Source organism: Pseudoalteromonas luteoviolacea H33-S, assembly GCF_001625695.1.
Classification (GTDB): domain Bacteria; phylum Pseudomonadota; class Gammaproteobacteria; order Enterobacterales; family Alteromonadaceae; genus Pseudoalteromonas; species Pseudoalteromonas luteoviolacea_B.
This window is the reverse complement of record NZ_AUXY01000102.1, coordinates 1-54329: the sequence shown is the minus strand read 5'-3', so window position 1 is coordinate 54329 and position 54329 is coordinate 1. Positions and strand designations below refer to the sequence as shown.

General features: G+C 42.4%; 48 protein-coding genes, 1 other RNA gene and 1 pseudogene. 38 read left to right on the top strand and 12 right to left on the bottom strand.

Going from position 1 to position 54329, the window contains the following annotated elements:
• The first annotated feature begins 175 nt into the window (after positions 1–175).
• The gene (locus N477_RS20735) at positions 176–1285 is read left to right on the top strand and encodes a serine hydrolase domain-containing protein (protein WP_063362903.1); all 1110 of its coding nucleotides are present in this window, start codon (positions 176–178) and stop codon (positions 1283–1285) included.
• A gap of 224 nt (positions 1286–1509) precedes the next feature.
• On the opposite strand, the gene N477_RS20730 is transcribed toward N477_RS20735, so the two are convergent.
• A complete protein-coding gene (locus tag N477_RS20730) occupies positions 1510–1806 on the bottom strand; it encodes an EscU/YscU/HrcU family type III secretion system export apparatus switch protein (RefSeq protein WP_063362904.1) in 297 nt (98 codons plus the stop codon).
• Positions 1807–1808: 2 nt separating this feature from the next.
• Positions 1809–4361, bottom strand: coding sequence for a flagellar hook-length control protein FliK (locus tag N477_RS20725; protein ID WP_063362905.1), 2553 nt, complete (start codon positions 4359–4361; stop codon positions 1809–1811).
• A gap of 105 nt (positions 4362–4466) precedes the next feature.
• On the opposite strand from N477_RS20725, the gene ccmA reads away from it, so the two are divergent.
• Genes ccmA through N477_RS20675 form a run of 10 tightly spaced genes read left to right on the top strand, consistent with a single transcriptional unit; the run spans position 4467 to position 12205 of the window.
• Entirely contained in the window at positions 4467–5090 is a 624-nt protein-coding gene (gene ccmA, locus N477_RS20720) for a cytochrome c biogenesis heme-transporting ATPase CcmA (protein WP_081216527.1), read from the top strand.
• The gene (ccmB, locus tag N477_RS20715; RefSeq protein WP_063362906.1) at positions 5090–5776 is read left to right on the top strand and encodes a heme exporter protein CcmB; all 687 of its coding nucleotides are present in this window, start codon (positions 5090–5092) and stop codon (positions 5774–5776) included. The genes ccmA and ccmB overlap by 1 nt, the downstream gene beginning before the upstream one ends.
• A 1-nt stretch (position 5777) precedes the next feature.
• A complete protein-coding gene (locus N477_RS20710) occupies positions 5778–6515 on the top strand; it encodes a heme ABC transporter permease (protein WP_063362907.1) in 738 nt (245 codons plus the stop codon).
• Positions 6516–6517: 2 nt separating this feature from the next.
• Positions 6518–6724: a heme exporter protein CcmD gene (ccmD, locus tag N477_RS20705; protein WP_063362908.1), complete on the top strand. Its 207-nt coding sequence runs from the start codon at positions 6518–6520 to the stop codon at positions 6722–6724.
• Positions 6721–7200 (top strand): cytochrome c maturation protein CcmE, encoded by a 480-nt coding sequence (gene ccmE, locus N477_RS20700; protein WP_063362909.1) that lies wholly within the window; start codon positions 6721–6723, stop codon positions 7198–7200. The genes ccmD and ccmE overlap by 4 nt, the downstream gene beginning before the upstream one ends.
• A 1-nt stretch (position 7201) precedes the next feature.
• Positions 7202–9154: a heme lyase CcmF/NrfE family subunit gene (locus N477_RS20695; RefSeq protein WP_063362910.1), complete on the top strand. Its 1953-nt coding sequence runs from the start codon at positions 7202–7204 to the stop codon at positions 9152–9154.
• A 2-nt stretch (positions 9155–9156) separates the two neighbouring features.
• A complete protein-coding gene (locus tag N477_RS20690) occupies positions 9157–9729 on the top strand; it encodes a DsbE family thiol:disulfide interchange protein (protein WP_063362911.1) in 573 nt (190 codons plus the stop codon).
• The gene (locus tag N477_RS20685; protein WP_196760670.1) at positions 9726–10202 is read left to right on the top strand and encodes a cytochrome c-type biogenesis protein; all 477 of its coding nucleotides are present in this window, start codon (positions 9726–9728) and stop codon (positions 10200–10202) included. The genes N477_RS20690 and N477_RS20685 overlap by 4 nt, the downstream gene beginning before the upstream one ends.
• On the top strand, positions 10199–11473 hold the full coding sequence (gene ccmI, locus N477_RS20680; RefSeq protein ID WP_063362912.1) for a c-type cytochrome biogenesis protein CcmI: 1275 nt from the start codon (positions 10199–10201) through the stop codon (positions 11471–11473). The genes N477_RS20685 and ccmI overlap by 4 nt, the downstream gene beginning before the upstream one ends.
• Positions 11474–12205, top strand: coding sequence for a VacJ family lipoprotein (locus N477_RS20675; protein WP_063362913.1), 732 nt, complete (start codon positions 11474–11476; stop codon positions 12203–12205).
• 46 nt (positions 12206–12251) lie between these two features.
• On the opposite strand, the gene N477_RS20670 is transcribed toward N477_RS20675, so the two are convergent.
• Complete coding sequence (locus N477_RS20670; RefSeq protein ID WP_063362914.1) at positions 12252–14279, bottom strand: TonB-dependent copper receptor; 2028 nt, start codon at positions 14277–14279, stop codon at positions 12252–12254.
• A 227-nt stretch (positions 14280–14506) separates the two neighbouring features.
• Positions 14507–15730 (bottom strand): EAL and HDOD domain-containing protein, encoded by a 1224-nt coding sequence (locus tag N477_RS20665; protein ID WP_063362915.1) that lies wholly within the window; start codon positions 15728–15730, stop codon positions 14507–14509.
• Between the two features lie 274 nt (positions 15731–16004).
• Between N477_RS20665 and putP the strand changes: the two genes are divergently transcribed.
• Entirely contained in the window at positions 16005–17483 is a 1479-nt protein-coding gene (gene putP / locus N477_RS20660; RefSeq protein ID WP_063362916.1) for a sodium/proline symporter PutP, read from the top strand.
• Positions 17484–17555: 72 nt separating this feature from the next.
• Here putP and N477_RS20655 read toward each other — a convergent pair whose 3' ends face one another.
• The 4 genes from N477_RS20655 to map all read right to left on the bottom strand — a co-directional run bounded on the left by N477_RS20655 (position 17556) and on the right by map (position 22820).
• A complete protein-coding gene (locus tag N477_RS20655; RefSeq protein ID WP_063362917.1) occupies positions 17556–18260 on the bottom strand; it encodes a hypothetical protein in 705 nt (234 codons plus the stop codon).
• A 124-nt stretch (positions 18261–18384) separates the two neighbouring features.
• Complete coding sequence (gene dapD / locus N477_RS20650) at positions 18385–19212, bottom strand: 2,3,4,5-tetrahydropyridine-2,6-dicarboxylate N-succinyltransferase (RefSeq protein WP_063362918.1); 828 nt, start codon at positions 19210–19212, stop codon at positions 18385–18387.
• Between the two features lie 11 nt (positions 19213–19223).
• On the bottom strand, positions 19224–21842 hold the full coding sequence (glnD, locus tag N477_RS20645; RefSeq protein ID WP_063362919.1) for a [protein-PII] uridylyltransferase: 2619 nt from the start codon (positions 21840–21842) through the stop codon (positions 19224–19226).
• A gap of 189 nt (positions 21843–22031) precedes the next feature.
• A complete protein-coding gene (map, locus tag N477_RS20640; protein WP_063362920.1) occupies positions 22032–22820 on the bottom strand; it encodes a type I methionyl aminopeptidase in 789 nt (262 codons plus the stop codon).
• 289 nt (positions 22821–23109) lie between these two features.
• On the opposite strand from map, the gene rpsB reads away from it, so the two are divergent.
• The 16 genes from rpsB (at position 23110) to dnaE (ending at position 41472) form a co-directional block, all read left to right on the top strand.
• A complete protein-coding gene (gene rpsB, locus N477_RS20635) occupies positions 23110–23838 on the top strand; it encodes a 30S ribosomal protein S2 (protein ID WP_063362921.1) in 729 nt (242 codons plus the stop codon).
• 104 nt (positions 23839–23942) lie between these two features.
• Positions 23943–24794 carry a translation elongation factor Ts gene (gene tsf, locus N477_RS20630; protein WP_063362922.1) on the top strand — a complete coding sequence of 284 codons (852 nt, stop codon included), beginning with the start codon at positions 23943–23945 and terminating at the stop codon, positions 24792–24794.
• Between the two features lie 141 nt (positions 24795–24935).
• A complete protein-coding gene (gene pyrH / locus N477_RS20625) occupies positions 24936–25676 on the top strand; it encodes a UMP kinase (protein ID WP_023401852.1) in 741 nt (246 codons plus the stop codon).
• A gap of 102 nt (positions 25677–25778) precedes the next feature.
• Positions 25779–26336: a ribosome recycling factor gene (frr, locus tag N477_RS20620; protein WP_063362923.1), complete on the top strand. Its 558-nt coding sequence runs from the start codon at positions 25779–25781 to the stop codon at positions 26334–26336.
• A 232-nt stretch (positions 26337–26568) separates the two neighbouring features.
• Positions 26569–27342: an isoprenyl transferase gene (locus N477_RS20615; RefSeq protein ID WP_063362924.1), complete on the top strand. Its 774-nt coding sequence runs from the start codon at positions 26569–26571 to the stop codon at positions 27340–27342.
• A gap of 11 nt (positions 27343–27353) precedes the next feature.
• Positions 27354–28220 (top strand): phosphatidate cytidylyltransferase, encoded by an 867-nt coding sequence (locus tag N477_RS20610; protein WP_063362925.1) that lies wholly within the window; start codon positions 27354–27356, stop codon positions 28218–28220.
• A complete protein-coding gene (ispC, locus tag N477_RS20605; protein ID WP_063362926.1) occupies positions 28217–29425 on the top strand; it encodes a 1-deoxy-D-xylulose-5-phosphate reductoisomerase in 1209 nt (402 codons plus the stop codon). The genes N477_RS20610 and ispC overlap by 4 nt, the downstream gene beginning before the upstream one ends.
• Positions 29425–30777 carry a sigma E protease regulator RseP gene (gene rseP / locus N477_RS20600; RefSeq protein WP_063362927.1) on the top strand — a complete coding sequence of 451 codons (1353 nt, stop codon included), beginning with the start codon at positions 29425–29427 and terminating at the stop codon, positions 30775–30777. The genes ispC and rseP overlap by 1 nt, the downstream gene beginning before the upstream one ends.
• Before the next feature lie 72 nt (positions 30778–30849).
• Positions 30850–33321, top strand: coding sequence for an outer membrane protein assembly factor BamA (gene bamA, locus N477_RS20595; RefSeq protein ID WP_063362928.1), 2472 nt, complete (start codon positions 30850–30852; stop codon positions 33319–33321).
• A gap of 10 nt (positions 33322–33331) precedes the next feature.
• Positions 33332–33850 (top strand): OmpH family outer membrane protein, encoded by a 519-nt coding sequence (locus tag N477_RS20590; RefSeq protein WP_063362929.1) that lies wholly within the window; start codon positions 33332–33334, stop codon positions 33848–33850.
• The gene (lpxD, locus tag N477_RS20585) at positions 33850–34890 is read left to right on the top strand and encodes a UDP-3-O-(3-hydroxymyristoyl)glucosamine N-acyltransferase (protein WP_063362930.1); all 1041 of its coding nucleotides are present in this window, start codon (positions 33850–33852) and stop codon (positions 34888–34890) included. Before N477_RS20590 ends, lpxD begins: the two co-directional genes overlap by 1 nt.
• A gap of 11 nt (positions 34891–34901) precedes the next feature.
• Positions 34902–35354 (top strand): 3-hydroxyacyl-ACP dehydratase FabZ, encoded by a 453-nt coding sequence (gene fabZ, locus N477_RS20580; protein WP_063362931.1) that lies wholly within the window; start codon positions 34902–34904, stop codon positions 35352–35354.
• 2 nt (positions 35355–35356) lie between these two features.
• The gene (gene lpxA / locus N477_RS20575; RefSeq protein ID WP_063362932.1) at positions 35357–36127 is read left to right on the top strand and encodes an acyl-ACP--UDP-N-acetylglucosamine O-acyltransferase; all 771 of its coding nucleotides are present in this window, start codon (positions 35357–35359) and stop codon (positions 36125–36127) included.
• A 113-nt stretch (positions 36128–36240) separates the two neighbouring features.
• Positions 36241–37395 (top strand): lipid-A-disaccharide synthase, encoded by a 1155-nt coding sequence (gene lpxB / locus N477_RS20570; protein ID WP_063362933.1) that lies wholly within the window; start codon positions 36241–36243, stop codon positions 37393–37395.
• Positions 37385–37978, top strand: coding sequence for a ribonuclease HII (gene rnhB, locus N477_RS20565; protein ID WP_063362934.1), 594 nt, complete (start codon positions 37385–37387; stop codon positions 37976–37978). Before lpxB ends, rnhB begins: the two co-directional genes overlap by 11 nt.
• A 2-nt stretch (positions 37979–37980) precedes the next feature.
• Positions 37981–41472 (top strand): DNA polymerase III subunit alpha, encoded by a 3492-nt coding sequence (dnaE, locus tag N477_RS20560; RefSeq protein WP_063362935.1) that lies wholly within the window; start codon positions 37981–37983, stop codon positions 41470–41472.
• Between the two features lie 62 nt (positions 41473–41534).
• Here dnaE and accA read toward each other — a convergent pair whose 3' ends face one another.
• Complete coding sequence (gene accA / locus N477_RS20555; protein WP_063362936.1) at positions 41535–42494, bottom strand: acetyl-CoA carboxylase carboxyl transferase subunit alpha; 960 nt, start codon at positions 42492–42494, stop codon at positions 41535–41537.
• Positions 42495–43163: 669 nt separating this feature from the next.
• Here accA and tilS point away from each other — a divergent pair.
• A complete protein-coding gene (tilS, locus tag N477_RS20550; protein WP_063362937.1) occupies positions 43164–44486 on the top strand; it encodes a tRNA lysidine(34) synthetase TilS in 1323 nt (440 codons plus the stop codon).
• Positions 44476–44817: a hypothetical protein gene (locus N477_RS20545; protein ID WP_063362938.1), complete on the top strand. Its 342-nt coding sequence runs from the start codon at positions 44476–44478 to the stop codon at positions 44815–44817. Before tilS ends, N477_RS20545 begins: the two co-directional genes overlap by 11 nt.
• Positions 44818–44859: 42 nt before the next feature.
• On the opposite strand, the gene N477_RS20540 is transcribed toward N477_RS20545, so the two are convergent.
• Positions 44860–45756, bottom strand: a complete 897-nt coding sequence (locus tag N477_RS20540) for a GGDEF domain-containing protein (protein ID WP_063362939.1) — start codon at positions 45754–45756, stop codon at positions 44860–44862.
• A 196-nt stretch (positions 45757–45952) separates the two neighbouring features.
• On the opposite strand from N477_RS20540, the gene N477_RS20535 reads away from it, so the two are divergent.
• Entirely contained in the window at positions 45953–47956 is a 2004-nt protein-coding gene (locus N477_RS20535; protein WP_063362949.1) for a monovalent cation:proton antiporter family protein, read from the top strand.
• Here the strand turns inward: N477_RS20535 and N477_RS20530 are convergent.
• Entirely contained in the window at positions 47953–49098 is a 1146-nt protein-coding gene (locus N477_RS20530) for a patatin-like phospholipase family protein (RefSeq protein WP_063362940.1), read from the bottom strand. The two genes, N477_RS20535 and N477_RS20530, sit on opposite strands and share 4 nt — an antisense overlap.
• 362 nt (positions 49099–49460) lie before the next feature.
• Here N477_RS20530 and N477_RS20525 point away from each other — a divergent pair, with 362 nt between their 5' ends.
• Positions 49461–50381 (top strand): DUF3014 domain-containing protein, encoded by a 921-nt coding sequence (locus N477_RS20525; RefSeq protein ID WP_063362941.1) that lies wholly within the window; start codon positions 49461–49463, stop codon positions 50379–50381.
• A gap of 147 nt (positions 50382–50528) precedes the next feature.
• An RNA gene (gene ffs, locus N477_RS20520) (signal recognition particle sRNA small type) lies at positions 50529–50625 on the top strand.
• Between the two features lie 281 nt (positions 50626–50906).
• Here the strand turns inward: ffs and N477_RS25790 are convergent.
• Positions 50907–51092 (bottom strand): annotated as a pseudogene (locus N477_RS25790) (integrase core domain-containing protein); the annotation flags it as partial.
• 324 nt (positions 51093–51416) lie between these two features.
• Between N477_RS25790 and N477_RS20515 the strand changes: the two are divergent.
• From N477_RS20515 to N477_RS20495, 5 genes are all read left to right on the top strand, one after another.
• Positions 51417–51896, top strand: a complete 480-nt coding sequence (locus N477_RS20515; protein ID WP_063362942.1) for a DUF1203 domain-containing protein — start codon at positions 51417–51419, stop codon at positions 51894–51896.
• A 118-nt stretch (positions 51897–52014) separates the two neighbouring features.
• A complete protein-coding gene (locus N477_RS20510; RefSeq protein ID WP_063362943.1) occupies positions 52015–52419 on the top strand; it encodes a hypothetical protein in 405 nt (134 codons plus the stop codon).
• 119 nt (positions 52420–52538) lie between these two features.
• Positions 52539–52946 carry a GNAT family N-acetyltransferase gene (locus N477_RS20505; protein ID WP_063362944.1) on the top strand — a complete coding sequence of 136 codons (408 nt, stop codon included), beginning with the start codon at positions 52539–52541 and terminating at the stop codon, positions 52944–52946.
• Between the two features lie 125 nt (positions 52947–53071).
• Positions 53072–53500 (top strand): hypothetical protein, encoded by a 429-nt coding sequence (locus N477_RS26165; protein WP_155731975.1) that lies wholly within the window; start codon positions 53072–53074, stop codon positions 53498–53500.
• A gap of 399 nt (positions 53501–53899) precedes the next feature.
• Complete coding sequence (locus N477_RS20495) at positions 53900–54322, top strand: hypothetical protein (RefSeq protein WP_155731974.1); 423 nt, start codon at positions 53900–53902, stop codon at positions 54320–54322.
• Positions 54323–54329 lie beyond the last annotated feature (7 nt).

Below are 54329 nucleotides of genomic sequence, written 5' to 3'. Positions count from 1 at the left end.
ATTTTTCATGCTCTTGCCCTGTGCCAAATGGCACCTTTTTTATTACATATATAAAATACTGCTAAAGACATTAGAATTATGAAAACATAAGTCTAAACGTGCTCGATTACTCTACAATAATTAGATAATATACGATGCGACAATAGTAGTAATTGAGTTTCACCAAGGAAAGTGAATGGTTTATCGATTAATTTGTTTAATTATTTTTTTGATGCTTGTGGGCTGTGCGCAAACTGATTTATCTTTGCAAGATAAGTTGATCCAGCAGGTTCATAATAATGCGCTACATCATGGTATACCGTCCCAAGCAGTATTAATTAGTAACAATGGTAATATAAAGTTTAACTATGCATTAGATACCTCTCAGCAAAAAGAGGATATAAAGTTAAACGAGCACAGCATGTTTCCAATTTTTTCTGTAAGTAAACTGTTTGCCAATGTGCTTGTGTATCAACTTGTAGAAAAACAGCAAATTAAACTAAGTGACCGTATAGGTGAGTATGTTAAGTTACCAAGTCATTGGCAACATATACCTATCAACGCTTTAATGAACCATACATCAGGGCTGCCTGAGTACTTTGTTGTGTCTAACCAAGAAGTAGTGGCGCCAAGTAACCAAGATGCGGTGATAGAAAAACTCGGGGCCCAACAGCCTATCTTTGAATTAAATACTCAAATTCAGTATACGCAAACAAACTATATGCTGCTCAAAGCGCTATTAGAATCTATGACTGGGCAATCTTATGAGTCATTAGTTAAAACACGCATATTTAGCCCTTTAAAAATGACCAACACCGCTTTTCATGTTGATCACCTTACTAAAGGCGTTGTGCGTTCATACCTGTCAAATGGGGGAGATAGTTTAAAACCCAATGGTTATGTCTTTCCTCATTATAGTATTGCCCATACAGGCGCTTATTCGACGGCATACGATTTAAATCTTTTCTTGAGTGGCTTGATGGAAGGCAAGTTGATCAATAAAACCCTGTTAGTTGACTTTTGGCGGCCGAAGAAGCTTAAGAATGGTATTACAAATTACTTTTCCTTGGGGTGGAATACCGACGAAGTGGGGCGTTGGTCGACGGCAGGGCACGATGGAGGCACATTGGTAAGAGTGTCTGTCTTATATCAAGAAAATACAGACGACTATATGACATATATTTATCTAACAAATGGGAATTTAGATGGTATATGGAGTAGCCGGTTAATCAACTCTCTACAACAGCATACATTACCTGACTTTTATTCTAGAGCGGTGGCTTGGGCAAGTTATAACGTGCTCTAATAAAGTATCTATGTAGGCAGAATATAAATAAACGAGATTGAAATCATAAAGTCATCTTTTTTATATTAGCCAACTATTTTGCGTGCAATGAGAGTAAGGCAAAAAAGCACATTCATTCTTGTTTGCAGTTTAAATGCTTATTTTATGATTTGAAGCGGCGTACAAAATATTGGTGCGCACCATGTGTCACAAGGCATTAATATCGTTATTAATATTTCTAATTGTCAGGCTTTTATATTTAGCTTGCCCTGAAAATTTTTCCAACCCGGTGGAAATTTACCGCGTAGCACATAAGAAAATGCAATTAACTCAGCGATGACATAATAGAGCTCTTCAGGGATCTCTTCATGTAAGTCTAGTTGCCCGAGCGTTTTCACCAGGGCAGGATCTTCGTGGATCATGATGTCTTTTTCTTTGGCCAAAGCGATGATCTCTTCAGCGAGTTCTCCAAATCCTTTACAGACAACTTCCGGCGATTTACCCGCTTCATATAAAAGCCCAACGGCTGTTTTTTGTTCCATATTTATACCTTTATGTTGACGATAGCGTGCTTATCGTAGAACTGTTTGACTTGCACGGCATCTTCACGCAGTGCGATATCACCCACTTGCAGGCCATGGGCTGCAAGCTTGCTTCTCAAGGCGTCCAGATGAGGTTCGGCAAGCTGACATACGCTGGGGCTGTCACCAACAATTTCGCAATCTACGGCTTTGTCCATAAGCTCAGCTTGGACACTTAGCTGTCCCAGCGCTTCATAGTCAAAGTTTAGCCTAACAAACCATACTTGCTTTTCTGGCAATCCCGCTTTTGCCGGTTTTTTGTAGTTGCCTATTTGCAATTCACTTTGTCTGCACTCTGGTGGGGTTTTCATCGGCAAGAATAAGTTGATGAGCAGTTGACTCTCACTGTCAAACTTTTGACCAAGTGCTTGCGTTTGGTTAGTTGGTGACATGGCATTTTGGATAAAGCCAAGTTCCTCAACCAGATTTTGCTGTGCTGATAAATTCACAGCCTGAATAAACTGCTTGGGTTGTTGTAATTTATTTCCGGGAAATAAGGTTTCTACCATGCTTGCGATACGTTGTTCTTGTGACACATTTTTTGGCAGTTGAGCCTCATTTTGAGTACTGAGTTGTGTGCCTAGCAGTGTGACAAGCAATTTATCTAATGCTTGAGTAAAGCTCGTCATAGGCACACTGGTGTTCAGCGGCGTTGCGATACTCGGTAAGCGGCTGAACAAATCTTGGCTAACCATGTCTGGTGTTGCTTTTCCTTCGTCCATTAAGCGTGAAAACGCCTGGTGAACAAGCCGAGTGAGATCCACCGACTGGCTGCTTTTAAAGGTCATCTTTTCTGAGATTTTCTCGCTCAACAATGCGGGATCTTTGAGATCTGGTGTTTGCGTTTCTGTTAATGCGGCTTCTCGCAAAGGTTTGCTAAGTATATGTGCCAGTGGCAGTGATGCAGGTACTGCATTTTGTGATTTTTGGGCACCTCGCAACGGGATCACATCAGTTAATTGCATTTGTGTCGCGAGTTTTGTTTGCGTCATGCTGATCTGATCAGCTGCAATTGGCCCATTACTTTTTGGTAATGCCGCAGAAAGGACTTGTTGGATCAGTTGCAAGCGCATCTCAAATGGCATTTTTGCAGCGCTGCTTTGTGCACTTTGCAAAGTATTTACAGATGAGCTTGCTTGTGTGTTTGGCGTGCTCACTGATTGCTTTTTGTCGCCTTGAAGAACAAAGCTATGTGGCTTGTTGTTATCAGGGGCAATACTTTTGGCTTTTTGCTGATCTGTTGTGTTTGCGTCACCAAAAGGTGATTGTGGGGCTTGGCTTCTTGCACTAACAAGTCTTTGTTTGTGCATAGCTGACTGACTTTGTGACTCCAGCCCAGAGAAATTTTGTTTAATACCCTCAGAGAGTGCCATTAACGCTACGCTGGCAGGGCGCAGTGCTGCTGATGTGTAAAGTGGCTGGTGTAAATAGCTTTTGGCTGTAGCAGTGATAGATGGAATTTGCTGGGCTGGGAGCTGATTGGCCTTATTTGTATCTTGCTGTGCAGCGCGATTAAAAAATGGTGTCTGTGTAATAGCTTGCAAGGCCTGTTTTACGGTTTGCTTTATATCAGCCAAGGAAACGTTAAAAAGCGGTTTGTCATATTTTAATGTTTGCTCTTTGTATGACTGGGTCGCCTCTTTTAATTGAGTTTGAAATGCTTGAGTTTCTAGCTTGGGTAAAATACTTTTAAGTGATGTAGCCAGTTTGATTTTAGTTGACTTAGTCGCGATTGCGACTTCAATCCCATCCGGTGCAGTGCTCAGCTTAGCACCATGCCATACTTGCTTTTGTAATTGCTTTAATTCAGTAGGTGTTGGTGTTTGAATTTGCGTAATGTCATGCTGATGTAGACCGAGCTTCAGCGTGCTTTTATTTTGCGTCAGCTGCAAATAGTTAGATGTTTGTTGACTGAGCTGACTGACTAATTTTGCAATGGCCTTTTTGGCAACCGGCATTTGATGCAGTTTGTCGCCAAACATATTAAATACTTGCATCAAGACTTTATCACTTTTGGCGCTAAGGCTGGCTACCAATTTAGATTCTTGCTGCAATAAGTTGCCTATGCTTGGTGGAATTGGGACGTTCACCCCTAGCTTGGGCAAAGCGAGTTGTGAATGAGGTGTTTGTTTTATTTGTGCGTCGGTTTGAATGGCACTGTGATCGCCAAACCCTTTTAAAACGCCAAGTAAACTGAGAAGTGATTGTGCTGATTTTAACGATAATTTCGCTTCAGGTGTCACAAGGGTAAGCACAGTGCCAGTGGCATCTAATTTTAATTGTGCTTCCGGTAATTTCAAAACCTGATCTATGTTTGCTTCGCTACTTAAGCGTACCGGTTGCCAACGGCCTTCTAGCGCAACTTCCATTTGAATCGAGTCGGGCTTAATGACAATGTTGCGTGCCAAAAACGTCTTATCAGCGTCTAATTGCGGCTGCTTGTTGCTACCTTGTGAAGATATTGTTGTTGGTGACACATTTGCCGGATGTTGTACAGGAATTGTTTGCTTATTCATTATTCTAAATCAAATTTTCGGTAATCGGTCACAAGGTATTATTCGTATTACAATATCACTATGATAGACTTACGCCCACATTTAGGGTCGTGAGAATAACAAATTTTGCTAGAGATTAAGGCTTTAACTTGTATCAAACAAGATCGTTGTTTGTTCGAATCACTTAACTTTTCATTGTTATCTGGTCAAATCATGCAAATAGAAGGCCCAAATGGTGCAGGAAAAACATCGTTGCTGAGAATAATAGCCGGTTTTTCTCAGCCAGATGAAGGTAGTGTTCTGTTTCATAAGAAAAATATTAATGAAGACTACGATGACTTCGCTCAGTCCTTGCTGTTTATTGGACATAAAACAGGTGTTAATCAGCAGCTCACAGCTTATGAAAATGTCATGCATTGGCTCACTGTTCACGGCTATAAAAGCGCACAAACGGAAATATATGACCTCCTTGGCAAGCTAGGTCTTGTCGGCTTAGAAGATGTCCCCGTCAGAACCTTATCCGCAGGCCAGCAACGCCGTGTAGCTTTGGTGCGTTTGTGGCTTAATGATGCCAAACTTTGGATCTTAGATGAGCCCTTTACTGCCTTAGATAAAAAAGGCGTTGCTATGTTACAGGCGCAATTTCAACAGCATTTGGATAGTGGTGGCGCTATTTTGTTAACAACTCACCAAGATCTCACCAACTCGTTTAGCTCTTTGCAAACCTTGGTTTTGGAGTATCGCCACTGATGCAAGTAAGCAATTCATATTGGACGCTATTTTGCTCCGTTTATAAAAAAGATGTCACACTGGCTTTTCGCCAACGGGCTGAAATCGTTAATCCGCTCCTGTTTTTCTTGATTGTCATTACTTTATTTCCTCTAGCGATTGGCCCTGAACCTGGCTTATTAGCGAGAATGGCACCGGGGATTATTTGGGTCGCAGCGCTTTTATCAACTATGTTAGGGTTAGATAAGATTTTTCGTGACGATTACATGGATGGCTCATTAGAGCAGCTGATTGCTTCCCCTTATCCATTGCCATTGGCTGTATTAGCTAAAGTCGCGGCACATTGGACAACGGCTGGACTCCCCATGGTGGTCATGGCGCCCGTGTTTTCTATGTTGATGAATTTAGAGTCGCAAGCGCTCGGTGCCACCATATTAACACTACTAATTGGTACCCCATTATTAAGTTTTATTGGGGCCATTGGAGCAGGCCTGACTGTAGGCTTGCAAAAGGGCGGTATTTTAATGAGTTTACTCGTTTTACCGCTATATATCCCAGTACTTATTTTTGCAACGTCCGCTATTGATACTAGCATCATGTCTTTAGCATATAGTGGGCAGCTTGCAATCCTTGGTGCGATGTTAGCCGTCGCTTTAGTCGCCGCACCAATTGCTATATCGTCAGCTTTAAGAGTGAGTGTAAGTTAAAATGTGGAAGTGGTTACATCCTTATGCCAAAGCGGAGCGTGCTTACCAATTGTGTAACACTTTGCTTCCGTACTTTGTTGTGGTGTCCGTGCTATGTATTGTGGTTGGATGGGTGTGGGGGCTTGCGTACGCCCCAGCAGACTACCAACAAAAGGATAGTTACCGGATCATCTTTATTCATGTGCCTTCGGCGATTTTGTCGATGGGGGCATACTCTTCTATGGCCATTGCTGCCATCATTGCATTGGTTTGGCAGCTACGAAATGCCGAGTTGGCTGTCATTGCAATTGCGCCAGTAGGGGCGGCGATGACTGCGATTGCGTTGATTACCGGATCTGCATGGGGCAAGCCAATGTGGGGCGCTTGGTGGGTGTGGGACGCAAGACTTACTTCAGAGCTCATCTTATTATTTTTGTATCTTGGTGTGCTCTCGCTATTCCATGCTTTTGAAGATAAAAAAGCAGGCGGTAAAGCAGCATGTATTTTAGCGATTGTAGGGGTGGTCAATCTACCGATTATTCATTTTTCTGTAGAGTGGTGGAATACGCTTCATCAAGGAGGCGCTATCACTAAATTTGATACATCAGCAATCGATCCATCTATGCTTTGGCCCTTATTGATTAATATTTTAGGGTTTGCAGCACTGGTCGGTATGCTTACTTTGATCCGTCTTAAAAATGAAATTATACAGGTCGAAAAACATCGTCCTTGGGTCCGTCAATTAGTTAGCCGAGGTTGATTATGCAGTTTGAATCATTTAGCGACTTTATCGCCATGGGCGGTTATGGATTTTATGTTTGGCTCTCTTTTGGTAGCTGTGCCGTCATCATATTGGGCCTGTTATTTGGCTCGCTGTACGAAGGCAAACAACTAAAACAACAAATAAAGTCTCAAATGGCCAGAGAAGAGCGCATTAAAAAGGCCAAAGAAATGGAGGCACAGGTATGAACCCAAGACGTAAAAAGCGTTTGTTTACTGTCCTTGCCGTGATTTTCGGTATTGGTTCAGCGGTTGGTTTGACTTTGTATGCGTTGCAAGAAAATATCAACTTATTCTACACACCGAGCGAGTTAGTGAACGGTAAAGGGCCAGAATTAGAGAAACCAACAATTGGCCAAAAGCTGCGTATAGGCGGTATGGTTGTGCCTGGTTCAGTGGTGCGTGATGAGACTTCATTAGATGTTGAATTCAAACTCATTGATACAGGGCCACTTGTGACCATTCGCTATCAAGGTATTTTGCCTGACCTGTTTAGAGAAGGGCAGGGGATTGTTGCTCAGGGAACTTTGATTGAACCTGATGTGATAGAAGCCTTTGAAGTTCTGGCAAAGCATGACGAAGAATATATGCCTTCTGAAGTGGCTGAGGCGGTAAAAGGGATCAAGCACGAAAAACCTAAATATAATTTAAATAGCGAGAACTAGTATGATCCCAGAAATAGGATATTTTGCGCTAGTTTTAGCTATGGCACTGAGCCTGCTTCTTTGTATTTTCCCGCTTTGGGGTGCATATACGGGCAACTTAAGGTTGATGCGTGCAGCCCCCTCTTTAGCACTCGGGCAATGTTTATTTGTATTGTTTTCTTTTGGCATTCTTATTTATATCACGTTGACGGATGATTTTACCGTTGCGTACGTGGCACATCATTCAAGTAGCACCTTACCTTGGTACTACAAGGTGACCTCAACGTGGGGCGGACATGAAGGTGCGATTTTACTCTGGTTAGTCATGCAATCTAGCTGGACGGCACTGGTTGCTTTGATGTCAAAATCATTGCCATGGGTGCTCAGAGCACGTGTACTTGGCGTACTGGGTTTCCTTGGCGTTGGTTTTATGTTGTATACCTTGTGGATGTCGAGCCCATTTGAGCGTCTGTTACCTTACTTTCCGGTTGAAGGGCGTGATTTAAATCCGTTGTTACAAGACCCCGGTATGATCATACATCCACCGCTGCTGTATATGGGCTATGTGGGTTTGTCTGTGTCATTTTCATTTGCCATTGCCGCATTATTAACAGGCAAATTAGATAATACTTGGGCGAAATGGTCTCGACCATGGACCATGGTTGCTTGGGCATTTTTAACTTTGGGGATCACCATAGGTAGCTGGTGGGCTTATGCTGAACTTGGCTGGGGAGGCTGGTGGTTCTGGGATCCCGTTGAGAACGCCTCGTTGATGCCTTGGTTAGTTGCCACAGCCTTGCTGCATTCGTTGGCAGTGACTGAAAAACGCGGGGTATTTAAATCTTGGACCGTATTGCTGGCTATTGCCGCGTTTAGCTTATGTCTGTTGGGCACCTTCATTGTTCGCTCCGGCATCATCGTCTCTGTACATGCGTTTGCCACAGATCCTGACAGAGGTTTGTACATATTATCTTTCTTAGCTGTGGTTGTGGGCGGCAGTTTGGCCTTGTATGCCGCACGTGTTTCTCAAGTCCATAGTGAAGGTCGTTATCGATTTGCTTCTCGAGAAGTGGCTTTGTGGCTCAATAATATTTTCTTAGTGGTTGCGACCTTAATTGTATTGTTAGGGACTTTACTGCCGATGATCCACAAAGAATTAGGCCTTGGCTCAATTTCAATTGGGGTACCTTTCTTTAATCAGATGTTTGCCATTTTAATCGTGCCATTCGCACTGCTGTTAGGGATTGCCCCAATGTTGCGCTGGAAGCAAAACACATTGTCTCCGTTGGCAAAAAAATGGTTGGTCAATGTTGTGCTTAGCCTTGTGGCGACGGCTGCATGGTTGTTTTCTAGTTATGAGCAAGTCTCTGTGCTGACTTTTATGGCGACGGCACTGGCGGTTTGGATTGTGTTTTCAACCATCGCTGATTTATTGCAAAAAGTGTCATTGCAGACATCTATTTCAGAAGGTTTCAAACGACTCGGTTTGAGCTACTGGGCCATGGTACTGGGTCATGTTGGACTCGCTTTTGTGATTGCCAGTGTAACTTTGACTTCTGCTTATTCGGTAGAACGTGCTGTTGCTATGAAGCCTGGAGATATTGCGACCTTAAATGAGTACCAATACCGCTTTGATGGCGTCAAAGAGATCCGAGGACCAAACTACAGTGGCCATGCTGGGGTCGTAACTGTGCTTAAAAACGATGAGTTTGTAACAGAGCTTTATGCCGAAAAGCGGTTATACGATATTGGCATGCAATTTATGACAGAGGCGGCCATTGATGATGGATTCTTCCGTGATTTGTATCTGGCTTTAGGTGAGCAAATGAGCCAAGGGGCTTGGTCATTACGGATTTACCATAAGCCGTACGTTCGCTGGATGTGGCTTGGCGGGATTTTGATTTCCTTGGCTGGTTTCGTCGTGCTGGCAGATAAACGCTATCGTCGTCGTGTGAAAAAAGAGGCTCAAGTTTAATTATGAATCGAAAAATACTGGGCTTTTTGCCGTTCTTAATTTTTGTTTTGCTGTGCGTATTTTTATATCAAGGTTTGTTTGGTAACCCTAGAGAGTTACAAACCGGTCGATTAGGGCAAACTATGCCGAGCTTTAATTTGCCTGATTTAATGGATGAAAATAAGCGCTGGACAGAAAAAGAGTTACTGGGTGAAGTATATTTGATGAATGTGTGGGGGACTTGGTGCCCTACATGTATTGCTGAGCTGGGCTATTTAACTAAGTTGCGTGAGCAGGGTGTTAAAATAGTGGGTTTGTATTATGAGCAGGCCTATGACCCAGATTTTGGTGACCATTTTGATATCAATGCACTCAGAGAAGAAGTTGATACCATGTTAAGCCGAGCGGGTAACCCTTATCAGTTTAATATTTTGGACTTAGAGCGCAGTCTTGCGCTGGACCTTGGGGTATCGGGCGCACCTGAGACTTTTTTGGTTGATAAGGAAGGTACAATTTTGCTGCATCACACTGGAGATATTAACCAGCGAGTATGGCGAAATAAGTTCTTACCTGCCCTTGAGGAGTTGCAACCATGAAGATCAGACATGTGATGCTGTTGGTGATGATATTGCTGTTAAGTGCCACAGTTGCCAATGCTGCTGAAGATAAGTATGAATTTAAAAATGCTGAGCGAGCACAAACATTTAAAGAGCTGACACTAGAACTTCGCTGTCCAAAGTGTCAGAACCAAAATATTGCCGACTCAGATGCGGTTGTTGCAAAAGACTTACGTGATAAGGTTGTGGCTCTAGTACAAGAGGGGAACTCTAAGCAAGAAGTTATTGATTACATGATTGATAGGTACGGGTATTTTGTGCATTACCAGCCACCTGTGACGCCTGCGACTATCATTTTGTGGGTGCTGCCAGTGGTTATCGTCGTGTTAGGTTTTGGTTTTATCGTGTTTAGACAAAAGAAGGCATCAAAAAAGCAGCAGTGGAGCGCAGCAGATGATGAAAGGCTCGAACAGTTGATTGCACAGTATCAGCGTAAGGAGCGCCAGCAATGATAGAGTTGACTCAAATGTGGGGTGTTTTTGCGTTGCTGGCAATCTTGAGCTGCCTATTTGTGGTGATGCCTTTTCTTCGCAAAGAAAAAGTGGTGTCAGTTGATCATGATGCTAATGCACAACGTATTGAAATATATCATCAAAGATTAGATGAACTAAAAGGCGAATTAGAAAATCAGCGCATCGGTCAAAATGACTTTGAAGAGTCCGTCATTGAGTTAAAAAGACGGCTGTTAAATGAGTTGTCTCCAGAACAAACACTGGATACGCGTGGCAATAATCTAGTGCTTGGTGCTACAGGTATTGCGTTTACGCTGGTTGTCAGTAGTGTTTTTTACTATTTCACAGGTAGCCATCAGCAAATAGCCAATTGGCAAAAAGCGCTGGAAAAGCTACCCGAATATGGTGAAAGGGCAGTGCTGCAAACCGGTGAGCCTTTATCGGCTAACGAATTGCAAGCATTTGCACTGGGATTGCGAACTAAACTAGCTAATAGTGGTGATGATGCCGTTGCTTGGATGTTGTTAGGACGTGTCGCCATGTCTTTAAACGATTATGAAATGGCGATGCAAGCGTTTGATAAAGCATTGATCATGCAGCCTGATAATCACAATGTGTTGGTTAATTACAGCCAAGCGCTATTAATTGAAGGTTCAGAGCCAAGTATTAACCGAGCTGCGAGAATGTTATCTCGTGTACTTAGGGCTGAGCCGCAAAACATTGATGCGATTTCTTTGTTAGCATTAATAGCGTATGAGCGAGAGGATTGGCTTGAGGCTAAATCTGCATTTGAGGTTTTACTGTCAACTGTACAGCCTAATGATCCACGTTACGCCATGATCAAACAGCGTATTGGTGAGATCGCAGAAAAGCTCGGAGAACCCGAGCCTGTGGATTCAGGAGCTGGGCCTCAGTTGAGTGTGCAGGTGCGCATTGATGATAAGCTGCTGGGTCAATTACCAGACAATGCAACCTTGTTTGTGTTCGCAAAAGCGGCAAACGGACCGAGAATGCCACTTGCAGTGCAAAAACTTACAGTTTTTAACTTGCCTTTAGTTGTCACTTTGAATGATAGTATGGCAATGTTGCCAGATCTGAAGTTATCAAACTTTAATGAAGTTGTGATAACGGCGCGTATTTCTGTTGATGACTCGGTGATGACACAAGCTGGTGAGCTTGAAGGCACCTCCGACGTGGTCACGATAAATAAGGATACACGCCAACAGGTTAATGTCATTATAAGTCGTGTTATAACCAGCACAGGAAGCTAAATGTATAAAAAAATTGTCGGTGCAGCGCTTGCGTTAATGCTTGTAGGCTGCGCACAGGTCCCTGAGGTAAAAGAAGACCCTCGTGATCCCTTGCAATCAATGAATAGACCCATCTATGACTTTAATATGGATGTGCTGGATGCTTATATTTTGCGTCGAGCGGCGAAGGGATATGTGGCCATCACGCCAGCACCCGTGCGCAGTGGTATTGTTAACTTTACCACCAATATCGCGGCGCCAACGGATGCAATAAACTCAGCCTTACAGGGAAAACCTGGAGATGCAGGGGTTAATGTTGCACGTTTTTTAATTAACTCAACTGTAGGTATTTTAGGCTTTTTTGATGTTGCAAGAGAGCTGGGCCTTGAGCACAAAGACGAAGACTTTGGTCAGACACTCGGTGTTTGGGGCGTAGGAGATGGTGCATATTTAATGTTGCCAGCCATGGGACCATCAACGGTGAGAAATACCACAGGTGATCTCGTTGATAACATCGTGCTGCCAGAGATTGCACTGACGACGCCACAAACTTTGATTGTATTTGCATTGAGAGCCGTTGAAGCACGTGCATCATTGATGTCGCAAGAAAAGCTACTTAACGAAGCGTTAGACCCGTACATGTTTTTAAAGGATATCTACTTTCAAAGACAGCTTTTTGAACTGCATGATGGCAATCCGCCAATGGAAGAAGAGCCAGAAGATTTTGATGATGATTTCTTAGAAAATCTTTAATTTAAAAGCCAGCATACGCTGGCTTTTTTACTTTTATATGAGTGGCTTAAAACTTCCAGTTCATATTTAGCCACACCGTTCGACCAGCTTCATTTACTTTACTAGTTTGTGAGTATCCACTTACCATTGTGCCAGAGCGACTTAAATGCTCTGCGTAGGTTTTATCGAATACATTGTCAAGACCCAGGTTAAAGACCAAATCATCTGATTGTGAATAAGAGGTGTTGAGCGCCAATGCGCCAAAGCCGTCGCTTTGAGATATGTCTTGGCCAGCAATATTACCTTGGCCTATCGCGACTCGATGTTGACCTTGGACTACGCGCCATAAACCGCCAAATTGCCATTTTTCTTTGGTATAGCTAAGCGCAAAGCGAAGCTGCAAAGGAGGTTGTTGAGCAAGGGCTATATTGTCAGTACGATTTTCGCCTTTGACATAATTTATGCTCGCTGTTGCCATGAGGTTTTTATTGACGTTGTAGCGGCTCTCAGCCTCGAATCCATAGGTTTGTGCATCAATATTGCGCGTCACTTTACTGGCCATGCCCATTTTTTCATATAGGTTATCAGTAAGGAGGTAATTATCGATACGGTTGAAAAATACAGAGACTGAATGAGTAAAAGCACTCGACTGGCCAAGCCAACCTATATCTAACTGATTTGTTGTTTCATGGTCGACGAGAAATGCACTTGGGCTATCAACAGCACCACGGCCGCCGCCCATTACTTCCCAGTAATCAGGGAATCGCTCTGTGCGCCCAACACCAATATAATAACTGCTGTTTTCTGTTTGCGCTTGATAACGTGTAAAACCGCTGATTAGGGTATCATTGCGTGTCATATCTGCTGTTGGGTTAGGTACAACTTTCATCATCACAGTGCGAGTTTGGCGTCTATCTGTGGCTTGCCAATCGTCAACTCGTAAGCCACTAACCCATTGGCTGTCTTGACTTAGGCTATATTCAACTTCAGCAAATAAACCAGTTTGCTCGAACTCTGCGGTTTCTTGACGAGTCAATGATTCGACGGGGGTATTTTCGAGATCGCGGCCAATTCGAATACGGTGGCGGTTTTGTTGATGATCTAATCCGTAGGCCAGAGCAGTTTTGTCGTTGAGCTCTGAATTGAGTAAGACTTTACCACCGAAAGTTCTTCTGTCTGGGTTAGAGGACACGGGCGTTTTCATCATCATATTTGGCATAAATTGGCGCAAACTGTGATTGTCCATGATGTGATCTATGTTGTTGTAAAACACATTGGCTTCAATGCTCGTTACAAAACCACTCAACTCGCTTTTTGACATTTGCAAAGCCACTTGCGTTCTATCAAAGAGACTGCCATCCATCATTCTGTCAGCATAGGCCACTTCACCATCACTGCGGCCAAGGGTTAAACTATATAAACTTGTATCATCTGGCGTGTATGCAAATTGTGTATCCAAATTCCATTTTTCATATGCTGAATGAATACTAGTGCCGTCGCCATCTTGGTAATCGTCAGCTTCACTGTAACTGGCGGCAACTCTCGCGAAGTAATCTTGAGTCCCAGTTTTGATATCACTGTTTATAACGCGTTTTCCAAAGTCACCCAGTGTCGTGTTAACAAAACCTGTTGTACCGCGCTCAAGCAAGCGCTCTGATTCACGTTCAAAGACCACAGTTGCCGCACTATTACCTGGACCATATAAAACGGTTTGCGGTCCTTTAATGACGGTTAAAGTGTCATAAGTCTGCGGTGTAATGTAAGCAGTTGGCGGGTCCATTCGACCACCGCAGCCACCTAATGTGACACCGCCATCGGTGATAATGTTAATACGAGAGCCCGCCATACCTCTGAAAACGGGATCGCTACTTGCGCCGCCTTTTTTAACCAGTGAAAAACCTGCAATGCTAGAGAGTAGATCTGCGCCATCTTGCGCAGGCAGAGGTTGCCTTGTGGCTTTGGGATCTGTTTTGATATCGAGCGGGCTATGCATAGGGGCAATGACTTCGATGTGTTCCATCGTTTGTTCAGATTGTGCTTGTCCTTGCCAAGCAATGGATGCGGTTATCGCGGTACAGATCAGACGCTTTTTCATGGATATCCTCAGAGTTGTATATCAACATAACTTTTTAGTAAGACAGTTGATTTGATTACCAATAGTTTATTCTGAGGCGTATTTTACTGATGTGGGAACAGGTTGGGATGTGACAAAATGTCGCACTCGGTTACAAAGCTTTGAAAAATTGATTCAGCTCAAAAATCTTGAGTTTCAAAGCGATGATGTAAGACATCATCGCTGATTGAAGGAGTGAAAGCATGAGCCTAAATGCCCATAGCTTCCACCTGTTGGTCGCACCACTGCAGAGCTTCGGAGTATAACTCGGGCAAAGACTGAGTTTGCAGGTTTAACTGTTCAGTCAATTGAGAAGCATCAGACCAATTTGCTTTTTCGTACGCCATGACAAGACTTAGATATTGCGCCAGCATGCCTTCTCCTTGTAGTAAAGCGTCTTTAATATCGATAGTCAAAGGGAGCTTTTGCATCACACTGTCCATGGTTTCATCTAAGATGGCATCCATTAAGGACATCATACCGGTCAAAAACGCCATACCGGTATCGCGCATTTGGTTGTGTTTGATTGCGAGCAGCTCACAGAATCTTGCCCGTGTTAGGGAAAGTCGAATAAGCTCCATGGGCTTATCTGACGCAACCTGAGAGGCGAACAATAAAGAGAGGAATTTTTTCAGTTCTTGATTACCGAGTACAACCAATGCCTGCTTGATTGTGGATATTTCAGCTCTGCGTTTGAAGGCGGCTGAATTCGAATAACGCAGTAATTTGTAGCTCAGGTTTACATCACGCTCGAACACTTGTGTGATGCGTTTTAAATCGACATCGACACTGGATGTTTCGTATAAAAGCTCAGCCAATGCCATTTCAGAAGGCGGCAATGCTTTGGTTTGCACCATCTCTGGCTTGGCAAAGAAAAATCCTTGAAAAAGTGTAAAACCCAATTCAAGGGCGAGTTGATATTGTTCGTAAGTTTCGACTTTCTCAGCAACGAGCTCAATATGTTTATGTGGTGCTATGGCCTCTTTGAGCTCATGAATTTCATCAACACTGGTGACCAACATATCCACTTTGATTTGATCTATATAGGGATAAAAATGACGCCAAACTTTTTGATGCTTGTAGTCATCTAAGACCAGCTTATAGCCTTTTTCTTTGAGATCTTGCACTGCGGCCAGTAGGCGCTTACCAGGTTGAACCGTTTCTAAAATCTCAACAATTAGTTGGTCGCGCCCCATCATGGTGGGGTAGCCTTTTAGAATTGTTTCAAGTGTAAAGTTGATATACGCAGGCTTTGAGTCGGTCAGATCTTCTAAACCGAAGTTGAACTGGCTTCCCTCTATTAATTTTGATGTCGCCTCTACGTCATCAATATTAGGAAACACGTTATCTACGCCATCACGAAACAGCAGTTCATAGCCGACGACTTCTTTATTTATATTTAAAATAGGTTGCCTAGCGGCATAAAAATACATGGAACAAGACACCCAATCGTTACTTCATTTCACTTCAATATAAGGCAATATAAAGCGTATTTCATTATTAAATTTACACTTTCTTAGTATTTTGGTACTAAAGGGTAATATTTTAGAGTGTGAAATGTGCAATAACAGCTATTTGCGTAGACTTGCTTGGGGGTAAAGAGGAGGCGTGATATAGTGCGCCTTTGTTTTTGGCTTTTGTTCCAATATCAGTTAAGAAGTAAGTTTACTGTTATTCGGAGAGAAGCTCTTTTTAACGGAGGTCATTTTGGAAATTGGCACAATGATATCGCTGGCTTTGTATTTTATTGCAATGTTAGCTATTGGCCTTTATGCCTATCGTAAATCTACCGATGATGTATCTGGATACATGTTAGGGGGTCGTAATCTACCACCTAGCGTTGCAGCGCTTTCCGCTGGTGCATCAGATATGAGTGGTTGGATCTTAATGGGATTGCCTGGCGCAATGTTTTTAACAGGGTTCAGCAGTACTTGGATTGCGGTTGGTTTGGTAATTGGTGCATTCTTAAACTATTTGCTTGTCGCACCAAGACTACGTGTCTACACCGAGGTCGCCAACGATGCGATAACGATTCCAGATTACTTTGCAAATCGCTTTGAAGACAACAGTAACGCACTGCGTATTGTCTCAGCCATTGTTATTATCGTGTTCTTCACTTTATACACCTCTTCTGGTGTTGTAGCAGGCGGCAAACTATTTGAAAACTCATTTGGTATGAGCTACGAAACGGGCTTGTATGTAACAACTGGTGTGGTTGTGCTTTATACCTTATTTGGAGGCTTTTTAGCTGTGAGCCTAACGGACTTTGTACAAGGCTGTATCATGTTTATTGCCCTTGTTTTAGTCCCTCTAGTGACATTTAGCCTATTAGAACAGCCACTTGTGACGACGCTAAATGAGTTAAATCCGGATATGCTCACTTGGGTGGGTGCTGGTGGCGTGATTGGCATTATCTCGGCAATGTCTTGGGGTTTAGGCTATTTTGGTCAACCGCATATCATTGTTCGTTTTATGTCTGTACGCAGTGTTAAAGATATGCCGACTGCAAGAAATATTGGCATGAGTTGGATGATTGTAGCCACAGTTGGTGCTATCACAACGGGTTTGTTTGGTGCAGCCTATGCGCATGAAAACAACATTGTTGTTAAAGATGCTGAGACAATTTTCCTTGTCTTGTCTGAACTATTGTTCCACCCATTGATTGCAGGTTTCTTACTGGCTGCTATTTTAGCGGCGATTATGAGCACGATTTCATCACAGCTATTGGTGAGCTCTAGTTCTTTAACTGAAGACTTTTACAAGGTATTTATCAAACCGAATGCCACAGATAAAGAGCTGGTCATGGTAGGTCGTTTTAGCGTAGCAGCCGTTTCTGTGTTAGCGATTTATCTTGCTCACGACAGAGAAAGCACAATCTTAAGCTTAGTGAGCAATGCGTGGGCAGGCTTTGGTGCAGCATTTGGTCCATTGGTACTGTTTAGCCTGTTTTGGAAGCGCATGAACTTCTCAGGTGCGCTTGCAGGTATGGTTGTAGGCGCTGTTACTGTGCTTGTATGGATTTATGCACCATTCACAATTGCAGGTCAAAGTCCGAGTGGATTCATTTATGAAATCGTACCTGGCTTCATTGCAGCATCCATTGCAATTGTGGCTGTGAGCTTAATGACGGCACCGCCTTCAAAAACGATAGAAGCTAAATTTGACGAAATGAATCGCGGCCTGTAAACAGGCAGCCGCGATAAAAGTAAAAGGTGAGCTTCGGCTCACCTTTTTTGTTTTATTCAGTGAACTTAAAAATTAAAGACGCGTGCCGAACTCATATACGCAATGTTGGCTTACGTAGTGTTTTTCAACTGGCTTTAGTTGTATTAATTCAATTTCACTGACTTGATCTCGAGTGACTAACTGGTGTATTTCAAAATAGCGACTCCAGCTAATACCTTTGTAAGGTCTGAGCTCCATATATGGATATTGCACATAGTGCCAAGTACCTTTTAAAAATCCTTTATTTTCTTCTGAGATGTTCTGGCCAGAGAGCTCATAGGCCCCATTTTTATGGAGCTTGAGCTTATATTCACTCTCACATGAGGTTGTTTTAAAATGCTGTGCTAAGTCTGCTTTTAGGAGCGGGCTATTTTGTTTATCTTTTGGAAAGGGATAAATTGCAATGGCGTTTTTGGTGTACCAATGGTTACCTTCTTTAAGTGCTTGAATATCTGAAATATTAAAACCACTATTGTTGGCCGTTTGCTTGGCAGTTTCTACTGCATTTGGATCTTGCAACATGAGCGAATGAAGCATCGTATTTTGGGAAATGCTTGTTGGAAAATCGAGAGTATTGGTCTTGACGTTGAAACCACTTTCTTCTAGTGCTTGTTCTAATTGAATAAGAGATTCGTCTGGGATGTATTTAGCGTAAATGTGAACGGTTGTTGTATTGACACATCCAGTTAAAAATAAGATAAATACGCAAAGAAGGTACTTTCGGAATATTGTTATCATTATGTCTTTCCATGTTTGGGCGTGTTGCTATTTTAATCACAGTTCGACATGGTTGAAAATAATGAATTGAACTCTTGAATTGAAAAGTAGCCGTGCAGCTAAGTTGCGCACGGCTCGGTATGAGTTAGTCTTGCACAGAGCGCAGTAGGGCATTAACACCGACTTTTTCGCGTGTTTGCTTGTCCACTTTTTTCACGATGATAGCGGCATAAAGGCTGTGGGTTCCGTCTTTACTCGGTAGTGAACCTGGCACTACCACAGAACCAGCTGGCACACGACCATAGTGAATTTCACCGGTCTCTCTGTCATAAATACGTGTGCTTTGAGAGATATAAACACCCATTGAAATAACAGCGCCTTCTTCAACAATCACACCTTCTACGATTTCTGAACGCGCGCCGATAAAGCAGTTGTCTTCAATGATGGTTGGATTAGCTTGTAGAGGCTCTAAAACACCGCCAATGCCAACACCACCAGACAGGTGTACATTTTTACCAATTTGCGCACACGAGCCTACAGTAGCCCATGTATCAACCATAGTGCCATCATCAACGTATGCACCAATGTTAACGTATGAAGGCATCAGGACAACGTTTTTACCAACAAAGCTGCCTTGACGAGCAACAGCATTTGGTACAACACGCATGCCGCCTTGTTGGAATTGCTCCGGCGTGTAATCGCTAAACTTCAGTGGTACTTTGTCGTAAAATTGGTTAACACCATCATTCATTGGTTGGTTGTCACGAATTCTAAAAGACAGTAATACCGCTTTTTTTAACCATTGGTGCACAACCCACTCACCACTGACTTTCTCAGCAACACGTGCTGCGCCTTTATCTAGTAGCTCTAAAGAATCAATTATTGCGCTTTTAACTTCAGGTGCAACAGCAGATGGTGTGATGTTATCGCGGTTTTCCCACGCTTGTTCAATAATACTTTTTAAATCCGACATAGTTTCCTCTTTTATTCAGATTCGGCGTTTAATTTTTTCATTAATGAATGATGTAAAGCGGTTTTTTCATCTTCACTCAATGCTAGATAATGTTCGTTTGAGACTACGAAAAAGTCTTCTGCACGTTCCCCAACTGTGGTGATCCGTGCAGCGTGTATATGTAGGTTATGAACCTGCAATACTTCCGCAATTTTGGTTAATAGACCCTGAATATCCACGGCTTGAATTTCGACTAGGTTTCTATCGACACGTGCATGTGGACGGACAATTACCTTTGGTTTGATATTAAAATCTTTAAAACGCTGTGAGCGGTTTTTCTTTAAGCGTATTTTTTTCTTCGGATCGGCTAAAATGCCATCGAGTGCTCTGCGCAAGTTCTTAGCGCGGCTACCGCTAATGGCATTGCCATTAACTTCTAAAATAACAAAGCTGAACACCACATAGCCATCTTTGGTTGTCATGACTTGCGCATTTTGAATTTGAGCTTTTTTACTACCAATAACAGACACAAGTTTGGCAAACAAGCTTGCTTCATAGGGCGCGTAAACAAATACTTGTGTACCGCCTTGCATTGGTTTTTCAGAAACAGCAACTCCCGATTTTTCCTTACTATATGAGGTTAGTAAGTGTTTGCTATTCCATGATATTAACTCTTCACTGAAACTCGTGAAATAGTTGGGTTTGAAACGGGACCATAGCTTTACAATATCTTCTTTTATGAACCCGTCTTCAATCAACCTTTCCATGGCTTGCGCTTTTTTATCACGAATTTGATCGCGCATATCCATTGGGTGCTCAAGGCCTAATCTTAAAGCTCGTTGTGTTTGCAAATAGAGCTCTCTAAGAAGAATATTCTTCCAATCATTCCATAAATTGTCATTAGTCGCGCGGATGTCTGCCACTGTTAAGCAGTACAAATAGTCCAGTTGACGTTCATTTTTTACTTTAGAAGCGAATTCGTTGATGACACTTTGGTCATTTATATCTTTACGTTGCGCGGTAACTGACATGAGCAAGTGATGCTGAACTAGCCAAGCAATGAGCTTAGCATCTGATGGGGTTAATTTGTGCATGCTGGCAAACGCAGTGGCATCAACAGCGCCCAGTTCTGAGTGATCACCGCCACGCCCTTTGGCAATATCGTGGAAAATAGCGGCCAGATACAGTAACTCGGGTTTATCCATTCGTGTCACGATCTCCGCACAGATAGGGAAATCTTTACTAAGCTGCTTGTCGCGATATTTATGGATATTGTTAATTAGCTTATGAGTGTGCTCATCCACCGTATACGCATGAAATAAGTCAAATTGCATTTGCCCAAATATGCTTCGCCACTGTGGTAAATATGCTGCGATAATGCCATGTTTGTGCATCAGCGTGAATGCTCTTCCCATGCCATTTGGATGCTTGAGTAAGCGCATAAATGCGTCTCGACATGCGGCGTAGTCTTGCAAATCACCCAGCAAACGTCTGCGTACTTGTCTGACTGAGCGTATGGTATTTGGGTCAATATCTGTGATATCAGTATTGTCAGCGATGTGCTCAAAAAGGACTAAAAGGTTTTCTCGTAAAAAGAACGCGGAGGGATCTTTTACTCGGATTTTATTACCGATACGTTCAAAATGCGCATCTAAAGGGGTGACGACATGTGCATCATGATCTGGAAGAATACTTTGCTCAAAGTAGGCGAGCAGCATCTGGTTCATTTCACGAACACGGCTCATGATCCTAAATAAACGCTTCATCATGCGCTCAACTGATGGCTTACCTTCAGAGCCAAATCCAAGCAATTCAGCTGCATGCGGTTGATAGTCAAATAACAGACGGTTTTCACAGCGCCCAGCCGCAAGGTGCAGTGCAAAGCGAATATTCCATAGGTTTTCCAAGCACTCCATGAGCTCTTGGTATTCTTCATGAGTTAAATAACCATGGCCAATCAACTCTTCTAATGTTTCAGCATGGAAGTGCTTTTTAGCCACCCAAAAAATAGTCTGTAAGTCTCTTAATCCACCTGGGTTTTCTTTTATATTTGGTTCTAGGTTATAGGCTGTACCATGGCACTTTTTACGTCTAAGCTTTTGCTCTTTGACTTTAGCAATAAAGAAATCATCGGAACGCCAAATAGGAGTTTTTACAATATGGCTTTTGAGTCTCTCAAACTCAACAAGGTTACCGCAAATTAAGCGACTTTCTAACAAACTTGTTGTGAAGTGCACATCTTTACTTTTTTGCTCAAGAACTTGCTCATGCGTACGGACACTGTGGCCGATGTCCAAGTTTAAATCCCACAAATAGGTAACAAAGATCTCTAAGGCGTGGCGAAGCTCATCACAAGGTTCTCCATCTGTGAGCAGCATAAAATCAATATCAGAAAATGGGTGTAGTTCGCCACGTCCATATCCACCGATACCGATAAGCGCCAGTTGAGGAAATTCAGAGAGGCTGGTTTGAACAAATAGTTTTTTTAATAAGGTATCAATGAATTCAGAGCGTGCCTTAATCAGCAGCCTGACTGGTTGCTTTGAAAATTGATTATTGAGCCACTTGTAAAAGTAGGTCATACAGCCTTTATAATCATCAAGTTGTTCGGCTTGGTCAAGCAACAACTTTACTTTATTTGGTAACGCCACGAGAGATCCTTGGAGCACAAGATGAACTCAGTTTACTTGTATATTGGGATGACTTGAAGCGCCAAAGACGCGTTTTTTACGGGTTTTATAGGATTGATAGGCTAATTGGGTATTTTTTACCTAATACTGAACCAGTCTGATGGAATATAAGTGGGATGCTGCTTGCAGTCACAAGCAGCGAATTTTGGTTTAAGCGTGTTCAATCACGCGGTCAATCGTATCGTCTTTACGGTGTGTAAGGATTTCAACACCATTGTCCGTGACCAGTAGTGTGTGTTCCCACTGTGCTGATAAGCTGCGATCTTTCGTTACTACAGTCCAATCATCTTTGAGCAGTTTACACTGGCGCTTGCCAGCGTTAACCATAGGCTCAATAGTCAAGCACATGCCTGCTTTTAATGTTTCACCAGTGCCTGGTTTGCCATAGTGCATGACTTGTGGTTCTTCGTGGAATTGTGCACCGATACCATGACCACAGTATTCACGCACGATTGAGTAGTTGAAGCCTTCAGCAAATTTTTGTATTGCAGCACCAATATCACCAAGTCGTGCACCTGGTTTTACCATCTTAATCGCAAGATAAAGAGATTCTTGAGTGATTTCACTTAAACGTTTGCCTTGAATGCTTGGCTTGCCTACGTAGAACATCTTAGAGGTATCACCGTGGTAACCATCTTTGATAACTGTTACATCGATATTGACGATGTCACCCTCTTTAAGAGGTTTCTCATTTGGAATACCGTGACAGATGACGTGGTTAACAGATGTACAAATTGATTTTGGAAATCCGTGATAATTGAGTGGTGCAGGAATGCAGCCTTGTACATCTACAATGTAATTATGACAAATTGTATTTAACTCGTCTGTGGTAACCCCAGGCTTCACATACTCCTCGATCATTTCTAATACTTCAGCCGCTAACCTACCGGCAACACGCATTTTTTCGATTTCTTCAGGGGTTTTAATCACTGCACTCATTGAGACTCCAAGTCATATTTTTCACAAAGCAATGACGAGCAAATTTTGGTCTCATCATTGAGTTAATTTATTTTATATGGTATAAAGCGCGCCGTCTTTTTACAAATAAATCTTCTCGATTTGATCTTGATGGTTGTTTGTACTTAAGACACACAAAATTTAATTTTAACACACACACATATCGACACATACACTTGGGTGCATGTTTGTATCTAAAAAGATACGCAATAAGCATGTTGGTGCTATGGGATATGTGGAGGCCTAACCCTACTAAATAGAGGAAAATACAATGGCAAACGTTTCAATGCGCGATATGCTTCAAGCTGGTGTTCACTTTGGTCACCAAGCACGTTACTGGAACCCAAAGATGAAGCCGTTCATCTTCGGTGCACGTAACCGCGTTCACATCATCAACCTAGAAAAGACAGTTCCACTTTTCAACGATGCTCTTAAGTTTTTATCAAACGTTGCATCTAACAAAGGTAAAATCCTTTTCGTTGGTACTAAGCGTGCAGCTGGTGAAGCAGTTAAAGAAGCAGCTATCTCAAGTGAGCAATTCTACGTAAATCACCGTTGGTTAGGTGGTATGTTGACTAACTGGAAAACAGTTCGTCAATCAATCAAGCGTCTTAAAGACCTTGAAGCACAAAGCCAAGACGGTACTTTCGAGAAGCTTACTAAGAAAGAAGCGCTAATGAAAACGCGTGAAATGGAAAAGCTTGAGAAGAGCCTTGGCGGTATCAAAGATATGGGCGGTCTACCTGACGCTATCTTTGTAATCGATGCTGACCACGAGCACATCGCTATCCGCGAAGCTAACAACCTAGGTATTCCAGTAGTATCTGTTGTTGATACTAACTCAAACCCAGATGGTGTTGATTTCATCATCCCAGGTAACGACGATGCGATCCGTGCAATCCAGCTTTACACTAACGCTGTTGCAACTGCTATCACTGAAGGTCGTGAAAGCAACATCGTTGCTCAAGCAGAAAACGACGATTTCGTAGAAGCTGAGTAATTAGCTGTCATCAAGTCTTCATCCAATTGTGATGAAGACTTGATATTCTTTACAAGCGGTAATTCGCTTATCAAAAAACCGAATTCAGAATTGAGGATATTCTAATGGCTGTAACTGCTGCCCTAGTTAAAGAACTTCGCGAGCGTACTGGCGCTGGCATGATGGATTGTAAAAAAGCACTAACTGAAACTAACGGTGACATCGATCTAGCGATCGAAAACATGCGTAAGAGTGGTGCTGCTAAAGCTGCTAAGAAAGCGGGTAACATCGCTGCTGAAGGTACAATCCTTATCAAGCAAGGCGAAGGTTTCGCTGCACTTCTTGAAGTTAACTGTCAAACTGACTTCGTTGCTAAAGACGAAAACTTCCTAGGTTTTGCTAACACTGTTCTTGACGACGCTGTTGCTACTAAAGCAACAATTGCTGACCTTCAAGCTAAGTTCGAAGAAACGCGTGTTGCACTAGTTGCTAAAATCGGTGAAAACATCAACGTTCGTCGCGTTGAGTACATCGATGGTGACAAGCTATCTGCATACCGTCACGGCGACCGTATCGGTGTTGTTGTAACTGGTGATGCTGACGAAGAAACACTTAAGCACGTTGCAATGCACGTTGCTGCTTCTAAGCCTGACTTCCTAAAACCAGAAGACGTACCAGCTGACGTTGTTGAAAAAGAAAAAGCGGTTCAAGTTGAAATCGCTATGAACGAAGGCAAGCCTGCTGAAATCGCAGAAAAAATGGTTATTGGTCGTATGAAGAAGTTCACTGGTGAGATCTCTCTTACTGGTCAAGCTTTCATCATGGAGCCTAAGAAGTCTGTTGGTGAGTACCTTAAAGAGAAAGGCGCTACAGTTTCTTCATTCATTCGCCTAGAAGTAGGTGAAGGTATCGAGAAGAAAGAAGAAGACTTCGCTGCTGAAGTTGCTGCTCAAATCGCAGCTGCAAAAGGCGAATAATCGCAATAGAATAATCTTATTGACATAAAAGTGTTGATTTGCTTTTGCGTCAATGAAGAAAATTCTCTAAAATAACCGCGCATTTATGTCTATCATAAGCGCGGTTATTTTTTGTCTCAATTTTAACTTGGCCCGGAAATTATGACTATCAATCGAAAACCTGTTTTTAGACGCGTTCTTCTTAAATTAAGCGGTGAAGCTTTAATGGGAGATGAAGGCTTTGGTATCGATCCAAAAGTATTGGATCGTATGGCGCAAGAGATCAAAGAGCTTGTAGAACTCGACGTAGAAGTGGGTTTGGTTATCGGCGGCGGTAACTTTTTACGTGGTGGCTCATTAGCTGAAGCGGGTATGAACCGTGTTGTTGGTGATCACATGGGTATGTTGGCGACAGTGATGAATGGTTTGGCAATGCGTGATGCACTTCACAGAGCATTCGTAAATGCCCGTTTGATGTCAGCTATTCCACTTAACGGCGTGTGTGATGCCTATAATTGGGCTGAGGCAATTAGCTTGTTAAAATCAGGCCGTGTTGTTATCTTTTCAGCAGGTACTGGTAACCCATTCTTTACAACCGATTCTGCAGCGTGTTTACGCGGCATTGAAATCGAAGCTGATACAGTAATCAAAGCGACAAAAGTAGATGGTGTTTACAGTGATGACCCTGTTAAAAACCCAGAAGCAACTTTGTACAGTCAGCTTACTCATGACGAAATTATTGATAAAGAATTAAAAGTAATGGATTTAGCAGCATTCACTCTGGCCCGCGACCACAATATGCCTCTGAGTGTATTTAACATGAACAAACCAGGTGCATTAAAGCGTGTTATCATGGGTGAAGACGAAGGTACCCTGATAACGTCAAAAAAAGCAGCGGAATAAATAGCAATTAAGAATGGGGCTTGAGGCCCCATTCTTATAGAATAACCCAGTCTGCTAACATGTTTTAGCTGAGACTGGAACAGTAAAAATAGGATTGCAACTGTGATTAATGATATCCAAAAAGACGCTCAAGAGCGCATGAAAAAAAGTGTGGCAGCACTTGCTAGCCAACTTTCTAAAATTCGTACAGGCCGTGCACACCCTGCATTACTAGATGGCATTTCAGTATCTTACTATGGTGCTGATACGCCATTGAACCAGGTTGCGAACGTAACTGTAGAAGATTCACGTACACTTGCTATTAATGTGTTTGATAAATCATTAGCGCAAGCTGTAGAAAAAGCGATTATGGCTTCAGATTTAGGTCTGAACCCAATGTCAGCTGGCACTGTTATTCGCGTACCTCTACCTCCACTAACTGAAGAACGTCGTAAAGATTTAATTAAAATCGTACGTGGTGAAGTGGAAGGCGGTCGTGTTGCAGTTCGTAACATTCGTCGTGATGCGAACGGTGACATCAAAGCACTATTAAAAGATAAAGACATTTCTGAAGATGAAGCGCGTCAAGCAGAAGATCAAATCCAAAAGATCACTGATGCACACATCAAAGAAATGGATACTCAGTTGAGTGCAAAAGAAGCAGAGCTAATGGAAATTTAATTTTCTATTGACCTGTTTTTTTGACCAAAAAGCCGCATTGTTGCGGCTTTTTGCTGTTTTCAGCCCAACTAAATGCACTTGGTAGATTGTAGTTTGCTGTATTTACACACATTTTAAAACCCAGTGTGAAAATCAAACACTTTGTCTCGAGTTTGAAGATAAAGAATTTTATTAGGTTTGCAGCGATGACTGCGCTATACTAGGCGGCGTTTTTTTTATTTAAAATAGTACTATGGTTTTAAACGCTGACGCGATTTCTCAACAATCACTACCTAAGCATGTCGCCATAATTATGGATGGCAACGGACGCTGGGCTCAAGCCCGCAAGCGCCCGAGAGCTTATGGTCATAAAAAAGGTGTCGACTCTGTTCGCAGCGCGGTACAGTTTTGCTCAAAATTAGGTATTGAGTCACTTACACTATTTGCTTTTAGCAGTGAAAACTGGCGTAGACCTGAAGACGAAGTAAGTACTCTGATGGAATTGTTCCTTTTCGTCTTGAGTAAAGAAGTAAAAAAGTTACATAAAAATAATGTCAAATTAAACATCATTGGTGATATATCAAAGTTTCCGACAAGCTTGCAGGATAAAGTGCATGACGCGCATGCTTTGACTGGCAAAAATACTGGGTTGCAGTTAAATGTTGCTGCAAACTATGGTGGTCGCTGGGACATTGTTAATGCCGCTCAGACACTCGCAGAAAAAGTAAAAACTGGCGAGTTAGACGTGACTGATATTACCGAAGACGCATTGACAAATAACATGTCAATGGCTGAGCAGAGTCCGCTTGATTTGCTAATACGTACAGGCGGTGATTATCGGATCAGTAATTTCTTGCTTTGGCAAGCTGCTTATGCTGAGTTATATTTCACAGAAACTCTTTGGCCTGATTTTAACGAAGAGGCTTTCTCAGAAGCAATCGCTTGCTATATTTCTAGAGAGAGGCGCTTTGGTTGCACAGGTGAACAAATACAACAACTACTCGCCGAGAGCAATACAACAAGTTAAAGGTATTCAGTTTGTTAAAACAACGTATTATGACGTCAGCTGTGCTTGCACCGCTGGCGCTGATTTTAGTATTTTATACGCCTCTAAACCTCTTTAGTATGATTGCTGCTTCTATTGTACTGCTTGGTGCATGGGAGTGGGCATCTCTAATGGGGATAACTAAACCGTTACATAGATTGCCATATGTCGCCTTAACAGGGGCCCTAATCGCTACTTTGCATTTCCACTGGCCAATTGAGACCCTATGGCAGTCAGGAAAACTGGTGGCGGATGCAAATTACTTATTTACTTTGGCTGCTGCGTGGTGGATTGTCGCAACCTTGTTAGTTGTTCGTTATCCGAAGATGGCTAAATCTTGGAGCCAAGGATATGTATTGCCTGCTGTTGCCGGCTTTTTGACTTTGGTGCCACTGTGGCTTGCTTTAAACGTTTTGAGAAGTGCAGATTATCAAGCGTCTGAACAATTTGGTTCTGTACTGATCATGGTTGTCTTAGGTATCGTATGGAGTGCTGATATAGGCGCTTACTTTGCGGGTAAAAATCTCGGAAAGAGAAAGCTGATGCCAAATGTGAGCCCGAATAAAACCATTGAAGGCTTAATTGGCGGTCTGGTTACTGCGGTCATATTTGTCATGGTTTTTTGTTATTGTGCTGAAGTTGATTTCAAACATTGGGTACTATATGGCTTACTGACGGTCGTAATTGCGTTATTCTCAGCCATTGGTGATTTACTTGAAAGCATGTTTAAACGCGAAGCAGGATTAAAAGACTCGGGTAGTTGTTTGCCGGGCCATGGTGGTATTTTAGATAGAATCGATAGCTTGACGGCAGCTGCGCCTATATTTGCACTGTTTTATGCTTGGACGGTGACACTATGAGCATAGTTACACTGCAACCAGAACAAGTTGTGATACTGGGCTCAAGCGGCTCTATCGGTACCTCGACACTAGATGTTATTGGTCGCAATCAATCGAGATACAGTGTATTTGCTTTGGTCGCAGGAAAAAACGTTGATGTTGTATATCAACAAATCGCAACACATAGTCCGACATATGTTGTAATGAACGATGAGGCGGCAGCGCAGTCGCTCAGAGCACGTTTAAGCGGATATACGACAGAAGTGCTGAGTGGCACTCAAGCTATGTGTGACGTTGCCTCACACGATGATGTTGATATTGTAATGTCAGCTATCGTTGGTGCTGCAGGTCTTTTGCCGACGCTTGCAGCAGTGGAAGCAGGTAAAAAAGTACTGCTTGCCAATAAAGAGTCTTTGGTCATGTCTGGCAAGTTATTCATGGATAAGGTTAAAAAGCATGGCGCAACTTTGCTACCCATCGATAGTGAGCACAATGCGATTTTCCAATGTATGCCTCAAGATATGCAGCAAGGAGTAACGACTGACTTTTCACCCCTTGGTATTCATAAAATACTGCTGACAGGCTCAGGTGGTCCGTTCCTCAACCGTGACATTAACACCCTATCTCAAGTTACTGTCGCTGAAGCTGTTGCACATCCAAACTGGTCAATGGGACAGAAAATCTCTGTTGACTCTGCAACAATGATGAACAAAGGGCTTGAATTTATAGAAGCCAAATGGCTTTTTGACTGTCAACCTGATGACATAGAAGTTGTTATTCATCCGCAAAGTATGATCCACTCGATGGTTCAATATCAAGATGGTTCGGTCATTGCTCAAATGGGGCAGCCTGACATGAGAACCCCCATTGCCTATGGGTTGGCTTATCCTGAGCGTATTGACGCAGGCGTTAAACCGCTTGATTTTTCAATTATGAAAGACTTCACGTTCACTAAGCCAGATTATAACCGCTACCCTAATTTAAACCTTGCCATCGAAGCATGTCGATTAGGACAAGCTGCGACAACGACGCTCAATGCGGCTAATGAAGTATCCGTTGCTGCGTTCTTACAAGGAAAGATTGGTTTTATGGATATTTATAAAATCAATGAGCAAGTGCTTACAGCCAGTGCGTTAGGAGAGCTAACAACACTGGACGAAATCATGGATATGGATCAACAAGCTCGCCGAGTTGCAAATGAGCTTATAGCAGGGCAGGCACGCTAATGTTTGACTTTTTCTGGAATCTTGGGTCGTTTGTCGTCGCGTTGAGTATACTTGTCGCGGTACATGAATATGGACACTTTTGGGTTGCCAGAAAAGCAGGTGTGAAAGTACTGCGTTTCTCTATCGGGTTTGGTAAGCCTCTTTTCACTTGGTATGACAAGCTTGGTACCGAGTATGCGATATCTGCTATCCCACTCGGTGGTTATGTCAGAATGCTTGACTCGAGAGTGGATGAAGTTTCCGAGCAAGATAGAGCTAATACGCTCGACAGCAAATCAGTTTATGCACGTATGGCGGTTGCCGCTGCGGGTCCACTGGCAAACTTTATATTTGCTGTTTTTGCTCTGGCTATTATGTATGTTGTTGGCGTTCAAAACGTTAAACCTGTTGTGGGTTCCATCACTCCCAACTCTATTGCTGAGCGTGCCGGCGTTCAGTCTGGTGATTTGTTAAAGCGCATAGGGAATGAGGATGTGTCCTCGTGGCAAGAAGTTAATTTTGCGGTAATGTCAGGATTGGGCGAGCAAAGGTTAGAGATCAAAGTAACAGATGCTAATGGGCAAATCGCAATTCGCACCCTAGATGTTGATGGCTGGAAACTGGATAAACGTGATGTTGCGCCTTTAACTTCCATTGGTATTACGCCGTACCGACCTAATATCACAACTGAGCTTGCAATCGTCGCGGAAGGTTCTGCAGCAGAACGCGCGAAAGTTAAAGCAGGGGATGTCATTGTGTCCTTTAATAAAGAGTCTATTTCTACTTGGACACAATTTGTTGAACTTGTACAACGTTCCCCGAATAAGCAAAGCACATTGACGGTATTAAGGGATGGCAGTGAAATTTCCTTAATTATAACTCCAGATGCACGTGAAACTGCTCAGGGAATAGAGATAGGGTATTTAGGGGTTGTGCCGAGGCAGAAAAGTTGGCCTGAAGGGTACATTGAGACTAGACAGTATGGTGTATTCGATAGTATCTTGCTTGGCGTTCAGAAAACCTATGCTCTTACCAAATTGAGCTTCGAAATGATTGGCAATCTGATAACGGGGCAAGTCTCTGTAAAAAATATCAGTGGCCCGGTAGGAATTGCGGTAGGGGCTGGAGACAGTGTTAGTTACGGATTAGTTGCCTTTTTGAGCTTTTTGGCTCTTATTAGCGTCAACTTGGGGGTTTTCAACCTTTTACCACTGCCCATGTTGGACGGTGGGCATTTGATGTATTACTTAATTGAACTAATTCGAAAAAAACCGGTCTCTGAAAAGACACAAGAGTTAGGTTATAAGCTGGGAGCCATGATGCTGTTAGCACTGACCTGTTTTGCATTGTTTAATGATGTATCGAGGCTCTAGGCTCTTAAAATAAGGGTGATAGCGCACGTGGCGCTTTGTTCGCCGTAAGCTGTAAAGGATAAAGATAAAAAAATGCCTATAAAAAAACATTTAGCTGTAACGAGTTTACTTGGCGCTAGTTTTGCCGCTTTAGGGCAAAACTCCTTTATCGTAGAAGATTTAAAAGTTGAAGGGTTACAACGTGTTGCACTGGGTGCAGCCTTGACTCATATTCCAATTAACGTTGGCGATGAAGTTGACAACTACACGGTCTCTAAAACCATCAAGGCATTATTCTCGTCAGGTCATTTTGACGATATTTCTGCCTACAGAGATGGCAATCAGATTGTTTTTAAAGTAAAAGAGCGTGCCACGATTGCTTCAATTGAGTTTGATGGCAATAAAGATATTAAAGACGAGCAGTTACAAGAAAGCTTAGATGGCAAAGACATTCGAACTGGCGAAACGCTGGATAGAACTGTCATTGATGGTGTTGAAAAGGGACTCATCGAGTTCTTTCACAGTATCGGTAAATATAATGCCAAAATTGAAGTGAGTATTGTTGAGTTACCGCGTAACCGTGTAAAGCTTAAATTTGAATTTGATGAAGGCGACGCTGCTTCTGTACGACAGATCAACCTCGTTGGTAACGAGTTATTTTCTGATGAGCAATTACTTCGTCTCGTTGAGTCTCAGCAAGATTTGCCTTGGTGGAAGTTCTTATCGAGTGACCGTTACCAAAAGCAAACAATTGAAGGTGATTTAGAGAAGATCCGTAGTTACTATTTGGATAGAGGCTACTTGCGCTTCAATATCGATTCAACTCAGGTATCGGTTAGCCCTGAGCGAGAGTCAGTGTATGTAACTGCAAACATCTCGGAAGGTGAAAAGTACACAGTTAAAGGTTTCGACTTTATTGGTGATTTACTTGGCCGTGAAGAGCTAATTAGAAGTGTTATCCCTTTGAAGTCAGGTGAGCTATATAACGGCTCACTTGTAACGTCATCTGAAGAGTTTATTAAAAGTTATTTAGCACGCTTTGGTTATGCCAATGCTGAAGTTCGTACTATTCCTGATATTGACGACGAAAACAAAGAGGTGCAGTTAACGCTTTCTGTTGACCCTGGCCAACGAGTTTATGTACGTCGTATTTTAGTTAATGGAAACCAAAGTACAGCAGATCATGTTGTTCGAAGAGAAATGACTCAACTAGAAGGTGCTTGGTTGTCAAACCAAAGTCTTGAGCGCTCTAAGCTGCAAATTCAACGTTTACCATATATGGAATCTGTTGATTTTGAAGTAAAGCCAATTCCTGGCGTAGACGATCAGGTTGATGTTGATTTTAACGTCAAAGAGCAACCTGCGGGCAGTTTCCAAGCCGGTGTTGCATATGGCTCTTATGCTGGCTTGCAATTTAATGTTGGTGTGAGTGAGTCGAATTTCTTAGGCTCTGGTGACCAAGTTGCATTCAACATCAACACGTCAAAAGCATCTACACGATATAGTGTTTCTTACACAGATCCATATTTTACACCTGATGGCATATCTCAAGGTAGCAGTATTTTCTTCAGTAAGTTTGATGGTTCAGAGATTGGCCTAATTGACTACGATTCTCGCAGTTATGGTATTGGTACTCATTTCGGTATTCCAATTAACCCAGTTAACCGACTGAACTTCAGTTTCCGTTGGGTTGAGGAGGAGCTTGATCGCATCGCTGATTACGAGCAGACACGCGTATTAAGGCTAACGTTCCAAGATCCAGATGATCCGGATGGTGGCTATGACTTTACTAAGTATGAATTGGGCCTAGGCTGGTCTCGTATCACTGTTAACCGTGGTATGTTCCCAACAGATGGTTCGCGTCAAAATGCGAACTTTACAATTACGACGCCTAATTCTGACTTGAATTACTTTAAGTTGAGCTATGATTCTCGTTTCTATTGGCCTGTAAGTAATGATCATCGTTGGGTATTCTCAACTCGTGCCTCTCTTGCATATGGCAATGGTTATGGAGAAGAAAACGGTTTTGATCAAGTACTTCCGTTCCAAGAGTTCTACCGTATTACAGAAATGGAGCTAAGAGGCTTCGAAAGAAATACAATCTTACCACTCGCTATTCAGCGTAGGCCACAATCTATTATTGGCCCATCGTTACCTGATGGTACTGAAAGTGGTTCGATTAGTGGCGACCCAGCATTTGACCAGATTATCACTGGCGGTCGAATTGGTGGTAATGCCAAGGCTGTATTTGGTGCTGAAATGATAGTACCAACGCCATTTTTAGATGAAGAGAACACGAGTTCAGTGCGTACTAGCTTCTTCGTCGACGCGGCAAACGTTTGGGATACTGAATTCGATGTAGATCGTTATTCAAACTTACCAGAGTATCAATACAAACAACTTTCAGATTTCTCTGACCCAAGTCGTTTTAGGGTTTCTACAGGTATGTCTATTCAATGGATATCGCCAATGGGACCAATGTTAATTAGTTTTGCGTATCCGCTGAAAAAAGAAGATGACGATGATACTAAGAACATCAGCTTCAACATCAGTAATACATTCTAAGGAGTTTATTGTGAAAAAGATTTTTAAAACCTCTGCTATGGGTATCTTAGCAGCTTTATTAATGGGTAACTCTATCAACGCATTTGCACACAAAGTGGGCATCGTTGATATGCAGACTGTTTATTCTCAATTGCCACAAATGGCTAAGATTGAGCAAACTCTAAAAAGTGAATTCTCAGAGCGTCGCCAAGAACTTGAAAAACTACAAGGTGACATCCGTTTTGAAGCTGAAAAGTTCAAGCGCGAAAGTGCAACTATGAGCGAAGAGCAAAAAACACAATTGCGTGAAAAAATTCAAGGCATGCAAAAAACGCTTGCTGAGAAAGGTCGTCCTCTTGAGCAGGAAATCAAGCAGCGCCAGAATCAAGAATTAGCAAAAGTACAAAAAATGATCCTAGATGCAATTGAAAATGTTGCTAAAAAAGGAAAGTTTGACGAAGTTAGATTAAAAGAAACGACAATCTACTTCAACCCTGATAAAGTTAGCGATCTGTCGGATGATATTGTTGAAGCAGTTAGCAAAAAGTAATGACTAAACACTATACGTTGTCGCAATTGGCTGAGCACTTGGGGGCAACCCTTGAAGGGAATCCAGAACAGCCAATTGTTAAAATTGCCACTTTATTAAATGCGAATGAACAAGAAGTCGCGTTTTTGGCAAATAAAAAATACCGCAGCCAGCTTGAGTCTACTCATGCTGGCGCTGTTATCTTATCTGCAGACGATGCGGATTATTTTTCTGGTAACAAATTAGTTTGTGATAATCCATATGTGGCATATGCAAAACTTGCACAATATATGGATACAACCCCCGCTGCAGCAAGTTCAGTGCATAGCACTGCCGTTGTCGATGAGAGCGCATCTTTAGGTCAAAACGTTAAAGTTGGGGCCAATGCGGTTATTGAAGCCGGTGCAGTGATTGGTGACAATGTTGAAATTGGCGCTGGGTGCTTTATTGGTAAACACGCACGCATTGGTGCCGGCACTAAGCTCTGGGCTAATGTGACAATTTATCACGAAGTTGAAATTGGTGAACATTGCTTGTTCCAATCAGGCAGTGTAATCGGTAGTGATGGCTTCGGTTACGCTAATGAGTCAGGCGAGTGGGTTAAAATTCCACAGATCGGCACGGTGATTATCGGAAATCGAGTCGAAGTAGGTGCATGTACGTCTATTGACCGAGGTGCAATAGATAACACCATAATCCATGATAATGTCATTCTAGATAACCAAATTCAAATTGCGCATAACGTTGAAATTGGTTACGGCACTGCTATTGCAGGGTGCAGTGTACTCGCGGGCAGTGTAAAAATTGGAAAGTACTGCCAAATCGGTGGCATGGTGGCCGTAAATGGCCACAATGAAGTGTGTGACGGCGTTGTCATTACTGGTATGAGCATGGTTACTAAGGGCATTTCTAAGCCTGGTATCTACTCATCGGGTATGCCTCATACAACGAATAAAGAGTGGCGTAAGAACATCGCTCACTTGCGCAATCTTTCAGATTTTAAAGCGCGCATTAAAGCGCTTGAAAATCTTACCGAGCAGTTACAACATACGGATAAATAAAAGGTACTATTTTGGCCAACGAATTAAACAGCTTTGATATTCAAGAGATCTTGAAGTTACTTCCTCATCGTTACCCTATGTTGCTTGTCGATAAAGTTATTGATCACAAGCCTGGAGAGTATTTGCATGCCGTGAAGAATGTGACGGCAAATGAGCCTATCTTTACAGGTCATTTCCCAGACCAACCTATTTTTCCTGGTGTAATGATTTTAGAAGCAATGGCACAGGCGACAGGTCTGCTCGGCTTTAAAACGGTCGAGAATCGCAGTGACAATGAGCTATACTTGTTTGCAGCCATTGACAATGCAAGGTTCAAGCAGCCAGTTGTCCCTGGCGATACGATGCATTTACACGTGCAGTTTGTTAAAGAACGTCGCAACATCTGGAAGTTTTCAGCTGAAGCGAAAGTTGACGGCAATGTCGTGTGTAGTGCAGAAATAATGTGTGCTAGAAGAGAGTTTTAAGCGTGATCCATCCTACCGCAATTATTGAGCCAGGCGCTAAATTAGGAAATAACGTCTCAGTCGGACCATACAGTTATATCGGTAACGATGTGGTTATTGGGGACGATTGTAAAATTGAATCTCATGTTGTTATTAAAGGGCCGAGTGAAATTGGTTCCGGTAATCACATATTTCAGTTCGCGTCTGTGGGCGAGGCCTGCCAAGATAAAAAGTACAAGGATGAACCAACGAAACTCATTATTGGTGACAATAATGTGATCAGAGAGTGTGCGACGATCCATCGTGGTACAATCCAAGATCAAGGCGTTACCATAATTGGTAGCAATAACCTATTTATGGCTTACACACACGTAGCGCATGATGCCGTGATTGGCAGCAATGTTATTTTTGCTAACAATGCAAGTGTTGCTGGGCATGTTCATATCGGCGATTGGGTTATCTTAGCGGGTAACTCAGGCGTACATCAATTTTGTAAGGTCGGTTCGCATGCTTTTGTAGGTATGTACTCTGGTGTGAATCAAGATGTACCGCCATTTGTAACAACGACAGGTACGCCTGCGCGTCCTGTTGCAATTAACACCGAAGGTCTGAAGCGTCGTGGTTTTGAGTCTGATGAAATTATGGCAACACGCAGAGCTTATAAAACGCTCTTCCGTAAAGGCCTAAAATTAGATGAAGCGATTGCAGCTTTACAAGAGGAAGCGCAACAGTTTCCAGCTGTTCAGCGGATGCTTGATTTTATCGCAACGTCAGAGCGTGGACTGGTACGCTAACCTAATCTAGCTCTTTGTCGCCTTATCGTAATTTATCGAATAACAAAGAGCGGGTTCTGATATAATAACGCCATACTTAGTATGGCGTTTTTTTATTTTCTAGAAGAACAAAAATGGCAAACGAAAAATCAATTACTGTCGGGATTGTTGCAGGTGAGCTATCTGGTGACATTCTTGGCGCAGGTCTTATTAAAGCACTGAAAAAGCGCTTTCCAAATGCACAGTTTGTTGGCATTGCAGGTCCTAAAATGCAAGCTCAAGGGTGTAAAAGCCTTTTTGATATGGAAGAGCTTGCTGTGATGGGCCTTGTGGAAGTGTTAGGCCGACTTCCTCGCTTACTTAAAATTCGAAAAGAATTAGTCAATTATTTTATTCAAAATCCACCTGATGTGTTTATTGGTGTTGATGCACCAGACTTCAATTTACGTGTTGAAAAACCGTTGAAAGCGGCTGGAATTAAAACAATTCAATATGTAAGCCCCTCAGTTTGGGCGTGGCGACCAAAGCGTATTCATACCATCGCAGAGGCGACTAATTTGGTGTTATCTTTGTTACCGTTCGAAAAAGCATTTTACGATAAGTATGATGTACCCTGTACTTTTGTAGGTCATACGCTTGCAGATGAAATACCGTTAGAGTCTGACACTTTGGCTGCGCGAAAAGAGATTGGCTTAAAAGAGTCAGATACAGTTTTGGCCTTGTTGCCAGGCAGTAGAGGATCTGAAGTTGGGTTGCTAAGTGAAACTTACTTGCAAACTGCTAAGCAATTAGTGGATAAAATGCCAGATCTCAAAATTGTTGTGCCTTTAGTTAATGAAAAGCGTAAAAAGCAGTTCACACAAATTTTAGACAAAGTGGCGCCAGAACTTCGCCCGATTATATTAGATGGCCAGTCTTCATTGGCAATGACAGCATCTGATGCGGTGTTGTTAGCCTCAGGCACGGCCACGTTAGAAGCGATGTTATATAAAAAGCCAATGGTTGTTGGTTATCGCTTAAAAACCTTGAGCTATAAAATATTTAGCACTTTTTTTACTTTCAATATTAAACACTTTTCATTGCCAAATTTACTTGCTGATGCGCCGCTTGTAGCTGAGTTTTTGCAAGAAGATTGTAATCCAGATGCGTTGACGGATGCATTGCTCCCCTTGCTTAGAGGAGACAATTCCGCACTCATAGAACGTTTTTACGAAATTCATAAAGGTATTCGCTTAAATGCCAGTGAACAGGCAGCAATTGCTGTTGCGGAGGTGATAGATGCAAATTAAACGCCCTAAAGTTAAGTACATTGCAGGTGTAGATGAGGTTGGTCGTGGACCCTTGGTGGGTGACGTCGTAACGGCAGCAGTGATTTTAGATCCAAGTAAGCCAATAGCAGGTTTGACTGACTCAAAAAAACTGTCAGAGAAAAAGCGCAATGCGCTAGCGGAAGAAATTAAAGAGAAAGCCCTGTGTTACTGTATTGCTCGTGCCACGGTAGATGAAATCGATGAGCTTAATATTTTGCATGCCACTATGCTGGCTATGAAGCGCGCCGTTGAAGGTCTCTCAATTCCTGCTGAATTTGTCTTTATTGATGGTAATCGTTTACCAGATATTACTGTCCCTGCACAGGCGGTTGTGAAAGGGGATAGCTTAGTGGAAGAGATCAGTGCGGCGTCGATTTTAGCTAAAGTTACCCGTGACAATGAAATGATTGAGTTAGATGCGCAGTATCCTCAGTTTGGCTTTGCAGGTCATAAAGGTTATCCAACCAAAGCGCATTTTGAAGCGCTTGCTCAACATGGCATCACGCCACATCATCGAAAGAGCTTTAAACCAGTACAAAGAATCATTGCGGAGCAGTCGTAACCATGCCAACGCCTAATTTTGTACATTTACGCGTTCATAGTGACTTTTCTATGGTTGATGGCTTGGCCAAGACCAAACCTATTGTCGCCAGAGCACAAGAGCTTGAGATGCCTGCATTTGCCATTACGGACCAAATGAACTTATGTGGTTTAGTGCGCTTTTATGGCGGTGCTCATGGTGCTGGTATAAAGCCCATGGTGGGCGCTGATCTATGGCTAAAAAGTGATGAGTTTCCTGATGAGCCTTGTCGAATTGTCGTACTCGCTAAAAATAATGAAGGATATAAAAATCTTACATTATTGATCTCAGAAGCTTTTTTAAGAGGCCATGTATTTCATAGACCTGTGGTTGATAAAGCATGGTTAGCGCAATACAAAGAGGGGTTAATTTTACTCTCTGGGGCAAAAGATGGTGATGTAGGTAAAGCGTTATTAAAGGGCAATCATCAGCTTGCTTTAGAAACAGTGGCTTTTTATGAAGAACACTTTGCCGATCACTATTACCTTGAATTACATCGTACAGGGCGTGAACAAGAAGAAGAGTATCTGCATGCGGCAGTGGCACTTGCTGGCGAACGTAGTTTACCCGTCGTTGCGACCAATGAAGTTGTTTTTTTACATGAAGAAGACTTTGAAGCCCATGAGATCCGCGTTGCTATTCATGATGGTTACACGCTAGAAGATAAAAACAGGCCGAAGCGCTTTTCCAAAGAGCAATACCTCAAAACGCCTGAGCAGATGGCAGAGCTATTTAGTGATATTCCGGAAGCGCTGGAAAACACCGTTGAAATCGCTAAGCGTTGTAATGTTACCGTACAGCTTGGTACTTACTTCTTGCCAGATTATCCAACGGGCGATTTAAAAATTGATGAATTCTTAGTTAAGGTATCTGAAGATGGTCTTGAAGAGCGTCTACAGTTTTTATTCCCTGATGAAGAAGACAGAAAAGTTAAGCGAGTTGAGTACGACGATCGTTTAAGGATTGAATTAGACGTTATCAACCAAATGGGATTCCCTGGTTACTTCTTGATCGTAATGGAGTTCATTCAGTGGAGTAAAGATAACAATATCCCTGTTGGTCCGGGTCGAGGCTCTGGTGCAGGTTCATTGGTGGCATATGCCCTTAAGATCACAGATCTTGATCCACTTGAATTTGACTTACTATTTGAGCGATTTCTGAACCCAGAGCGTGTCTCGATGCCTGACTTTGATGTCGACTTCTGTATGGACAGGCGAGACGAGGTTATTGATCACGTTGCTAAACTTTACGGGCGACAGGCGGTATCCCAGATCATCACCTTTGGTACCATGGCGGCCAAAGCGGTAATTCGTGACGTAGGGCGTGTACTAGGGCATCCCTATGGTTTTGTTGATAGAATTTCAAAGCTAGTACCAGGCGATCCGGGTATGACACTGGCTAAAGCTTTTGAAGTTGAGCCAAGACTACCTGAAGCCTATGATGGCGATGATGAAGTAAAAGAGCTCATCGATAAATGTCGAATTCTAGAAGGCTGTACCCGTAATGCTGGTAAACACGCCGGTGGTGTTGTTATCTCGCCAACCAGCATTACAGACTTTGCAGCCTTGTACTGTGACGAAGAGGGTAAATTCCCAGTTACTCAATTCGATAAAAACGACGTTGAAACGGCCGGTCTGGTTAAGTTTGACTTCCTAGGTCTAAGAACACTGACCATCTTGCAGTGGGCACTGGATATGGCCAACGAGCGTTTGGCGCGTGAGCAAAAGCCATTTGTGGATATCAACGCCATTCCACTTGATGATCATGCCAGCTTTGAAGTGCTACTAAGAGCCGAGACTACTGCGGTATTCCAGCTAGAATCACGTGGTATGAAAGACCTTATCCGCCGTCTTAAACCGGACTGCTTCGAAGATATGATCGCACTGGTTGCGCTATTCAGACCGGGACCGCTGCAATCGGGCATGGTAGATAACTTTATCGACCGTAAGCATGGTCGAGAAGAGATCTCTTTCCCAGATGCTCAATATCAGCATGAGAGCTTAGCACCTATCCTTGAGCCGACCTACGGGATCATCCTGTATCAGGAGCAGGTTATGCAGATCGCGCAGGTCCTAGCAGGTTATAGCCTAGGCGGCGCTGACTTACTTCGTCGTGCGATGGGTAAGAAAAAACCGGAAGAGATGGCAAAGCAGCGTTCAACCTTTGAGGAAGGGTCGATAAATAACGGTGTCGACGGTGAACTTGCCATGAAGATCTTCGATCTTGTAGAAAAGTTCGCAGGTTATGGTTTTAACAAATCTCACTCGGCAGCATACGCACTGGTTTCTTACCAAACGCTTTGGATGAAGACGCATTTCCCAGCAGAATTCATGGCTGCTGTAATGTCTGCGGATATGGACAACACCGATAAGATTGTCACCTTGGTTGATGAGTGTGAGAACATGAAGTTGACCTTGCTACCACCAGATGTGAACGCGGGTGTTTATAAGTTTGCGGTGAACTTACAAGGTGAGATTGTCTACGGTATTGGTGCCATAAAGGGAGTAGGCGAAGGGCCAGTTGAAGCCATCCTTGAAGCACGTGAGCAAGGCGGAGAGTTTAAAGACTTATTCGATTTTTGTGCCCGTGTTGATTTGAAGCGTCTTAATCGTCGTGTTATTGAAAAGCTGATTTATGCTGGCGCCTTAGACAAATTAGGCCCAGAGAAGAAGCAAGGCGGACGTGCGACATTACTTGCAAGCTTAAAAGATGCGATGAAGTCGGCTGAACAGCATCATAAAGCGGAACAGTTAGGACAATCGGATTTATTTGGCTTACTTGCCGTTGAACCTGAAGAAGTGGCACAAGCCTTTATTCAGGCACCACCATTGAGTGACAATGAATGGCTCAACGGAGAAAAGGAAACGTTAGGTTTATACCTGACCGGACATCCAATTAACCAGTACCGTAAAGAGCTGAAGCATTATACCTCGGGTAAATTAGTGGACTTACAGCCAACTAACCGAGATATGCAGTCGACCGCAGCTGGTTTGGTGATCAACGCCCGCACCTTGATAAATAAAAAAGGTAACCGTTGGGGACTCATCACGCTAGACGATAAGAGTGCGCGGATCGATGTACGTTTCTTCCCTGAACAATTTGAAATGTATGAAGAGCTTCTTCAGGTTAACCAGATCCTAGTAATATCTGGGCAGGTGAGCTTTGATAACTTCTCAGGCGGTATTACCATGACTGCCAGAGACGTCAATACGATAGCGCAAGCGCGAGAGAAGCGGGTTAGCTCTCTTAAGATGTCACTGAATATGGCGCAAATAGATGCGAACTTTGGTGAGAACTTAAAGCGTGTCTTAGAGCCTTATAAGTTTGGTACTTGTGAGGTGATCATTGAATATCAGCGTCCTGATGCCACAGCGGAGTTAACACTCGGTACACAGTGGTGTGTGACACCAAGCGATGAGCTGATCAGAGCTTTGAAAAAGTTAACTGGCCAAGATGTAGAGTTAATCTTTGACTAAGTCTACAAAAACAGTAGATACAAAAAAGGCCACCCAATGGGTGGCCTTTTTTATAACGTAAATTAGTTACAGTAACCAAAAGACATTAGACGCTGGTATCTTTGCTCAAGCATTTCTTCTTGGCTAAGCTTAGACAAGCTATCCAAATCTTTGATGATCTGTGCTTTTAGGTTTCTTGCTGCCGTATCGTAATCACGGTGTGCGCCACCTAATGGTTCAGCAACAATTTCGTTGATAAGGTTGTTGTCTTTGATACGTTGTGCAGATACACCCATAGCTTCAGCAGCCAGTGGTGCTTTTTCAGCACTTTTCCAAAGGATTGAAGCACACCCTTCAGGTGTGATAACTGAGTAAGTACTGTAACGTAACATGTTTACGCGGTCGCCTACACCAATTGCAAGTGCACCACCTGAACCACCTTCACCGATAACGCTACAAATTGTAGGTACTTTTAGAGATGCCATGACTTTTAAGTTCATCGCGATCGCTTCACTTTGACCGCGCTCTTCTGCGCCGATCCCAGGGTATGCACCTTGCGTATCGATTATTGTGATCACCGGCATTTTAAAACGCTCAGCCATTTCCATAAGACGCTTAGCTTTACGGTAACCTTCTGGACGTGGCATACCGAAATTACGCTTAATTTTTTCTGCAGTATCACGGCCTTTTTCTTGGCCGATAACCATTACAGGCTTACCGTCTAGTCTTGCAGTACCGCCGATAATTGCAGGGTCGTTTGCAAATGCGCGATCGCCTGCAAACTCATCGAATTCTGTAAACATGCGCTTGATGTAGTCACTTGCATGAGGGCGCATTGGGTGACGAGCTAGTTGAAGTAGCTGCCAAGGGTTAAGTTCTGAGTAAATCTTTTCAGTAAGTTGTACACTTTTCTCTTTTAACTTACTGATTTCTTCTTCCAGACTTAGGTCCAAAGAACCTGAGCGACTAACAGCTTGTAGCTCTTTAATTTTTTGCTCTAATTCAGCTACTGGAAGTTCAAATTCTAGATAATTTAAGCTCATTTTCTAACCTATCTGATAATTTTTTAAAGTTTGTCTCGGTTTTATGTAGAGAGTACAGATTTAAAATGCCGTGACTCAGTTATTTTTAGCATATTATTTAGCGTAGTCTATTTTGCTAAATGGAGCTTAAACTAAGTGTTAATATTGCTTATTTAAGTCAGTTTTTGCAGAAGTTGACGCATTTTAGCGACATTTTACTTCTTCATTTTTTAACTGTTTTTCCTTCGTGAAGGCGCGTTCTCTGTCATCACATACAATTTTACGCACATTATACTGCCCCGAACTGGATCTGGAAAACAGACCAGCAAGATAATGTGACTTTTTAAACATAAGTAGGGATTTACCTAGATTTTAGCACTAATGTCAATTAATTTCGGGTTTGTTTTATCAATGTAAAACTTGCAAATGACTTTTATGATAATTCAATGGCAAGTCACGGTAAGTGATTAAAATTGTTTTGTTTATTGGTTTTTGCTTATTTAATGCAAAATATAGGCACTTTTTAATCATTTTGAGTGACTAACTTGCGGAATAAATAATGTGATGATGACTGGCTGAATTTTTCAACTTGAGGTGATCTCGCTCACGATTAGTGTGTGATTGACCAAGTGCACGTTGCATTTTAAGTAGGATCGGGTATAACGCCAGATAATTGCATGAGGAAAGAATATGGAATCGACAGGCGTATTTAAACAATTTGCCAGTGCGCTTGAGAAGCAGTGTGGTGATCGTATCGGGCAGGGGTTGACCGTCGCTTTATCTGGTGGCGTTGATTCGGTGGTATTACTGCATCTGTGCCAGCAATTCTCCCAATTACATACAGGAATAAAACTTGAAGCTATTTATGTGAATCATGGCTTATCTGATAATGCAGATATGTGGCAGCAGTTTTGTGTCGAGCTGTGTGCACACTTAAATATTCCCTTTCAAGCTGTTGGTGTGAGTATTGAAGCGAAAACCAGAACGAGCCTAGAAGCACAAGCAAGAGACGCACGCTATTCAGCGCTAGACAGACACGCAATGATAGGCTCTACTCTCGTACTTGGTCAGCATGCTGATGATCAAGTAGAAACATTTTTTATTCGCTTAAAACGAGGATCAGGCTTACAAGGGTTAGGTGCAATGCACTCATCAATGCGATTGAACAGCGGACGACATTGCGCAAGACCTTTAATTGACGTAGAGCGAAAAGACATCGAAGCATTCGCGCAGATCTTTGGTTTGTCGCATATTGAAGATGAGTCCAACAAGAGTGATGAATTTGATCGTAACTTTTTGCGTAATCAAGTGATCCCGCTTTTAAAATCCCGCTTTAAAGGGTTTGTACCTAGTGTTTTAAGGTCAATATCTTTACTTCAAGCTCAACAAGCCTTGATTGACGAAATTGCACAGAGTGATTTAGCTGTGTGCCGACGCGATAAAAATATCAGTGTGGCGGATTTGGCGGCGTTATCTGAGCTTAGGCAAAGTAATGTGGTTAGGTTATGGCTTAGTAATAAAGGCGTTAATATGCCTTCACAAAAGCAGCTAGCTCAAATTCTAAATCAAGCGCTGAATGCTAAAGAAGATGCACAAGTCAATGTTCAGCTCCAAGCAGGCTCGATAAAGTGCTACAACGGGCTTATGTACTGGGTGGCAAACACAACAGTTACTTTGGCTGAGATGCCATGTGCTGAGTTAACATCAGATGTTGAACTGGCTGATGGCAGAATTTTAATCCTAGTTGAAGGGAAGGGAGTGCGTCGCCCCCTCGCTGATGAGCGAGTGACTATCCGCTTTGGACAGCTAAATGAGAAAATAAAACCGATAGGCAAGCCCGGTCGAAATACAGTAAAGCATTGGCTTAAAGAGGGCAAAGTGCCGAGTTGGGAAAGGTCGTCAATTCCAATGATTTATTACAATGATGCCTTGGTGGCGGTGGTTGGCTTTTTTGTTAACGCCGAATATATGGCACCCTCAGGCGTATTATGGCAGGTAAAAGATGCAGAATAACAAACAAATAGGTATGTCTTTGGCGAGTAAAGCGCCGATGGCTGTTCTGATATGTGCCATCATATTTTTGTTATTATTTTTAGGCTCTGCCATTAACTTAGCGAATCTGTTGCTCGCTCTGAGTGTTGGCGTCTTATCAGCGGTGTTATTGCTGGCATATTGGCATGGTAGGGGCGGAAGTTATTTTATATTAGGATTGGCTGCGCCCATGTTGTCCATATTGTTTAGTGAGCTTCCAGATTTTTGGGCGTTAGCCTGGGTGATCAATGGCTTCTTTTGTGGTTTTGCCATCTTACTCTGGCTATTTAAGCTAAAAAATAGTCAGGATTGAAAAGGGGTACTTATCATTAGGGGATGATAAGTACCTGTAAAACTAGACTGCGCGTGCGCAATTTCTTCCCGCTTCTTTGGCTTGATATAAGCCTCTATCGGCTCTGGCAAAAATCTCATTGGCGCAATCTTGGCTTGATGCCAGCGTAAAGCCAATGCTGGTTGTGACGGCATGCTTAAGTAACAGGCTATTGTTATTAACACGCTCCATAATGCGCTCTGCGATAACTTTGTTGGTCGTAAACGCAGGGTCATCAATCAGAATCGCAAATTCATCACCACCAAACCTAAACACCGCATCTGTCGCACGTATACTGGAGGTTAGGATGTTGGCAAAGCCGATAAGCACTTCATCGCCTTGTTTATGCCCAAACTCATCGTTGACTTGTTTGAAGTTGTCCAAGTCCAATAACATCAAGCTAAAGTTTCTGTGCTGCCTGCGGCTGCGTTCTAATTTGGTTTCAAGATATTCATTAAACTGGCTACGATTATATAGTCCCGTGAGCGTATCCTTAGTGGCCAGTTGCAGTACTCGGTGATACATCAGCGCATTTCTAAGCGGATACAATAAGCAAGTGTGCAATTGCATTAAGCGCGCTCGGATCGTGCCACTAAAGCTGTATTTGCTAAAGTAGACCAATTGGCCTAGATGCTGGCCTTCTAAATCGAGGTCAAATGTATATGGCTTGAGTTGGTTATCACCTTGGTGAGTTTGAAACAGTCCTTGGTTTGAATGAAACTGCAATCCTGCAAGATCAGTGATGCGTTTAACATAAGACGCAAAGATATCTAAAATACCGTTGACGTCTAGCGTTGTTTGCAGTTTTTCAACGAGCACATTCGGTTGTTCAGGCGCCTGTGTTACGTATTGTTCAGTCGTGAACGGAACGTAATCACCGCGCGAAGGCGTTCGCTGTGACAAAATATGGACATTTTCCATCTGGTAATTCCCCTAATTACAACATTCCCGAACATATAAGCTAGTTTCGTGCCAAAAATTTAAACTGGCTGAAAAACAGTTGGTTGCTATAGTTAAATTGTGTGAAAAATAAACCAAAACATTTCTTTGACGCCTAGGGGGCCATTTGCAGCAAAATTTTGCCGGATTTATTTCCGATAGAATCGTCACCGTCTTTATGACCGCAATACATGGTCATTTTACAGATGTTGTTGCACTGCTGCTGTGTGCCGTGATCTTAGTTTGGTCTTTTAAAAGAGTAGGGCTGCCGCCCATTCTAGCTTATTTACTAACTGGCTTAGTCGCTGCCGGTTACGGTTTAATGGATAACAACCATGAGATCCATTTAATCGCGGAAGTTGGAATTGTATTTTTGTTGTTTAGTCTTGGTTTGGAATTTTCTATCCCAAAACTGATGGCAATGCGCAGTGTCGTATTTGGGCTTGGCAGCACTCAGGTTTTATTGTCTATTTTAATCGGGACCTTTTTAGTTTCTTTCTTTGGCTTTGGCTGGTCTGAATCTTTGATCATTGCCTGCATTGTATCGCTGTCATCCACCGCTGTGGTGGTAAAAATCATGAAAGAGTCTGGCATGTTGAATATGCGCAAAGGGCAGCTATCTATCGGCGTGCTACTTTTTCAAGACATTGCCGTGGTGCCCATGCTGATAGTTTTTCCTTTAATGGCCAGTACTGATAACCAATTTTTAGTCGGGGCCTTGATATTGGCGTTGGCAAAAGGTGCCTTTGTGTGCTTATTGCTTTGGGCTATCGGTAAATGGGTTCTACCAAAAGTATTTAATGAAGTGGCTCTGGCCAGAACGGATGAGCTATTTGTATTGACCACGCTGGTCGTCGCTTTGTGTGCGGGGGCGTTAACATATGCATTTGGACTGTCGATGGCGTTAGGCGCATTTTTAGCGGGTATGATGCTTGGAGAGAGTCAATACCGACACCAACTAGAGGCAGAGATAAGACCATTTCGAGACATCCTCATGGGCTTATTTTTTGTGACCGTAGGTATGCAGCTAGATGTTGCTTATGTAATTAGTACCTTTGGTTATATCGTCGCTGCAATGGCGGTGTTACTCGTCGTTAAAGTCACCATCATTTATGTGAGTGCCCATGTCATGGGAGAGAGAAAACGTGACGCGCTCTCTTCAGGTATTATGCTGTGGCAAATGGGGGAATTTGGTTTTGTATTGGTTGCGCTTGCCGGACAACATCATTTATTAGCGCCAGATACCGCCTCATTTTTAATCGCGCTTGGTGTTCTATCTATGGCTCTGACACCTTATTTGATGAGTGAGACAGACAGGTTATTAAAGCTGTTTAAGCTCGATGGAGAGCACAAACCCGATTTTACATATGCAGGTATAAAAGATGATTCGGTGAAAGATCATGTGGTGATATTTGGTTATGCGCGGGTTGGACAAACGATTGCGCGCTTTTTGAAGCCAGAAGCTATTCCTTATGTCGCGATTGAGCGTAATCCTATCATTGTGCAGGAAGCACAAACTGCGGGGGAGCCTGTCATATTTGGTCACGCAGGGCAAAAAGCCATTTTAAAGTCAGCATGTGTCAATAAAGCAAGGTTGGTCATTGTGACTATGGATGATTTTGAACAAAGCCAAATCGTCATCGATGCACTTAAACATTATGCGCCAGAGGTGAAAATACTGGTGAGAATGCAAGATGACACACACTTAGAGGATTTGAAACAGCTTGGTGTCACAGAGGTTGTGCCCGAGTCATTAGAGGCCAGTTTAATGTTGGTATCCCATGTCCTGTATATGTCAGGGGTACCAATGCGTCGGATCTTTAAACGGGTTAGTAAAGAGCGACAAAATCGCTATGAGTACTTGCACGGCTTTTTCACTGGCAGTAGTGATGAGATGAATGAATATGGTCACAGTCACTCTCACTCAAGTTTTGTGACAGATAGACTTGAATACTTGCATGCAGTGGCGTTACCTGAGGACGCTTACGCGGTTGAAAAAACAATTTCTGAGCTTGAACTGGTGCGTCATAAAGTTGTCGTTAAGGCTCTCAGGCGCGATGGCACGGAAATCCCCATGCCGGATGAAGAGATTATTTTGCAAGCAAGCGATGTATTGTTGCTCAAAGGCAAACCCAGACGGGTAGAGCGAGCTGAGCAATTTATTTTAGATGGCTTACCCTAGTCCAACTCCAAAAACGCTTTTATCTCGTCTAGTCGTGCAAGGCCATCCTCGTAGCCAATTTTGATCAATTCTTGGGTATAGCTTTTTTCAAACAACAAGTAACTGGTTAAACTTGATTGGGAGTGTTTCTTCACCCCGATGGTCCTTAGCAATAATTTAACCGCGATAGGCAAATCATCATAAAAGTCGAGGGCCAGCTCATTGAAGTTTTGAGATGGGTTAACAATCAAGGTATCTACGCGTTTGAGTTCTTTATGCTTTTCTCTTGCAGGAAGTAAGCTGATGGTGCGGTTAACACGTTCTAGGCGCTCTAAATCTGATTGCAAGGTGTCACTAAAAATACTGTCTAACAAGTGACCTGCCACCACCGACATGCCTGGGAAGTGCGGTTCGTAGCCCAGCGGCGTTTGTACTTTAGGTTGCTCAACACCAATGATGAAGATTTTACTGGCACCTAAGTGAATTGAAGGGCTAAGGGGTGATAGCTGGTGAATAGAACCGTCGCCGTAGTAATTGTGTTTAACCCTTAAACTTGGAAATACCATGGGAATGGCACTGGATGCCATCAGGTGATCAATATTCAGCTGAGTTTGAATCCCCTCGCGCTTGGCTCTTTGCCAGGGTTTTGCATCTTTGGCTTGAAAAAAAGCCACTGACTTGCCACTGGAATAACTGGATACGGTTACAGATAAAGCATCAATAAAGCCGCGATGAATATTACGGTCAATTCGTGCCAGATCCATGACGTCTGCAAGTAATTGGCGCAGAGGTGTATTGTCGAGCAAACTCGCTGGTGGGTGATTTAAATAGTCAGCTTGAAAGCTGCGCATGACATTATTGGCCAAATGTCCAAAAGCACCAAATAAGCTACTTTTATACACCATGTTGGTGTGAAAGTTTTTCCAGATCCACTCAATTTTTCGAATCGCCAAATGCATGTTGGATGAGTAACAAGCAAGGCCTGTTGAGTTGATCGCGCCAGCCGAAGTGCCGTTGATGATTTTAAACGGTAGGGGCGCGCTGCGGGGCAAGCTAAGGGCGATGGCCTTTAGTACCCCAACTTGATAAGCCGCTCGAGCACCGCCACCGGTGAGTAACAGCGCAATATGCGGTTTGCCAATTTTACATTGTGCTTTTTTCATATCTGTTCCTTCGAAAATTAGCTGTTAGTCACAAAGGTAAAAGCATTAGGCTTACTTATACTATACTCAATTAAGGGGGAATGTGAATTTTACATCTCTTATAAATATCAGCTTGTTACGTAATTTTGACAAATTTAATTTGGTAAATATGTGTCATCAATATGTGGTTTTTTGTCGATATGACGCTTGTTTGTACTTACGTTCATGTAATTGTCAGCAAACAGATGCGAGTTTGAGATAAACTCTCGTTAATGCGCGTTGACGCAGATGAGATATCTTTTAGTTTGTGTTTTAATTACTAGGTGCTGCTAGGGAATTTCCCTTAGTTGCCAAGTTTTTTAAGCGAATTTTACGGAGCCTCCATGTCAGAGCACAGTTCAGCAGAACCAAGGACAAATAAAAAGCCTTCTAACAGCCAGTTACTTCTTGCGGTAATCGCAGCGGTGGCCTTGATCATTGTGGCTGTATTTGTATTAGCGAACAAAGAAAATAAGCCCGCAGAAAATACAAAATTTCGACAGGATGTCGTAGTGCCTGAAGAAACCCCGAAAACTGTAGTTAACACCGCACGTCAAGAAGCTGAAGAAACCAAAAAAGCGCAAGTGAGTGCAACTGTGGAGCCAGAATCAACAACAGAGACTATTGAAGAGCCTGTTGTGAGCGTCACCGAACCAGAGTCTAGACCTGCTGAGCCTGTTGAACCGGTACTGCCGAGCCTTGATGACAGTGACACCAGTGTGCGCGATTCAGTGGCTAGTTACTTAAGCAAGCAAGCGATGGAGCTATTGGTTACAGAAGACATGGTCAGACGCAGTGTTGTATTTATCGATAACCTTGCGCAAGGTAAAGTAGCTAAAAAGCACTACCCAGTAAGTAAACCTGCAGATAACTTCATGGTCATTGAAGATGATTTGATCATCACAGATCCAAACAGCTTTGAGCGCTATACGCCATACGTGAATATGCTTAACTCAATGAGCACGGCGCAGCTTGTTCGTTTATATGAGCAATACAAGCCACTTATCAGCGAAGCATATGAAGAAATCGGCTATAACGGCAACGAGTTTGACTACACACTACAAGAAGCTTTAGGTGAGCTACTTGAAACACCTATTCCTGAGTCAAACTTACCGCTTATCCAAGAGTCAGTGACGTACAAGTACGCCTATGCAGAGTGGGAACAGCTTTCGGATGCACAAAAACTGTTTTTACGTATGGGCCCTGAAAACATGAAAAAAGCGAAGAAGCGCTTACAAGCTTTTCAGCGTGCAATTGCCAACTAGTACAAATTTAATACTCAAATAATCAAAAGCTTGCTTACTTGCTTAAACAAACAGCAAACGAGCAAGCTTTTTTAGTTTTCGCTTGCATCCCAGTAAGAAAATCGCCATAATTCATCCCGCGCCAAACAAGGCCCTCAATGGTAGTCTTATTGGTCCTCTCGCAACAATAGTTCGTGAACCTGGTCAGGTCCGGAAGGAAGCAGCCACAGCGAATGACTTGTGTGCCGGGATGTGGCTGGTAAGACTACCACCCAAATTTCCTCATTGTTATTTGAAGTGTAAGTCTGCAAATTTGTAGTAAAACCCCGCATAAAAATTGAATTTAACCCTGCATAGCCTACTTTTAGATCGTCTCGCATATTCGGTGATGGTTATGATCAGGCGTAAACTAAAGCACTCCAGAGTCAAAAATCTTTATAAGTTTGCAAGTCAAAAGAACAAAGCCACTTGCTTAGTTGAATCATCCTTAGAATTCGATGCGTGTTTTTGTAACTGCCCCAGTTTTAATACAACCCATTAGTAGAATTATGCCGCCTCAAGATAGCCCATTGGAGTTTGATCTCCTAGTGCATCGTGAGGCCGTTCATAATTATAAATATCTAACCATTCACCTGTAATGTCACGAACTTGCTGAAGTGATTCAAACAGATATAAATCCAATACTTCTTCTCGATAGCTGCGATTAAATCGCTCAACAAAACCGTTCTGATTTGATCATGCCGACTATCTGTGTTTCAGTGAACTTACTTTTTCGCATCGTAAAATTTCCTTCTTATATTGATAGAAATTCTACTTATGGACTGTTTCAGTTTATGGGGGAGTTACACATGGAAGCCAACATGCTATGAGAATATATGCCTGTCCTATTTGTTTACTACTTTTACCATTTCTGATTGGGTGACACCTAAATAAGTTATTGTTATGGTTGATAGTAATAGAGTGCGTGTATGAGTAACCATTGTTATGCGGAGGGGAATACGCTATTGTTATGCGACATTTTTCGTTGATAAAAATGTCAGCTATTGAGGGAGTCAAATGAAATATAAAGTAGTACCTGTAAGATCGGATTTCTTAGATAAAGTTAGAAATGTAGGTATTGACGATCAAAACCAACCTGTAGAAGTATTGGAAGCTACAGGTGGTGAACCATGTCGAGATGTGCTTCGTGGCGCAAAGCCTGGTGAAAAGCTAATATTAGCCAGTTATTGTCCTTTCACGAAAGCAGGCCCGTATAAAGAGTATGGTCCCATTTTTTTATTGGCTAACTCGAATAGTCAGGAATTTGATGTTAATACATTGCCATTGCCAAATGGATCCGCAACCGATTATTTAGGTCACACATTTGTATTAAGAGCATACTGTGAAAACGAGCGCATATTAGACGCAAAATTGACATCACCAGAACAAGCAGAGTCAGATCTTGAAGAGTTTTTAAGCAATGAAAAGGTAAGCTTTGTAATTGCAAGATATGCTGCTTATGGTTGTTACAGTTTCAGAGTTGAACGCGCGGCATAGCTAACAATCTGATAACTGGCTAAATTTACTGTGTCGCTTTGTGCATTGTGTTTCGCGCGTAAAAAGCTATCCCAGCACAATTTTTTAATTATCAAGGTGCTAGCTGCCCAATAGAATCATGTATACGAAATCTAAACTTGCTCAAACAGTCCAATTAAAAACAAATGATGATCGAGTCATTTTAGAGTTAAGTGAATTTGAACTTCTAGGCAGTAGTTTCAAATGCACTGTTACTTTAAGTTCGAGAGGTTTTGGTTTTCATGGAGCTGTTTACTTTGACAACCCTAAGAAGTTTCTTAGTGATCTTGAGATTATGAACTCTACAATGATAGGTTCTGCTGAGTTGAAAGAGGATTATAACGATCACTTCCTTAAATTTGAGCTTAATCACTTAGGGCATTTAATTGTCAGTGCTTGTTTCGTAGAGTACAGTGAACATTCTCAAAATTTGGCTGTAGAGTTTAAAACGGACCAAACTTGTTTGCCTTCATTTCTAGAAGATCTCAAATTAGTCTTAGTGTAACAGCTGCTAACAAACCGCTTTAATCAAAGGACGCAAAACAGCAGGTTTGCGCTCCTCGTCGCTCATTTTAGCCTGCTATTTTACGCCGGTTAGGCAAGTTTTAGGGAGCAAGAGGCAGCATGGAAGTAATTGATCAATTTTCGAGTGAGCATGTAAAACAAGTTCATATGTTGTACCAACAGGTATGGTGGGGGAAAACTCGCACATTAGCTGAAACAATAGACTGTGTATCTGGTTCACAGGTGTGTGTTGGTATCGTAAGTGACCAAGGTGAACTAGTCGGTTTTGCACGTGTATTGAGTGACTTTATCTATAAAGCTGTCATTTTTGATGTCATTGTAGCGCCAGATGAGCGCGGGAAGGGTCTTGGAATTAAGTTAATGGAGTTGATAAAACATCATCCTAAACTGAAGAAGGTTCGTCATTTTGAACTCTATTGCTTGCCTGATATGGAACCATTTTATGAGCAGTTTGGTTTTACGGCAGAGGTCGGTGGAATACGTCTATTAAGGTGTGAAAATACCTAATAAATTGTTCATGCGGACAGCCGACGATTTTGGTTTGATTTGAGCTCAGTTAATACGGTGGCTCTGTTTAGGTTTAGTGGTAGTTAGCTGCTACTTCACAAGGCATTATAAACCTAAGAAAGCGTATGGAAACCTCGACAATACATTTAATTCTGTTAGCTATTCATTTATTAATTTCATTTGTTGTCTCAATGTCAATTGTGACTTGCCCTTTGAGGTTTGGCTCTGAAAAGTTTGGGTTGTTACTATTAACTTGGGCTGTTCCAGTTATTGGCGCAAGCTTGGTACATAATCGGTTGGGGTATATTGGTTCTGCATCAAAAGACGTTGATGATTCTGCAGTCACTGTTGATGTTCCACCAAATAGGTGTGGTGGTGGTTCTAAGAGCGAAGGGAGGTTAACGCTATATCACAAGCTAATTAAATGCGGAACTGCTAAAGTTTGGCTCAGTTCCGTTTCCTTACACATTTTAGCAAACAACTATTCACCCCTTTGGGCGGCGTTATACGTACAAAAGAAAAGTGCCTGTCCTATATCCTCAATCGATTTATAAGGCCCTTTTTTATAAGTGCTTTTTTTATTGTATTAAAGCCAGTTTTTAATATTGAAAACTCCTTAAAATAATAAGGTTTAGTTAATTTTACCATGGCTTTATAAGTAATGCGGTTTATGGAAGTATTTGATTTAAAAAGTGAATTTATTTTCACATTGTGCTGTGTGGGTTTTATTGGTTAAGAGTTTTTTGGTTGTGTGTGGTAGTTTAAATAGTGTGGTAGTGGGTTGTATAACCATGATTAAAGTTATATATTTATAATCTTTATTTTATGATGGTTGTGTATAGTTTGAGGTTGAAAATAGAATTAAAGAATAAGTTTTTAGAAAGCTTTTAACTCCTGTAATGGTCTTAAACTTTTTAATCTAGATTAAAAACCCTTTATCGGTAATTATCAGTATGAGTATAAGAATATTATTACTTCTATCTATCGTAATTCTCTTAATGACAGGTTGTTCTTGGTCAAGAGCTACACCACCTCTTAGCCCGGAAATCCCAGAGGTGTCATATACAGGGAAGGGAACAAATTCAGGACCGATGTTAGTTGGTTCTCTTGGTGCTGCGGGTCTTGCTGTAGGTATAGCAATAGATATAGGTATAGCTAAAGACTTTCATAAACAAATTGAAATACATAAAGCCAAATATATCAAAAATATTGCTTTTCTACTCAAAGGTTATTTTCCAAACGCTGAAGGTTTCAGTTTGTCACAGCTTGAGTTCACAGCTGCAAAAAATGATGCTGATTCTGTAAACACAAACTTGGTTATTAAAGTAGAAGAAAATAGCAGCATTTATTTTGTATCTATCGAACGGCCTTGTTGATCAAATA

Excerpts from the sequence above, each read along its gene's own strand:
- N477_RS20735 (WP_063362903.1), top strand. The coding sequence starts at position 176 with ATGGTTTATCGATTAATTTGTTTAATTATTTTTTTGATGCTTGTGGGC.
- N477_RS20730 (WP_063362904.1), bottom strand. The coding sequence starts at position 1,806 with ATGGAACAAAAAACAGCCGTTGGGCTTTTATATGAAGCGGGTAAATCG.
- N477_RS20725 (WP_063362905.1), bottom strand. The coding sequence starts at position 4,361 with ATGAATAAGCAAACAATTCCTGTACAACATCCGGCAAATGTGTCACCA.
- ccmB (WP_063362906.1), top strand. The coding sequence starts at position 5,090 with ATGCAAGTAAGCAATTCATATTGGACGCTATTTTGCTCCGTTTATAAA.
- N477_RS20710 (WP_063362907.1), top strand. The coding sequence starts at position 5,778 with ATGTGGAAGTGGTTACATCCTTATGCCAAAGCGGAGCGTGCTTACCAA.
- ccmD (WP_063362908.1), top strand. The coding sequence starts at position 6,518 with ATGCAGTTTGAATCATTTAGCGACTTTATCGCCATGGGCGGTTATGGA.
- ccmE (WP_063362909.1), top strand. The coding sequence starts at position 6,721 with ATGAACCCAAGACGTAAAAAGCGTTTGTTTACTGTCCTTGCCGTGATT.
- N477_RS20695 (WP_063362910.1), top strand. The coding sequence starts at position 7,202 with ATGATCCCAGAAATAGGATATTTTGCGCTAGTTTTAGCTATGGCACTG.
- N477_RS20690 (WP_063362911.1), top strand. The coding sequence starts at position 9,157 with ATGAATCGAAAAATACTGGGCTTTTTGCCGTTCTTAATTTTTGTTTTG.
- N477_RS20685 (WP_196760670.1), top strand. The coding sequence starts at position 9,726 with ATGAAGATCAGACATGTGATGCTGTTGGTGATGATATTGCTGTTAAGT.
- ccmI (WP_063362912.1), top strand. The coding sequence starts at position 10,199 with ATGATAGAGTTGACTCAAATGTGGGGTGTTTTTGCGTTGCTGGCAATC.
- N477_RS20675 (WP_063362913.1), top strand. The coding sequence starts at position 11,474 with ATGTATAAAAAAATTGTCGGTGCAGCGCTTGCGTTAATGCTTGTAGGC.
- N477_RS20670 (WP_063362914.1), bottom strand. The coding sequence starts at position 14,279 with ATGAAAAAGCGTCTGATCTGTACCGCGATAACCGCATCCATTGCTTGG.
- N477_RS20665 (WP_063362915.1), bottom strand. The coding sequence starts at position 15,730 with ATGTATTTTTATGCCGCTAGGCAACCTATTTTAAATATAAATAAAGAA.
- N477_RS20655 (WP_063362917.1), bottom strand. The coding sequence starts at position 18,260 with ATGATAACAATATTCCGAAAGTACCTTCTTTGCGTATTTATCTTATTT.
- dapD (WP_063362918.1), bottom strand. The coding sequence starts at position 19,212 with ATGTCGGATTTAAAAAGTATTATTGAACAAGCGTGGGAAAACCGCGAT.
- map (WP_063362920.1), bottom strand. The coding sequence starts at position 22,820 with ATGAGTGCAGTGATTAAAACCCCTGAAGAAATCGAAAAAATGCGTGTT.
- rpsB (WP_063362921.1), top strand. The coding sequence starts at position 23,110 with ATGGCAAACGTTTCAATGCGCGATATGCTTCAAGCTGGTGTTCACTTT.
- tsf (WP_063362922.1), top strand. The coding sequence starts at position 23,943 with ATGGCTGTAACTGCTGCCCTAGTTAAAGAACTTCGCGAGCGTACTGGC.
- pyrH (WP_023401852.1), top strand. The coding sequence starts at position 24,936 with ATGACTATCAATCGAAAACCTGTTTTTAGACGCGTTCTTCTTAAATTA.
- N477_RS20615 (WP_063362924.1), top strand. The coding sequence starts at position 26,569 with ATGGTTTTAAACGCTGACGCGATTTCTCAACAATCACTACCTAAGCAT.
- ispC (WP_063362926.1), top strand. The coding sequence starts at position 28,217 with ATGAGCATAGTTACACTGCAACCAGAACAAGTTGTGATACTGGGCTCA.
- rseP (WP_063362927.1), top strand. The coding sequence starts at position 29,425 with ATGTTTGACTTTTTCTGGAATCTTGGGTCGTTTGTCGTCGCGTTGAGT.
- bamA (WP_063362928.1), top strand. The coding sequence starts at position 30,850 with ATGCCTATAAAAAAACATTTAGCTGTAACGAGTTTACTTGGCGCTAGT.
- lpxD (WP_063362930.1), top strand. The coding sequence starts at position 33,850 with ATGACTAAACACTATACGTTGTCGCAATTGGCTGAGCACTTGGGGGCA.
- lpxB (WP_063362933.1), top strand. The coding sequence starts at position 36,241 with ATGGCAAACGAAAAATCAATTACTGTCGGGATTGTTGCAGGTGAGCTA.
- rnhB (WP_063362934.1), top strand. The coding sequence starts at position 37,385 with ATGCAAATTAAACGCCCTAAAGTTAAGTACATTGCAGGTGTAGATGAG.
- dnaE (WP_063362935.1), top strand. The coding sequence starts at position 37,981 with ATGCCAACGCCTAATTTTGTACATTTACGCGTTCATAGTGACTTTTCT.
- accA (WP_063362936.1), bottom strand. The coding sequence starts at position 42,494 with ATGAGCTTAAATTATCTAGAATTTGAACTTCCAGTAGCTGAATTAGAG.
- tilS (WP_063362937.1), top strand. The coding sequence starts at position 43,164 with ATGGAATCGACAGGCGTATTTAAACAATTTGCCAGTGCGCTTGAGAAG.
- N477_RS20545 (WP_063362938.1), top strand. The coding sequence starts at position 44,476 with ATGCAGAATAACAAACAAATAGGTATGTCTTTGGCGAGTAAAGCGCCG.
- N477_RS20540 (WP_063362939.1), bottom strand. The coding sequence starts at position 45,756 with ATGGAAAATGTCCATATTTTGTCACAGCGAACGCCTTCGCGCGGTGAT.
- N477_RS20535 (WP_063362949.1), top strand. The coding sequence starts at position 45,953 with ATGACCGCAATACATGGTCATTTTACAGATGTTGTTGCACTGCTGCTG.
- N477_RS20530 (WP_063362940.1), bottom strand. The coding sequence starts at position 49,098 with ATGAAAAAAGCACAATGTAAAATTGGCAAACCGCATATTGCGCTGTTA.
- N477_RS20525 (WP_063362941.1), top strand. The coding sequence starts at position 49,461 with ATGTCAGAGCACAGTTCAGCAGAACCAAGGACAAATAAAAAGCCTTCT.
- N477_RS20515 (WP_063362942.1), top strand. The coding sequence starts at position 51,417 with ATGAAATATAAAGTAGTACCTGTAAGATCGGATTTCTTAGATAAAGTT.
- N477_RS20510 (WP_063362943.1), top strand. The coding sequence starts at position 52,015 with ATGTATACGAAATCTAAACTTGCTCAAACAGTCCAATTAAAAACAAAT.
- N477_RS20505 (WP_063362944.1), top strand. The coding sequence starts at position 52,539 with ATGGAAGTAATTGATCAATTTTCGAGTGAGCATGTAAAACAAGTTCAT.
- N477_RS26165 (WP_155731975.1), top strand. The coding sequence starts at position 53,072 with ATGGAAACCTCGACAATACATTTAATTCTGTTAGCTATTCATTTATTA.
- N477_RS20495 (WP_155731974.1), top strand. The coding sequence starts at position 53,900 with ATGAGTATAAGAATATTATTACTTCTATCTATCGTAATTCTCTTAATG.